This is a genomic window from Brevibacillus borstelensis (assembly GCF_036700025.1).
Lineage (GTDB): Bacteria > Bacillota > Bacilli > Brevibacillales > Brevibacillaceae > Brevibacillus > Brevibacillus borstelensis.
On sequence record NZ_CP144922.1, the window covers coordinates 74,247 to 131,917 of the forward strand.

The 57,671-nt window shown below is 52.2% G+C and carries 54 protein-coding genes (2 of these 54 cut by a window edge); 3 read left to right on the top strand and 51 right to left on the bottom strand.

The window, feature by feature from the left end; translation table 11 throughout:
* Positions 1-503, bottom strand: the 5' portion of a protein-coding gene (locus V5G20_RS00390; protein WP_024984729.1) for an acyltransferase family protein. 1,684 nt of this gene lie to the left of the window's left edge; the window shows 503 of its 2,187 coding nt (coding positions 1-503); it begins with the start codon at positions 501-503; its stop codon lies beyond the left edge, outside the window.
* An 893-nt stretch (positions 504-1,396) separates the two neighbouring features.
* On the opposite strand from V5G20_RS00390, the gene V5G20_RS00395 reads away from it, so the two are divergent.
* Positions 1,397-1,732, top strand: coding sequence for a PadR family transcriptional regulator (locus V5G20_RS00395; RefSeq protein WP_003390271.1), 336 nt, complete (start codon positions 1,397-1,399; stop codon positions 1,730-1,732).
* Complete coding sequence (locus tag V5G20_RS00400) at positions 1,729-3,027, top strand: FtsW/RodA/SpoVE family cell cycle protein (protein WP_122958264.1); 1,299 nt, start codon at positions 1,729-1,731, stop codon at positions 3,025-3,027. Before V5G20_RS00395 ends, V5G20_RS00400 begins: the two co-directional genes overlap by 4 nt.
* A gap of 161 nt (positions 3,028-3,188) precedes the next feature.
* On the opposite strand, the gene ltrA (V5G20_RS00405) is transcribed toward V5G20_RS00400, so the two are convergent.
* From ltrA (V5G20_RS00405) to glmU, 40 genes are all read right to left on the bottom strand, one after another.
* Positions 3,189-4,487 carry a group II intron reverse transcriptase/maturase gene (gene ltrA, locus V5G20_RS00405; protein WP_024985477.1) on the bottom strand — a complete coding sequence of 433 codons (1,299 nt, stop codon included), beginning with the start codon at positions 4,485-4,487 and terminating at the stop codon, positions 3,189-3,191.
* A 634-nt stretch (positions 4,488-5,121) separates the two neighbouring features.
* On the bottom strand, positions 5,122-6,066 hold the full coding sequence (nadA, locus tag V5G20_RS00410; protein WP_003390269.1) for a quinolinate synthase NadA: 945 nt from the start codon (positions 6,064-6,066) through the stop codon (positions 5,122-5,124).
* A 96-nt stretch (positions 6,067-6,162) separates the two neighbouring features.
* The gene (locus V5G20_RS00415) at positions 6,163-6,993 is read right to left on the bottom strand and encodes an HAD family hydrolase (RefSeq protein WP_122958778.1); all 831 of its coding nucleotides are present in this window, start codon (positions 6,991-6,993) and stop codon (positions 6,163-6,165) included.
* A gap of 187 nt (positions 6,994-7,180) precedes the next feature.
* Positions 7,181-8,146 (bottom strand): ABC transporter ATP-binding protein, encoded by a 966-nt coding sequence (locus tag V5G20_RS00420; RefSeq protein WP_122958771.1) that lies wholly within the window; start codon positions 8,144-8,146, stop codon positions 7,181-7,183.
* Positions 8,139-9,125, bottom strand: coding sequence for an ABC transporter ATP-binding protein (locus tag V5G20_RS00425; protein ID WP_003390263.1), 987 nt, complete (start codon positions 9,123-9,125; stop codon positions 8,139-8,141). Before V5G20_RS00425 ends, V5G20_RS00420 begins: the two co-directional genes overlap by 8 nt.
* An 11-nt stretch (positions 9,126-9,136) precedes the next feature.
* Positions 9,137-10,063 (bottom strand): oligopeptide ABC transporter permease, encoded by a 927-nt coding sequence (gene opp4C / locus V5G20_RS00430; RefSeq protein ID WP_024983357.1) that lies wholly within the window; start codon positions 10,061-10,063, stop codon positions 9,137-9,139.
* A gap of 12 nt (positions 10,064-10,075) precedes the next feature.
* Positions 10,076-11,032: an ABC transporter permease gene (locus tag V5G20_RS00435; protein ID WP_003390261.1), complete on the bottom strand. Its 957-nt coding sequence runs from the start codon at positions 11,030-11,032 to the stop codon at positions 10,076-10,078.
* Positions 11,033-11,086: 54 nt separating this feature from the next.
* Positions 11,087-12,820, bottom strand: coding sequence for an ABC transporter substrate-binding protein (locus V5G20_RS00440; RefSeq protein WP_039070460.1), 1,734 nt, complete (start codon positions 12,818-12,820; stop codon positions 11,087-11,089).
* A 211-nt stretch (positions 12,821-13,031) separates the two neighbouring features.
* The gene (locus tag V5G20_RS00445; protein WP_024983360.1) at positions 13,032-13,361 is read right to left on the bottom strand and encodes a hypothetical protein; all 330 of its coding nucleotides are present in this window, start codon (positions 13,359-13,361) and stop codon (positions 13,032-13,034) included.
* A gap of 81 nt (positions 13,362-13,442) precedes the next feature.
* A complete protein-coding gene (locus tag V5G20_RS00450) occupies positions 13,443-14,207 on the bottom strand; it encodes a hypothetical protein (RefSeq protein WP_227278056.1) in 765 nt (254 codons plus the stop codon).
* Between the two features lie 213 nt (positions 14,208-14,420).
* The gene (ftsH, locus tag V5G20_RS00455; RefSeq protein WP_122958773.1) at positions 14,421-16,457 is read right to left on the bottom strand and encodes an ATP-dependent zinc metalloprotease FtsH; all 2,037 of its coding nucleotides are present in this window, start codon (positions 16,455-16,457) and stop codon (positions 14,421-14,423) included.
* Positions 16,458-16,526: 69 nt separating this feature from the next.
* On the bottom strand, positions 16,527-17,066 hold the full coding sequence (gene hpt / locus V5G20_RS00460) for a hypoxanthine phosphoribosyltransferase (RefSeq protein WP_003390258.1): 540 nt from the start codon (positions 17,064-17,066) through the stop codon (positions 16,527-16,529).
* On the bottom strand, positions 17,063-18,490 hold the full coding sequence (gene tilS, locus V5G20_RS00465; protein ID WP_024983363.1) for a tRNA lysidine(34) synthetase TilS: 1,428 nt from the start codon (positions 18,488-18,490) through the stop codon (positions 17,063-17,065). Before tilS ends, hpt begins: the two co-directional genes overlap by 4 nt.
* The gene (locus tag V5G20_RS00470; protein WP_122958774.1) at positions 18,468-18,917 is read right to left on the bottom strand and encodes a threonine/serine exporter family protein; all 450 of its coding nucleotides are present in this window, start codon (positions 18,915-18,917) and stop codon (positions 18,468-18,470) included. Before V5G20_RS00470 ends, tilS begins: the two co-directional genes overlap by 23 nt.
* Before the next feature lie 7 nt (positions 18,918-18,924).
* The gene (locus V5G20_RS00475; RefSeq protein WP_003390255.1) at positions 18,925-19,674 is read right to left on the bottom strand and encodes a threonine/serine exporter family protein; all 750 of its coding nucleotides are present in this window, start codon (positions 19,672-19,674) and stop codon (positions 18,925-18,927) included.
* A 15-nt stretch (positions 19,675-19,689) separates the two neighbouring features.
* Entirely contained in the window at positions 19,690-20,622 is a 933-nt protein-coding gene (locus V5G20_RS00480; protein WP_051925626.1) for a serine/threonine protein kinase, read from the bottom strand.
* Positions 20,612-21,373: a VWA domain-containing protein gene (locus V5G20_RS00485; protein WP_003390253.1), complete on the bottom strand. Its 762-nt coding sequence runs from the start codon at positions 21,371-21,373 to the stop codon at positions 20,612-20,614. Before V5G20_RS00485 ends, V5G20_RS00480 begins: the two co-directional genes overlap by 11 nt.
* 149 nt (positions 21,374-21,522) lie before the next feature.
* Positions 21,523-23,247 carry a phosphoenolpyruvate--protein phosphotransferase gene (gene ptsP / locus V5G20_RS00490; RefSeq protein WP_024983365.1) on the bottom strand — a complete coding sequence of 575 codons (1,725 nt, stop codon included), beginning with the start codon at positions 23,245-23,247 and terminating at the stop codon, positions 21,523-21,525.
* Between the two features lie 15 nt (positions 23,248-23,262).
* Positions 23,263-23,523, bottom strand: coding sequence for an HPr family phosphocarrier protein (locus V5G20_RS00495; protein WP_003390251.1), 261 nt, complete (start codon positions 23,521-23,523; stop codon positions 23,263-23,265).
* A gap of 21 nt (positions 23,524-23,544) precedes the next feature.
* Positions 23,545-25,563 (bottom strand): PTS fructose transporter subunit IIABC, encoded by a 2,019-nt coding sequence (locus V5G20_RS00500; RefSeq protein WP_024983366.1) that lies wholly within the window; start codon positions 25,561-25,563, stop codon positions 23,545-23,547.
* Between the two features lie 15 nt (positions 25,564-25,578).
* Complete coding sequence (gene pfkB, locus V5G20_RS00505; protein WP_003390248.1) at positions 25,579-26,493, bottom strand: 1-phosphofructokinase; 915 nt, start codon at positions 26,491-26,493, stop codon at positions 25,579-25,581.
* Positions 26,490-27,245, bottom strand: a complete 756-nt coding sequence (locus V5G20_RS00510; RefSeq protein WP_024983368.1) for a DeoR/GlpR family DNA-binding transcription regulator — start codon at positions 27,243-27,245, stop codon at positions 26,490-26,492. Before V5G20_RS00510 ends, pfkB begins: the two co-directional genes overlap by 4 nt.
* Before the next feature lie 205 nt (positions 27,246-27,450).
* On the bottom strand, positions 27,451-29,928 hold the full coding sequence (gene spoIIE, locus V5G20_RS00515; RefSeq protein ID WP_003390246.1) for a stage II sporulation protein E: 2,478 nt from the start codon (positions 29,926-29,928) through the stop codon (positions 27,451-27,453).
* A 360-nt stretch (positions 29,929-30,288) separates the two neighbouring features.
* A complete protein-coding gene (locus V5G20_RS00520) occupies positions 30,289-30,654 on the bottom strand; it encodes a S1 RNA-binding domain-containing protein (RefSeq protein WP_003390245.1) in 366 nt (121 codons plus the stop codon).
* Positions 30,655-30,696: 42 nt separating this feature from the next.
* Entirely contained in the window at positions 30,697-31,008 is a 312-nt protein-coding gene (locus tag V5G20_RS00525) for an FtsB family cell division protein (protein ID WP_024983369.1), read from the bottom strand.
* Positions 31,009-31,028: 20 nt separating this feature from the next.
* Positions 31,029-31,598: a spore cortex biosynthesis protein YabQ gene (gene yabQ, locus V5G20_RS00530; protein ID WP_338462957.1), complete on the bottom strand. Its 570-nt coding sequence runs from the start codon at positions 31,596-31,598 to the stop codon at positions 31,029-31,031.
* Complete coding sequence (gene yabP / locus V5G20_RS00535) at positions 31,595-31,879, bottom strand: sporulation protein YabP (protein WP_003390242.1); 285 nt, start codon at positions 31,877-31,879, stop codon at positions 31,595-31,597. The genes yabQ and yabP overlap by 4 nt, the downstream gene beginning before the upstream one ends.
* Positions 31,880-32,101: 222 nt before the next feature.
* Positions 32,102-34,165: a copper amine oxidase N-terminal domain-containing protein gene (locus tag V5G20_RS00540; protein WP_024983370.1), complete on the bottom strand. Its 2,064-nt coding sequence runs from the start codon at positions 34,163-34,165 to the stop codon at positions 32,102-32,104.
* 264 nt (positions 34,166-34,429) lie between these two features.
* Positions 34,430-35,104, bottom strand: coding sequence for a tetratricopeptide repeat protein (locus V5G20_RS00545; protein ID WP_003390240.1), 675 nt, complete (start codon positions 35,102-35,104; stop codon positions 34,430-34,432).
* Positions 35,105-35,251: 147 nt separating this feature from the next.
* A complete protein-coding gene (locus V5G20_RS00550) occupies positions 35,252-35,545 on the bottom strand; it encodes an RNA-binding S4 domain-containing protein (protein WP_003390239.1) in 294 nt (97 codons plus the stop codon).
* A gap of 2 nt (positions 35,546-35,547) precedes the next feature.
* Positions 35,548-37,029, bottom strand: coding sequence for a nucleoside triphosphate pyrophosphohydrolase (gene mazG, locus V5G20_RS00555; RefSeq protein ID WP_338463447.1), 1,482 nt, complete (start codon positions 37,027-37,029; stop codon positions 35,548-35,550).
* 31 nt (positions 37,030-37,060) lie between these two features.
* Complete coding sequence (locus V5G20_RS00560; RefSeq protein ID WP_003390236.1) at positions 37,061-38,695, bottom strand: putative polysaccharide biosynthesis protein; 1,635 nt, start codon at positions 38,693-38,695, stop codon at positions 37,061-37,063.
* A 188-nt stretch (positions 38,696-38,883) separates the two neighbouring features.
* Positions 38,884-39,426, bottom strand: a complete 543-nt coding sequence (gene spoVT / locus V5G20_RS00565; protein ID WP_003390235.1) for a stage V sporulation protein T — start codon at positions 39,424-39,426, stop codon at positions 38,884-38,886.
* Positions 39,427-39,654: 228 nt separating this feature from the next.
* Entirely contained in the window at positions 39,655-40,728 is a 1,074-nt protein-coding gene (locus V5G20_RS00570) for a peptidylprolyl isomerase (RefSeq protein ID WP_338462963.1), read from the bottom strand.
* Between the two features lie 34 nt (positions 40,729-40,762).
* The gene (gene mfd, locus V5G20_RS00575; protein WP_039070468.1) at positions 40,763-44,311 is read right to left on the bottom strand and encodes a transcription-repair coupling factor; all 3,549 of its coding nucleotides are present in this window, start codon (positions 44,309-44,311) and stop codon (positions 40,763-40,765) included.
* Between the two features lie 200 nt (positions 44,312-44,511).
* Positions 44,512-44,742: an anti-sigma-F factor Fin gene (locus V5G20_RS00580; RefSeq protein WP_003390232.1), complete on the bottom strand. Its 231-nt coding sequence runs from the start codon at positions 44,740-44,742 to the stop codon at positions 44,512-44,514.
* 101 nt (positions 44,743-44,843) lie between these two features.
* On the bottom strand, positions 44,844-45,419 hold the full coding sequence (gene pth, locus V5G20_RS00585; RefSeq protein WP_003390231.1) for an aminoacyl-tRNA hydrolase: 576 nt from the start codon (positions 45,417-45,419) through the stop codon (positions 44,844-44,846).
* 471 nt (positions 45,420-45,890) lie between these two features.
* A complete protein-coding gene (locus tag V5G20_RS00590; protein WP_024983377.1) occupies positions 45,891-46,517 on the bottom strand; it encodes a 50S ribosomal protein L25 in 627 nt (208 codons plus the stop codon).
* A 109-nt stretch (positions 46,518-46,626) separates the two neighbouring features.
* The gene (locus V5G20_RS00595; protein ID WP_003390228.1) at positions 46,627-47,577 is read right to left on the bottom strand and encodes a ribose-phosphate diphosphokinase; all 951 of its coding nucleotides are present in this window, start codon (positions 47,575-47,577) and stop codon (positions 46,627-46,629) included.
* 23 nt (positions 47,578-47,600) lie between these two features.
* Positions 47,601-48,983 carry a bifunctional UDP-N-acetylglucosamine diphosphorylase/glucosamine-1-phosphate N-acetyltransferase GlmU gene (gene glmU / locus V5G20_RS00600; RefSeq protein WP_024983378.1) on the bottom strand — a complete coding sequence of 461 codons (1,383 nt, stop codon included), beginning with the start codon at positions 48,981-48,983 and terminating at the stop codon, positions 47,601-47,603.
* Positions 48,984-49,180: 197 nt separating this feature from the next.
* Here glmU and V5G20_RS00605 point away from each other — a divergent pair, with 197 nt between their 5' ends.
* Positions 49,181-50,203, top strand: a complete 1,023-nt coding sequence (locus tag V5G20_RS00605; protein WP_338462969.1) for a GTP-binding protein — start codon at positions 49,181-49,183, stop codon at positions 50,201-50,203.
* A 44-nt stretch (positions 50,204-50,247) separates the two neighbouring features.
* On the opposite strand, the gene spoVG is transcribed toward V5G20_RS00605, so the two are convergent.
* The 10 genes from spoVG to ltrA (V5G20_RS00655) all read right to left on the bottom strand — a co-directional run.
* On the bottom strand, positions 50,248-50,535 hold the full coding sequence (spoVG, locus tag V5G20_RS00610; protein WP_003390224.1) for a septation regulator SpoVG: 288 nt from the start codon (positions 50,533-50,535) through the stop codon (positions 50,248-50,250).
* 194 nt (positions 50,536-50,729) lie between these two features.
* Positions 50,730-51,113, bottom strand: coding sequence for a RidA family protein (locus tag V5G20_RS00615; RefSeq protein WP_003390223.1), 384 nt, complete (start codon positions 51,111-51,113; stop codon positions 50,730-50,732).
* Positions 51,114-51,129: 16 nt separating this feature from the next.
* Entirely contained in the window at positions 51,130-51,951 is an 822-nt protein-coding gene (purR, locus tag V5G20_RS00620) for a pur operon repressor (protein ID WP_003390221.1), read from the bottom strand.
* A 25-nt stretch (positions 51,952-51,976) separates the two neighbouring features.
* The gene (ispE, locus tag V5G20_RS00625; protein WP_024983380.1) at positions 51,977-52,888 is read right to left on the bottom strand and encodes a 4-(cytidine 5'-diphospho)-2-C-methyl-D-erythritol kinase; all 912 of its coding nucleotides are present in this window, start codon (positions 52,886-52,888) and stop codon (positions 51,977-51,979) included.
* Positions 52,889-53,072: 184 nt separating this feature from the next.
* Positions 53,073-53,264, bottom strand: coding sequence for a small, acid-soluble spore protein, alpha/beta type (locus V5G20_RS00630; protein ID WP_003390219.1), 192 nt, complete (start codon positions 53,262-53,264; stop codon positions 53,073-53,075).
* A gap of 76 nt (positions 53,265-53,340) precedes the next feature.
* Entirely contained in the window at positions 53,341-53,613 is a 273-nt protein-coding gene (gene veg / locus V5G20_RS00635) for a biofilm formation stimulator Veg (RefSeq protein ID WP_003390218.1), read from the bottom strand.
* A 213-nt stretch (positions 53,614-53,826) separates the two neighbouring features.
* A complete protein-coding gene (gene rsmA, locus V5G20_RS00640) occupies positions 53,827-54,720 on the bottom strand; it encodes a 16S rRNA (adenine(1518)-N(6)/adenine(1519)-N(6))-dimethyltransferase RsmA (RefSeq protein WP_003390217.1) in 894 nt (297 codons plus the stop codon).
* Positions 54,720-55,274, bottom strand: coding sequence for a ribonuclease M5 (gene rnmV, locus V5G20_RS00645; RefSeq protein WP_003390216.1), 555 nt, complete (start codon positions 55,272-55,274; stop codon positions 54,720-54,722). The genes rsmA and rnmV overlap by 1 nt, the downstream gene beginning before the upstream one ends.
* A 260-nt stretch (positions 55,275-55,534) precedes the next feature.
* Positions 55,535-56,626 (bottom strand): 3D domain-containing protein, encoded by a 1,092-nt coding sequence (locus V5G20_RS00650; RefSeq protein WP_003390215.1) that lies wholly within the window; start codon positions 56,624-56,626, stop codon positions 55,535-55,537.
* A gap of 529 nt (positions 56,627-57,155) precedes the next feature.
* On the bottom strand, positions 57,156-57,671 hold the 3' portion of the coding sequence (ltrA, locus tag V5G20_RS00655; protein WP_024985477.1) for a group II intron reverse transcriptase/maturase. 783 nt of this gene lie beyond the right edge of the window; the window shows 516 of its 1,299 coding nt (coding positions 784-1,299); the start codon falls outside the window, past its right edge; it ends in the stop codon at positions 57,156-57,158.

The window sequence follows — 57,671 nt, forward strand, 5'->3', positions numbered from 1 at the left end:
CTCAGGAGGCTAAGCCCAAGTACGAGCACCAGCGGCCAGATGAGGTAAAACTGTTCCTCTACAGCCAATGACCAAAAATGGCCCAGCGGAGAAGGCGGACCGAAGCTCTCGAAGTACGAAACCTCATGAAAGATCAGCCACCAGTTGCTGACATAGAGCAGCGCCGATCCGATTTCTTCTTTCATCGCCAAAAGTCGGGAGGGATCCTTAATGGCAAGCCATCCAACTACCGCTGCCATCATGACAAGCATCGCCGGCAGGAGCCTGCGCGCCCTCCTCAGCAAGAAATCGCCCAAATGGAGCCTGCCGCTTCGTTTCCACTCGGCGATGAGAATGTCCGTAATCAAATATCCGGACAAAACGAAAAATACACCGACCCCCAGCAGTCCTCCGGGTGTCCAATCCAGATGAAGGTGGTAAGCGATAACGGCCAGCACTGCCAAAGCTCTAAGCCCATCCAAGCCAGCCATGTAGCGGCCGTTTGCCTTGATCGGCTTAGGCATCTCGTCCACCCCCTCTGCGTGTTGCTGCTCTTGCTGTAATTGACTCTTGCTGCCCTCTTGTCATGATCAGTCTGCCTTCCCCTCTAGTGTACTTGTATATATGAAAGGAAAATCCTCGATTGAGGCGATTTCACCAAAAAACGACATTGTTTTCACACGAAGACAAACGCTCCTTCCGTCCCTCATATGAAGAGCTTTCCTATGTACGTTCCCATTATAAGAAGTACAATCGCAAATGTATTTACAAATCGTTAAAAAGAAAAAAGTTATTTTTTTCCGCAAGATAAAAAGAATCGACAAAAATGTTAAACCCCACGTAAAAGCTCGAAAACATACTTCGACAGCTATACGGTATGTTGATTGCAAAGCGTTTGATAAAATGGAAGTAACTCTCTGTCCACTGGAGATAAAAAGGGGATATTGCCCATGACGGATCAGCAATCACGTTGCTCCTCATTGAATTGCAGGTTGGACCACTTTGGGGAACTTACAAGACCGAAGAAACCTTTGCGGTGATTCAAACCTTGATCGAAAAAGCACAAGAAGCGCACATTCCGATTTTTTACATCCAATACGAAGGAATACCCGGAGATATGATGGCAAACGGATCGATGTTCTGACAGTTTGTCCAGGGGATTTCGCCTTGCGACTCCCGACAGGGGAATGACCGTCATCCCGGCAGAGCAGGTGCGATTTCAGACAGCGGCCATCTGGGGCTGCTGTTTTTTGTTCAGGCGACTGAATGGAGACTATCCAACATAAAGTTTGACGAAAAGGAACCAAAAACGTTTCGACCGATTCTTGCCATTCCCCCTTTACGAATGCGGCTGGCTTCTTGTATGATTATACATAGATATTCGATGTATCGAATTCCAATGCAAAAGGAGGCTATCATGAAAATCAACAAGGAGCTGATGAAGGGCAGCACGGTCATCCTCATTCTGACCCTTCTCGAACGAAAAGCGATGTACGGCTACGAGATGAGCAAAGAAATGGAAAAGAGCTCAAACGGCATCCTTTCCTTGAAGGAAGGAACCCTGTACCCTATCCTCCACACGCTGGAATCGGAGGGACTTGTCGAATCGTACTGGAGCGATGGCGAAGGCGAGCGGAAGCGGAAATACTATCGGATCACCAGAGAAGGAAAAGCACGGCTGCAGGAAAAGAAACAGGAGTGGGTCGCGTTCCGCACCGCTGTTGATCAGGTACTTGGGGAGGGACGGGCATGACGCCAAACGACAAGATTCAGGCATACATACGGCAGGTCTGCTCTCAGATTCGCTGCAAGGACGTGCATCCAGCCGTAACGCTGGAGCTGGAGAGCCACATCGCCGATAAGGTGGAGGATTTGATGGAGTCCGGCAGCACGGAAGCCGAGGCTGTCGAACGAGCCCTGGCGGAAATGGGAGATCCGTTCGCGGTGGGAAAACATCTGCATGAAGCACACAAGCCCCGGATGGAATGGAGTGTCGTCGGGATGGTGGCGGCATTGATTGGGATCGGACTCCTCGTTCTGCTCTCACTTATTGCGGGCAATCCCGAAGATATCAAGTTCCTGAAGAGACAGCTCGTCTTTATCTGCTTTGGAATTGCTGCGTTTGTCGCCCTGCTTTACGCCAATTACAGCAAAATGAAAGCTTACGGCCTGCTCATGTATATGGGTACTCTCCTCGCAGTTTTTTTTGCGTTTACACAAGGAAAGACCATGTCAGGAAAACCGTACTTGGATATCGGCATACCCATCGATATTGTCAGACTGAGTCCGTTTTTGCTGATCATCTCGCTCGCGGGAATATTTTCAGACTGGAACTGGCAAAGGAAGCTCTCTCTGTGGCTGGTATTGGGGCTGTATTTTGTTCCTTTGCTGTTTTATGTCAAGGCACCTGACTTGTTTGCCGGGATCCTTTTTTCCGTCGGTTTTTTCGTTCTGCTTTTCCGCTCGCCGGCGAGTAGGCGTCAAGCTTGCATCAGCCTAGGCACACTCTTGATTGGAGCCGTGGCATTACTCCTTCTGACGATGGAACGCTATCAGCTAGACCGCTTGTTGTACTGGGTCAACCCGTATGAAGAACCTATGGGGAGAGGATATATGCTGATTCGGTCCCTGGAGGCAATCAGATCCGCAGGCTTGTGGGGACATGGTTTCGGTACCAAGCTGGAGGGGTTGGGTTATACCGCAGCACTGGGGTCCGATTTCATTTTTGTTTATCTGGTGTACGCGTTCGGGCTGGCTGCAGGGGTCGGCGTCCTCTTGATCGGCATGCTCTTGCTGATGCGACTGTTTCGAGCCGCCAAGCAAACGAACGACCGTTACGGAGCACTGCTTATGTGTGGACTTGCGGCCATGTTTTTTACCGAGTATTTTTGGGGGATTTTGATGGCAATCGGGTGGGTCCCATTTTTTTCCGCACCCATACCGCTCATCAGCTACGGCGGTCTTACCTTCATCAGTCACATGGCAATACTGGGTCTGGTCCTTGGAATTTACCGCCAAAAGGACGTGAGACAGCCGCTCTCCTCTTAAAGCTTTTACAGTGAATACTTTGGCTGTAGAGTAGAGAACTGAAACTTTCGGGCGACCGTATGGTCGCCTTGCTCATTTCAGCTCCCCCTCATCAAACCGTACGTGAGGTTTTCCCTCATACGGCTTTCCGATGTTCTTCTTTCTTTGGCATTCGGCTTACTTTATCCGGCTAATTTCAATAAACTACCCTGCGTGTTTTGTATGACCTTCAGCTTTCCGGCATGTTTATTCCGCTTGCTTCTTTTCTTGTTGCAGAAGATTGTAAGGCGTTCAATCACATACCAGTCTATCCGTCTTGCCCATCGTTTGGCGATGGGCGAGATGAAGTAGTAGTTCTTGAACCCCCTTAGCTTGCGATTTAGCCCTTTCACTAGCTCTTCTAGAGACAGAAACAGTTTGTTCCTTGGTGCAGTGTATTCCTTAATTTTACGTCTCATTTCCTTCATTGCTTTCTTAGCTGGTACATGAGACATAGCAAATACCTTGCTCCCCCCTTTGTTGAACACGGGGAATTTGCGATGGTGCAGCCCAAGAAAGTCAAACCCAGTGGAATTGTCCCAAATATTAACGAGTCTAGATTTCTCTTTACTGAGACTAAGCTCCAGCTTGTTTAGAATAGCCATCAGCACTTGAATGCTTTCCAATGCTTCTTGTTTGGTTCTGCACATGATAACGAAGTCATCCGCATAGCGGATAAGTGTGCCAAGATGGGAGAATTGATTTTCCCAAATGGTGTCCATGTAGTTTAGATAGATGTTTGAAAGAAGAGGCGAGATTACCCCTCCTTGCGGAGTTCCCAGTTCTGTTTCATGGAATTGATCATTTTCCATGACCCCAGCCTGCAGCCATTGTCGGATAAGTTTCAGAACACGTCTGTCGCTGATTCTCATTTCGACCAGTTTCATCAACTTCTCATGGTTGATGTTGTCGAAATACCCTTTAATGTCAACATCTACGACCCAATAACACCTCTTGCTTGCTTTGCGTATCTGTGCAATTGCCTGGTGAGCATTTCTTCCTGGCCGAAAGCCATAAGAACAGTCCCGAAAATCAGCTTCAAAGATCGGTTCAATGACTAGCTTAGTAGCCATTTGGACCACCCGATCCTTGATCGTCGGGATGCCGAGTGGACGTTTCTTGCCATCCGGTTTAGGGATGTAAGTTCGACGAACCGGATGTGGACGATACCGCTTTTCTTTTAAATCTAGATAGATCTCGTTAAGAAAACGGCTCTCCCCATACTCCTCCACAATCTGTGCGATGGATTGTCCGTCGATTCCTCCGCTCCCTTTATTTGCTTTTACTCTCCTCCAAGCTGTCGCTAGAATATCCGGGCGGTAGATTTTGTCATACAAGGCATGAAATCGCCGTTTTGAGTTTGCCTTGGCACAAAGATATAGGGTTGTCCAAAGTTGTCGAGCTTTTACATCGGTGTAGTTAGCAAGTTTACTTGCATTCACTCACTCTTACCTCCTTCGACCCGTGAACAAAGCAGGGCTCCTTCCCTCCATAAGGTTGTGTTGTCCTTATGTTCATCGGTACTATGAACCCCTCCGACTCCCTCTCTGCCATCCACCACTTCCCTTACGGTTATAGGTTTCCGTTTTACGCTCCTGACGGGGCGTGCAGAGTAGGGTCTCCCCAGTTCCGTTAACTACTTTCTCAACATACCGCTCCCCATACCCCGAGGGATTCATAGGTGCTGTATTCCAAGTTCTCCACACCGTCCTTGGCCTTCGCCCATATGAAACAAGCTCGGCTTCCCTTTGTCCACCTCTCGGTGGTCTTTCTTAACGAGGCTGCAGGATTCACTTTATGTTACGGCCTGCTGATTTGCTCGCACTCTTTCGAGTTACTTTGTCACAGGGCTTCAACCTTAGGATTTCTCCACCAGTTGCCTGTCAGCTACGAGGTGACTTGGCTCCTGCCTCGGTTGGACTTTCACCAACTAGCAATTAACGGCTTGCTGGGCACGCTTCACAATAAAAACCTGCCCCTTTTTGACAAAAGAGGTGCAGGTTTTTGCTTGTATCTCGGGTTTTTACTTGTTTCTCACGTTCTCACCAGATTCCTGAAAAACAGGCCGCTCCAGCATTACGCTGGCGCCACGGCCAGCATGCGCTCCAGGGAAGCACGTGCTTTGTCCGCGATATCCTCCGGCACGTAAATCTCCGGCTTCATGTTCTCCAGCGCTTCCACGCATTTTTTCAGGTTGTTGACCTTCATGTTCGGGCAGACCAGATACTTGGAAGCAAAGATAAACGTCTTGTCCGGGCTGTCCTTCTCCAGCATGTAGCGGGTGCCGTCTTCCGTACCGATGATGAACTCTTTATGGGAGGATTCACGGCAGTATTTGAGAATGCCTGTCGTAGAACCGACGTAATCGGCCAGCGCCACTACTTCCGGACGGCACTCGGGGTGGACGACGACGAGCGCATTTGGATGCTGCGCTTTCAGCGACATGATGTCCTGGACGGAAAGCTGGTCATGCGTATTGCAGTACCCTTCCCAGATGATCATCTTCTTGTCGGTAAACTGGGAAACGTAGTGACCCAGGTTTTTATCCGGGACCCAGATGATCTCGTCGGAATCGATCGACTCGATGACCCGTTTCGCGTTGGAGGACGTACAGCAAATGTATGTTTCCGCTTTCACATCGGCGGACGTGTTGATGTACGCAACCACCTTTGCATTCGGATGCTGCGCCTTCAGCTTGCGCAAGCCTTCCACGTTGACCATGTCGGCCATCGGACAGCCGGCGCGTTCATCCGGGATGATGACGGTCTTTTGGGGATTGAGAATTTTTGCACTTTCCCCCATAAAGTGTACGCCGCAAAACAGGATGACGTCCGCGTCGGTTTCCTTGGCTTTTTGCGCCAAACCGAACGAATCTCCAATATAGTCAGCCACTTCCTGAATCTCCGGCCGCTGATAAAAATGGGCCAGAATGATGGCATTGCGTTCTTTTTTCAATTGCATCAGCCGTTCGCGCAACTCAGCGTTTCGCTGGGCCTTTTTTTCTAACGCCAAGGCTTCCATGAATATTATCCCCCTACGTAGGTGTCATAATTTAGGGCCATTGTAATCCCAACCCACTTGCTTGTCAATGCATATCCGCTGGGGAGACTGCTGTATTTACCCATCCGCCAGCACGCGCTCGCGAATAAAGCGCGCCACTCCGTCCTCGTCGTGATGCGGAGCGATAAAACGGGCCAGCTCTTTTATCGCCGGACTGGCGTTTTCCATGACGACAGGAAACCCTACGTTGGACAATGCTTCCCGGTCATTTTCCGCATCGCCAAACGCCATGACTTGTTCGGGCGCAATTCCCCATTTCCGACAAAAATAAGTGAGCCCCTCCCATTTGGAGACGCCTTTCGGGATCACCTCCACATTGTGCTTCCCTGAAGATGTGATGTCAGCCTGATCACTCCAACGCTCAAGCTGTTCCCGGACAGGCACGAGCGCTTCCGGGACGGGGTGCCAGACGAACAGCTTGACGATCTTCGACTCGCCGGTGGCGATCCGCTGCATCATTTCTGCCAAGGGAACGACCCGTGACCACTCGTAAAAGGAAAAGCGGCGCAGCGACACTCCTTCGACCGAAGCATCTTCTTCAATCAATGTTTCTATCCGTTCCCTGTCTTCCTGAACCATCCAGCGATTGCTTTCGGTGTCGTGCAGCTCATAGTAGATTGGTTCCTGCCTTAGTGTATGCACAGCCTGTTGGATCATTTCCAGCGGCAAAGCAGCATGCTGAACCAATGTTCCGTCCGCCTCCAGAACTGTCGCGCCGTTGCTGCATACATATCCGTCAAACGCGAATCCGCCGATCGGCAGCTGCGCGGATGCATAGGTGCGGCCGGTCGACAACACCAGCTTGCAGCCGCTGGCTTGCAGCAGCCTACAGGCTTCCTTCGTTGCCTCTGTCATCTGTGACTGTTCATTCAGCAGGGTCCCATCCATATCAAAAGCTGCCAGACGGAGCCTAGAAAACAAGGCGATCTCCTCCTTTGATGAAAAGAAAAGCGCAGGCGCCACATCCTGCACTTTATTTCCAAATCACTATGAATTCTTCCACCTTCAATGTACCCTATTCGCCCAGGTTATTCAATACGGGGCCAGACATTCCGCCTGCATAATCGAAAGTCCGCTATACGAGATGGCAAGCTACCTGATGATCGCTGTCCGCCAATCGTAAAACGGGTACTTCCTCCTTGCATCGGTCAGTCGCGAGCGGGCATCTCGTATGGAATTTGCAGCCCTTCGGCGGATTCGCCGGACTCGGAATGTCTCCGCGCAGAACGATCCTCTCCCGCTTGAGCCGCGGATCGGGGATAGGCACCGCCGACAACAGCGCCCGCGTATACGGGTGCAAGGGACGGGCAAACAGTTCATCCCGCGGCGCAATTTCCACCAGAGAGCCCAAATACATCACGCCGATGCGGGTGCAGAGGTGCTCCACCACACTCAAATCATGCGAGATGAACAGGTACGTAAGCTCTTTTTTCTCCTGCAGGTCGCTAAACAAATTGATGATTTGCGCCTGTATGGAGACATCCAGCGCAGAAACAGGCTCATCGGCCACAATAAACTCCGGCTGCAGGATAATCGAGCGGGCAATACCGATCCGCTGCCGCTGACCGCCGGAGAATTCATGCGGAAACCGGTCGATGTGATACGGAGCCAACCCGCAGAGAGAGAGCACCTCCTGCACCCTTTCCCGTATCTCCGACTTGTCGGCCAGCCCGTGGTCCATGAGGGCTTCTCCGATCGCATCCCCTACCCGAAGCCGGGGATTGAGCGAGCTGTACGGGTCTTGAAAAATGAACTGCATGCTGGGCCGAAGCCGACGAAGCTCTTGCTTGCTTACTGCATGCAAATCCACTCCCTTGTACTTGACCTCGCCCGCCGTTTTATCGGTAAGGCGCAAAATCGTGCGTCCCGTCGTGCTTTTGCCGCTCCCGGACTCGCCGACCAGACCGAAGGCTTCTCCCTTCCGGATGGCAAAGCTGACGTCATCGACTGCCTTGACGTGACCAATGGTCCTGCCAAAAATGCCCCCGGTAATCGGGTAGTACTTTTTCAACTGCTTGACTTCCACCAATGCCTCACGCAAGCCCGCTCTCCTCCTCGTATAACCAGCACGCCACCCTGTGCCCGTCGTCGATTTGCTTCAATTCCGGCTGCTTCAGTCGGCAAACCGACATGCAGCTCTCGCAGCGGTCATGGAAGTAGCAGGAATCAGCCAGACCAATCAGATTCGGTACTTGGCCCGGGATGGAGTTCAGCCGTTTTTTCCGCTGGCCGATCACCGGCTTTGCTTGCAAAAGCCCGCGGGTATACGGGTGCCGGGGATTGCTGAAAAGCTCCAGGACAGGCCCTTCTTCAATCACCTTGCCCGCGTACATGACGACCACATAGTCGGCCATTTCGGCAACGACGCCCAGATCATGGGTGATGAGCAATATCGCCGTGTTGTACGTTTCCTTGATCTCGCGCAAAAGATCGAGAATTTGCGCCTGAATCGTCACATCCAGAGCTGTCGTCGGTTCATCGGCGATCAGCAGTCTCGGATTGCAGCTGATCGCGATGGCGATCATGATCCGCTGCAGCATGCCTCCGCTTAGCTGATGCGGGTACGCGTTCATGATCTCCTCGGGACGGGGGATGCCTACCAGCGAAATCAGTTCAATCGCTTTCGCCCTGGCTTCCTTTTTGGAGAGAAGAAGATGCTCCCACAGAGGCTCCATGATCTGTTCGCCTATGGTCAAGACCGGATTGAGCGAAGACATCGGCTCCTGGAAAATCATCGCGATGTCATTGCCGCGCAGCTGCTGCTTCTCCAGTGGGCTGAGCTGCAGCAGGTCTACGCCATCGAACCGGATGTCTCCCCCAACCACTTTTCCTTGCGGCTCCGCTACAAGCCCCAGCACGGACATGGCCGTTACGCTTTTACCGCAGCCCGATTCCCCGACGATGCAGACCGTCTCGCCCTCCCGTACGCGAAGACTGATGTCGTTTACCGCTTTGACGACTCCCGACGGGGTGAAAAAATGGGTCTGCAGATGATCGATTGTAAGCAAAGCGTTTGTCATAACCGTCTCTCCTACCTCTTCATTTTCGGATCAAGCGCATCACGGAGGCCGTCACCGAGCAGATTGATCGAAATTACGGTGGCAAATATGGCAAAGCCGGGTGGAATCCAGAGCCACGGCCGTTTCTGAAAATCGATCAGCGTATTCGCGGCATCGATCATATTGCCCCACGTCGGCGTCGGGGGAACGACCCCCAGGCCCAGGTAGCTGAGTACAGACTCGCTCAGAATCGCTCCCCCGACCCGCAGCGTAGCTACCACGATCAGGATCGGGATTGTATTGGGCAACAGGTGAAAAAACAGCTTGCGGTGATCGCGCAGCCCCAGAGACTCGGTGGCCTGCATGAACTCCCGCTCGCGCAGACTCAAAATCTGGCTTCGCACCAGTCTCGCCAGCTCCGGCCAGCCGATCAGGCTGAGCATCAGCATGACGATGTAGATCCGGTAATCTGTGGGCACCTTCCACTCGGACAGGATCGCCCCGATAATAAACAGCAGCGGAAGTCCCGGAATCGTCATCAGAATGTCTGCAAAGCGCATCACGATTTGATCGACAACCCCTCTGTAATAGCCAGCTACTACTCCCAGAACCGAGCCGATAAAGACAGACAGCAGCATGGCGGCCAGTCCCACCGTCAGCGAGATGCGGCCGGCCTGCATCAGCCGGGTCAATATGTCCCGCCCCAGGTTGTCCGTACCCAGCCAATGAGCCATGCTGGGGGGCTTGTTGATCATCACCGTATTGACCTTTCCGGATGCGTAGGGCGAAAAAAACGGCCCGATGAAGCAGAACAAAAACATAATGACCAGAAACACCAGTCCGCACATGGCGACCTTGTTCTTTTTCAGCTTGGCAAACGTATCTCTCCAGAGCGAAGACCGCCGGGCACCGGTCCGCGTGCCTGCCAGTCCCGCTGTCTCCGTGACGATGGATGACAATGTCGACTCCTCCTATTTCAATCTCACTCGCGGATCAGCCACGCCGTACAAAAGGTCGGCAAGCAGATTGCTGACGACGGTCAAAATGGCCAAAAACATCGTAAATCCCATCAACAGCGGGTAGTCGCGCAGGCTGAACGCCTGCATATACAGCTGCCCAACCCCTGGCCAGTTGAAAATCTTCTCCGTGATGATCGCGCCTCCAAACAAGGCCGGAAGCTCAAAGCCAAGCAGGGTGATCGCGGGAAGCAAAGCGTTTCGCAGGGCGTGCTTGTAGACGACTGTTTTTTCCTTCAAGCCTTTGGCCCTTGCTGTGCGAATGAAATCCTGCCGGATGATTTCCAGCATGTTTGTACGAAAATAGCGGGTCAGGGAGCCGACCCCGAGCATTGTGAGCACAAGCACCGGCAAAAACATATGGTCGATAACCTCCCACACGTATGCAAGTCCGGTCGCATTGCTGCCGGTCGTGATCATCCCCCCGGGCGGGAACCAGCCAAGGTCCACCGCAAAAAACTTGATGATCAACAGCCCGGCGAAGAACGAGGGAAACGACATCGCGGCAAATGCCCCGATCGTCACTGCTGAGTCAAAGAATGAGTACTGTCTGGTCGCCGAGATGACCCCGATCACAATCGCGATCAGCCAAGTAAACAAGGTAGAGGCGGACGCAATCAAAAAGGAATTCCAGATGTACTGACTGAGCAGCGAGGTGACCGGCTGCTGATACTGAAGGGAATATCCAAAATCGCCCCGGACGGCATTGCCGAGCCAGACGAAATAGCGCTCCACGACCGGTTTATCCAGACCGTACATCTGTTTTAGCTCCGCTTTTCGCTCGTCAGTCAGCTTCGGATTGTTATCGACAAAATCACCCGGTGTCAGGGCGTACAGGCCAAAAATCAAAACGGATGCCCCAAACAGAGTCAGGACCATGTACAGCAGTCTGCGGATGATATAGGCTTTCATCTTGTGCCTCCCAAGGAATATGCCCAGCCCGGAGGCTGAGCATCTTCGTTCGATCTATTGAATCGGTTCAATCTTCAGATCGGGCAAATTGCCGGAAATGCCGGTATATCCGTTCGGATCAAATCCGGACACTCTCGCGTTGTGGGCGGTCAGCAGCTTCCGATAGGTGAGGAAAATGTACGGCGGATCGTCGCTCAGCTCGTTGTACAGCTCTTTGTAAATTTCTTTCCGCTTTTCAATATCGAGCGTGCTGATCCCCTTTTCCAGCAATTCGTCTACCTTTGGATTGGAGTATCCGTTCGTGCCGGTAAAGCTGCTTGAACGGTTCGACCCAAATTGAATCACGCCGTCGGACGGATCGGTCAGCATCGTCGTGGAGAAGGAGGCGAGGTCATGGTCCCCTTTTGCTGTGCGGGCCAGCAATGCATTGTAGTCCATCAGCTCCGCTTCCAGTTGTACGCCCAGTTCCTTGTAGTTTTCTTTTGCGATCGGGATGAGCACATCGCTCAGCGGTCCTTTGGTCGTCAAGTAGTACAGCTTCAGCTTTTGGCCGTCCTTCTCGCGGATGCCGTCCGCCCCGACCTTCCAGCCTGCTTCATCCAGCAGCGCTTTCGCTTTTTCCAGATCGTAGTGATACGAATTGACCTCCTCTGTATAGGCCCAGGAGACAGGCGAGACCGGGACATTGGCTACTTGGCCGTAGCCTTGGTAAGCCGTGTCGACAATTTTTTGCCGATCCAGACCGTATATCAGCGCTTGTCTCACCCGCTTGTCCTTGAAGTACGGCTTGCTGTGGTTGAATTTGATGTAGCTGTAAGCTGTCGACGTGTACACGTTGATGTTTGCGTAGCCCAAGCTCTTCAGCAGCTCCAGATTGTCCTCGTTGGCTGTAAAGGAGTTGTAATCAGTCTCCCCTGTCTGGAAAAACTGCAGGGCATCTCCTTCTGTCGTCTTGTAGATGAAGTGCTCAACCGCCGGCTTGCCAGCGTAGTAGTGTTCGTTGGCCAGATAGCGGACCTCTTGGCCGGTGATGTATTTCTCCAGCTTATACGGGCCTGCTCCAAGCGGCTTTCCGTGCAGCGTCCGCAGATACTCCAGGTTGCCCGGTTTATAGCCTTTGCCATAGTAAGCTTTGGATAGCACCGGTCCGCCGAGGATGAGAAGCGAACGGGCATTCACTTTCTCCGTCGTGATTTGGATCGTTTGCGGGTCGATGACTTTGATCCCCTCGACGGTATCTGCCTTGCCCTCTTTGTAAGCCTGACCGCCTTTGATCTGCGTTTCAAAGATGTCTTCGTCTCCGTCGTACGCCTTGTCGTGGAGAATCGTCAGGGTAAAGGCGACGTCTTCCGCTGTCAGTGGCGAGCCGTCGCTGAATTTGAGGTTTGGCCGCAGGTGGAAGGTGTAGGTTAGCTGATCGTCCGAGATGTCCCAATTTTCCGCCAGGCGGGGAATGGGTTTGCCGTTTTTGTCGACGCTCACCAGCGGCGCAAAAATGGCCGCGCTCACGTTTCCGTCGTAGCCGTTTTTGTAAAAGTACGGGTTAAATACTCCGCCCGGCTCCGTAAGCGTAGCCACAACCGTATCCGTCCGCTTTTTTGCCGCTTCCGGCGATTTAGATTTATCCGTCGCAGGAAAGAACGAATCCGGAATGCTCTGGACCGTTCTCGTCTCTTGCGGTGCAGCAGGCGTCTGATTGTCGCTTGCGCTTTCCTGGGTGGAGCAGCCGGAGACGGATACAGCTCCGACCAGGATCAGCAGCAACGCGCTAATCAATCCTTTTTTCATTCGTACATCCTCCTCAAAACGTCATGTTAAAAAAGCAACATCTGGAAATGATTATATACATATAATTCCGATGTGTAAAGTAGGTTTTATGAGGATTAAAAAAGCCGTTTTCATTCCAGGCACAAATAGAAAACGGCTCTTTGGTAAAAACAGTATCATCTTCTTTACACTACACGTATAGACAGCCGGGAAATAGGGACTGGAAGAAGAATCACCTCCCATAATAAAGAATGATCCACGTCACGAATGACGGAAGCCCTGCCAATAAAACATAGAGTGCCCATCGTTGCTCCAGTTTTCTTTCTTTTCTCATTGCCTCGTTGTTATCATCCACTACAAAATCCCTTTTCACATCTGGTGTCGCCAAATTAATCCTGTCTACTCCTAATGTTGATCCCAGCATAAGAAGTGCAAGTACGATCAATCCAAAGCCAGCATAACCTGATAACCTTATCCATACACCAATCAGATCTCCCTGATAAAGAGCGTACCCGAAAAATAACAAGACAAGAACAATCCCGATTGATAAAGATTTAATCAAGTAAGCCCCCCCTTAATAACCCAATTAGAAAACGAACACCAATTTTATGACAATATTGGTGTTCGCTTTACTTTTTCAGAGCTAATTGGTCTTATAATTATCCAGTTTTAACGTCCAAGTTTCAGTTCCCAATTTTAGCGTTGCCTTTGTGTTGACGCCAATTGTACTAGCCCAATCAGAAACTGGCTTCCAGTTTTTGGGGGCATCGTATGAGAAAGAATTTGATGATGGGTATAAAGGTCCACTATCTTGGATCACAGACCCTCCGTGTGTTCCATCATCACGCAAAGCTCCTCCTGAAGCGCCGTATCTCACTTCTCTGCTTGTTATCGACACTTTATTATCACTAATCGTCCAGCCACCAGTTACTTTGGTCAATTTCTTAAATCCATCGCCGTTAGTAGATTTGTACTTATCCCAGTAGTATGTAGAATATGCTTTGACCGAATAACTTGAATCCCAATCTTCATCAGAAGTTGACCCTAAAATGGATATTGATTTATTATCCAGTACTTCTTTAGGAATACCATAGAAGTAATAAGTTACGTAGCTCTCTTTCTGTTCACTTGTAGCAATATTTCTTTCGGTTTTTAAACGTTGTGTCGTATGATAAACTTTCAAATTTTTCTCAACACCCCCATCAGTTTGCAACTTAGCCTCAGCACTTGGAGTACTTTTATAATCTGTGATATTATTTTTCGCCCTTATAAACAATGTACTCAAATCATTAATTTCTTCCGCTTGAAAAGTCACTTCATATGAAGTTTTTGATTCTTTCGCTACAACTCCACTGACCAGAGATGTTAAGAGGATCGCTGAGATAACACTGCTAATAATCTTTCTCACCCTAATACCTCCTATAAATTGTATTTATATACAATAATAAAATATTGAGATTTATTTGTCAAACTATACTAACTATTCGTTATTTTTACTGGTATTAATTTTGACTGCCTCACTTTTATACGCTAATTCCAAATAAAATACGGTGATCTCTCCTTGGTAGCACCCAGAAGCGATCACCGTATTCAAACTCGACTTGATCAACCTATAATCATTTTATTGTTTCTTCTCGTCCTGTTCGGACCCACTGTTCGGCGTCTCCGCAGTGTTTTCCGCTTTGTTGTCAGTGTTGCCTTCCGTCGTGCTTTCCGCGTTTTCAACGGTTTCCTTTTTGGCTTCCGTCGCTTCGCTGATGGTCGGCTCGTCTTTCTTTGGCTGGATATTCACAACCACGTCTTTGTTTTCGAGTGGATGCGGATCCAGCTTTCCGTGCTCGATCAACTGCTTGATTTGATCAGCGTCAAGCGTCTCGACTTCTAGCAGTGTGGTAGCTACAAGCTCCAGCTGATCACGGTGCTTCGTGAGCAGCTCTTTACACTTGTCGTAGCACTCATTGATAATGCTTTGCATCTCCTGGTCGATTTCGTAAGCGATCTGTTCGGAGTAGTTTCGCTCGTGGCCAATATCGCGGCCCAGGAATACTTGACCCTGATTGCGGCCAAATTGCATTGGCCCCAGTCGGCTCATCCCGTATTCCGTAATCATGCTGCGCGCAATCGCCGTTGCACGCTGGAAGTCGTTGTGAGCGCCGGTACTGATATCGCCCAGCACCAGCTCTTCTGCAACGCGTCCACCCAAGAGACCGGTAATCTTGTCGAGCAAGTCGGTCTTCGTTGCAAAGAAACGGTCTTCTTTCGGCAGCATCACTGTGTATCCACCAGCTTGGCCGCGCGGAATGATGGTTACCTTATGTACCATTTCTGCATTTCTGAGGTAGTATCCGATAATCGTATGGCCCGCTTCGTGGTAAGCCACGAGACGTCTTTCGTCTTCGCTCACTACGCGGGATTTTTTCGCCGGACCGGCGATGACGCGGTCGATGGCTTCATCGACTTCAGCCATGTTGATTTGCTTCTTGTTTTTCCGTGCTGTCAGAAGAGCTGCCTCATTCAGCAGGTTCTCCAGATCGGCACCGGTGAAGCCCGACGTGCCGCGTGCGATGACATCCAGCTTCACGTCTTCGCCAAGCGGTTTGTTGCGGGCATGGACCTTCAGTACAGCTTCGCGGCCCTTGATGTCCGGGCGGTCTACCGTAATTTGACGGTCAAAACGTCCTGGACGCAGCAGCGCAGGGTCCAGAATGTCCGGGCGGTTCGTCGCAGCGACGATGATAATGCCTTCGTTGCCGCCGAAGCCGTCCATTTCAACAAGCAATTGGTTCAGCGTTTGCTCGCGCTCGTCATGGCCGCCGCCAAGACCTGCTCCACGCTGACGACCGACTGCGTCAATCTCGTCGATAAAGATAATGCAAGGCGCGTTTTTCTTTGCGTTTTCAAACAAATCACGCACGCGGGACGCACCCACCCCGACGAACATCTCTACAAAGTCAGAACCGGAGATGCTGAAGAACGGCACACCCGCTTCACCGGCAACAGCACGGGCAAGCAAGGTTTTACCGGTACCAGGAGGACCCACGAGCAGCACGCCTTTTGGAATGCGCGCGCCAACTGCGTCAAACTTGCGCGGGTCTTTGAGGAACTCGACCACTTCCTCCAGCTCCGCCTTTTCTTCGTCTGCTCCTGCAACATCGTTGAATGTAACGCGCTTTTTCTCTTCGTTGTATAGCTTCGCACGGCTCTTCCCGAAGTTCATCACTCGGCTGCCGCCGCCCTGAGCCTGGTTTAACAGGAAGAAGAACAGGATAAAGATGATGATGAAAGGAATGATCGATGTCAGGAACGTCAGCCAGATGCTGTTGCCTTCCTGCGGAGCGACCTCAACCCTTTTCACTTTTTGCTCATCGATCTTCGCGTTAACCAGCTTGATGATATCCGAATCGTAAAGCGGTACATTTGTTACAAACTTGGTTTCCTGTCCCGGATTCGCTGCTTTCAGGATACCGTCTACCCGATACGTTCCTCCCTCAGGACGAAGCGTAAGCTCGGAGACGTTATCGGTTAACAGCTGTACCCGGAATTCCTGATATGTAAGTTTCCCAACCTTATCAGAACCGGAGAGGATAAAATTCACGATCCCGACCGTGACAAGAAAGATTAGTAGGTAGAACCCGGTATTACGAAAAAAGCGATTCATTCCTTACCTCCTCTCACGAACAGACACTTTTCACATTTTACCATATGGAGTCAGTTCTTCACAACAAAGCTAGTTCGTGTAAACTTCCGGTTTTAGTACGCCAATAAATGGCAGGTTTCGATATTTCTCGGCAAAATCCAGACCGTAGCCGACTACGAATTCGTCTGGAATCGTAAATCCGCTGTAATCTGGCGAGATGTCTACTTTGCGGCGATCCGGCTTGTTGAGAAGCGTCACGACCTTTACGGAAGCCGCCTGGCGGTGGCGCAGAAGCTCCATCAGCCTGCTCAGCGTCAAACCGCTGTCCATGATGTCCTCGACAACGAGGACGTGACGGCCTTCGGCGGAAGTGTCGAGGTCCTTCAGGATTTTCACCATCCCGGAAGACTCGGTTCCGCTTCCATAGCTGGATACGGCCATAAAGTCCATTTCGCAGGGAATGTCCATATGGCGAAGCAAATCGGCCATAAATACGACAGCGCCCTTCAAAACGCAGATGACCAACGGGTTTTTGTCCCGGTATTCTTCGCTCAAGATAGAGCCCAGCTCTTTAACCTTGCTGGCAATTTGTTCTTCGGTGAGCAAAATCTCCTTGATGTCTTGGTTCACGTTAATACCTCCCGCCACTCTTCTCCAAACTCCACTTCCACATACAATACCCGCTTGGTCCGTTCACTTACAGGCGCAATGGCGGATCGGCGGATGCCCGGAACCCAGATCACCTGGTCGCCCGCAGTCAGGATCGGCAGTCTGTCCCGCCACTTCTGCGGCACCTTGGCGTCGATCAGCAGTTCCTTCAGCTTTTTGCTCCCCGCTGTTCCCCATAGAGGCATGCGGTCACCTTGCTTTCGATTGCGAACGCATAAAGGCCCAGGAAGGCGATCGGCATCAAAAGCCGCCGCGTGATCGGGAACTCGTGCCCAATCGATGGGGCCATCACGATAAAACGTATGTACCGCTGCTCCACTTTCCGTAATCAGTGTTGTTCCCGGAACAGCAAGCTGGTAGCAGAAAATCTGACGATATAATTTCTGGCCATTCGTCTGAAAGCGAACCTGCCGATATGCCCTGGCCACTGTCACGGCACCGGGCAAATCCAGTTCAGCAGACGGACGATTTCCCTCTATCATGCGCAAAACGGCCTCCACATGTTGCGAAGACCATTCGATTTGGCTTGAGAGATAACTTAATATTAGAGTAATCATTCTCCTTTGTAAAGCAACGTCACAACTTTGAAACTTGTCGGCGTCGATCGTCACGTCGCCTTTTTTCTGCTTGATCACAACCGCTTTTAACTGATCGCGACTCTGCTTTTGCAGGTAAGCTTCATCCTCCTGAACGGCCTTTGACAGGGAAAGGATGTGCTCGCGGTAGCGCTCGTTTACCTGCTCCAACAGCGGCATTACTTCCAGCCGGATCAGGTTGCGGGCGTACTTGCGCGAGCGGTTGCTGCTGTCCTCTCGCGGGAATAGCGCGTTTTCCTCACAGTAGCGCTCCAGCTCCGCTCTGCTCACATGCAGAAGCGGCCGGATCAGCTCGACCTGGCCCTCCACCAGCCAGCGCCTGGCTGGCATCCCGGTCAGACCGGAGAGGCGCGTTCCCCTCAACAGCCGAAACAAGACCGTCTCCACCTGGTCGTCGGCATGATGCGCCACGGCTACTTTGGCAGCGCCTGTACGAAGCGCGACCTGCTTGTAGAGATCATAGCGCACAGCGCGGCTCGCTTCCTGAGCCCCCATGCCGGTCTCCTTCATGACATCTGGAATGCTCCGTTCAAACAAGTGAAAAGAAACCCCGAGGGATTGGCACAGCTCTCCGGCATAGTCCGCGTCCCTGCCCGCTTCCTCCCCGCGGAAACCGTGATTCAGGTGTACAGCGTGCAATTTCCAGCCGTACTGATAGTGTGAATTGAGAGCCCACAAGATATGCAAAAGGGCAGTCGAGTCATTTCCGCCAGAGATGCCGACCACGACTGTCTCGCCCGGCTCCAGGAGCCTGCTGCGCTCGATGTTATTGCGCACGCTTTCTAGCATGGCGCGCTCCCCTCCAGATGGCAAATAAAGAAATTCCCAGGATCAGACCGGACGCGATCGCTCCTGCCACCATCGCAGTCTGCATGGCCAGCATGATTCCTTCCATATATTGTCCATTTACGAAGGCAAGCATCGCTTTGTAAGCAAGAGATCCCGGCACCAGAGGGATGATGCCGGCAACACTGAAGTTGGTGGAGGGGACCCTCAGCCAGACGGACAAAACTTGACTTAATATGGAAACGGTTGTCGCTGCCGCAAACGTGCATAAAATAACCTCAGCCCCAAAATATGGGAGAATGGAGAAAACAAGCCATCCGGTCAAACCGGCGAAGCCGCATGCCAGCAAGGTGCGCACCGGAACATTAAACAGCAATCCCCACGCCATCGAAGACAACAGACTGAGGCCCAATCCTTTCAACAATACCATTCGTCTCTCACCTCACGAACCACAGGGTAATAGCCGTCGCTACCGCAACGGAAAGTGCTGTCAAAAGCGCTTCTGCCCCGCGTGAGACTCCCGCGACGAGATCTCCGGCCATCAGATCCCTGAGCGAGTTGGTGATGGCGATCCCCGGGAAGAGAGGAAGCATGGCACCGATGATCAGGATGCTGAGGTGCAGCTCCGTAAAAAAGGTAGCGCACAGGAGCGCAAACAATCCGCCCAGCAAAGCTGATACAAATTCAGTAAAAAATTTGATCCGTAGAAACTTTTCAAAAAATTGCAGACTGAGGTTGACCGTCAGTCCCGCCAATGCGGAGGGCAGCAGATCATACCAAGTACCGCCCGCAAGCATGGCAAAAGAGCCGCTGGCAACGCCAGCCGCCGTATGCAGCATCCATTTGGGGTAAACCGGTTTTCCCTGATCGATTTGCTGAAACAGGTTGTAGGCTTCATAGATGGTAATATCTCCCGAAACAAACCGGCGCGAGACGTCGTTGGCCAAGGTGACCTTGCTCAAATTGATCGTCCGGCTGGGTGTGCGGATCATGCGTGTATGATCTTGTCCATTCGCACGAAATGACAAGATGATGCTGGTCGGGGTCGCGGAGCTGTTAACCGAATCCATGCCGGCCGCCTTGGCAATCCACGACATCGTCTCTTCCGTACGATACGTTTCCCCGCCGTTCTTCAACATAATTTCGCCTGCCAACAAGCAGGTATCCATAACAAGATCTGGGGACACCTATTGTCACACCCCTTACATCATCCATGCATAATACAATGTTCCGGCCAATAGCAGCATGGATGCGACAAACAACCCGCCTATCCAGATGCCTGATGAACCGGACCCTGACGCCTTTTTTTGCTGAACTGCAGTCGTACGGCCTTGCACGATCGCCAGCATATCGCTTTTCATTTCTTCCGCTCCCGCGTACTGTCCGTGGAAAGCCTTGATGAGCGGAACCCGAAATGGGTAAAGGCTGTCGTTGTTCCGTATTATATCACAGAGCAGACTGGTTTGACGCGGCTCTGTTCGAGAACTCTTCCAAACTTCCGGGCTGCTTGCCAGACGGACGGTCATCACGGCCAGCGAGAAGAGATCATAGTCCGGCTCTGCGCGTCTGTCACCCGCGTGCCAGGCAGCCCGGTCATACTCCTCCGTAAATTGCCTGACCGCACAGCCATGTTTCGTAACCCCTCCAAAATCGATCAGCCTCACTTGACTGTCTGCACGGGTTACAATCACGTTTTCCGGCTTCAAGTCGCCGAAAACCCATCCTCTTTGATGGAGGACGGCCAGTCTGGCCAAAAGCTGGATGATCAAAACCGGCACCCAATCCGTTCCCGTGCGCTGGACGAACTGATCCAACTGCTCGCCATCGAGGTATTCCATCGCGTAAAAGGTGCATGACCGCCCGTCAATATAGAGGTCATCCACGTCGCAGAGGAGCGGAGCGACGGTTACCCGTGCATCCCGCCCCTGCTGAACGCTTTTTAGCGCATGAACTTCCATCAGAATATCCATGCCTTCCGCTCCGATTTTCACGGCTCGCCGAACCCCGTCCTGGGACACCAGATAGACCGCCCCGTTGGCACCACGCCCCAGCTCCCGCAGGACATGGTACGTTTTCTGATTCCATTTGCCGCGAAATTGGGGAGGCAGCTTGGGAATGGCGCGATTAAAAGACATGGTCTCTCAAACTGCCTTGGTCACCGTCTTCGAGCTCATTATGCCCGTAGCGATCGCGCAAGCCGGTTGGGAGCTTGACATGCTCAAACAGTGCAATCGCTTCGATAATCGCCGGTCCAGTCGGTGTAATCCCGCTCATCGTCAGTCCGGAAGTCAACTGATGAGCCTGATCCACCTCCTCAGTCCACGGGATGCGGACATCGAGGTGATTTTGTTTCCCAGGAAATGAACAAACAGCCATCCGGCTTTGTCCGCTTCTCGAACGAAGGCTGATGCTGAAGTCGTGGATGGCTTGCTGGACAGCAGCCAGCTTCGGCTTCATGCTTCCGGAGGAATCGACCAGCATCACTACATCGAGACGACTGCGTTCGCCCAGCTCGTCCACCATCCCGGCGACCTGGACTCTTTTCTCGGGAACCAATCCCTCCATGGCGGAATCGCCCAAAATCTCTTTCAATTCCTTGCTTACTACCTGGTGGATCGTCCGCGTCATAGCCTTGCGTGTCAACATCTGTACGGTTTGGGCCAACTGCTGGGGGTACACGATGTCAAACAGACCGCCGCCCGCTTCTGCTATTTCGCGAATTTCCTTCTCTCCCTGCTCGCCCATATCGCCTTTTTCAATCACGCCGATGACGTTTACCGTGATCCCCTGCTCCCTCGCCAGGGTCGCAGCCGCAACCGGACTAATGCCGGAGTTGGAGCAGCCGTCCGTCACCACCAAAATTTGTCGTAAGGTTGCTTCTTTCACTAGTCATCTCCCCATTCTGTCTTGCCTGTATTGGTAACCAGTATCGACAGTGCAAAGGGGAAACATACCAGAAGGATTGCCGCAGGCTTGTCAGAAGCCCGCTACAACCCTTCTTTTATCCATCATTTTATCTATCGTTCACTTCATCGTCACAGCTTGCTGATCACATGCTCCTGGATATACGCCCGGATATCCTCTCCGCTCTCCAGTGCCAGCGCTTGCTCGGCGACGGCTACCATCTCAGATGCGTCCAATTGCTTCAGAAGATGGCGGGTGCGCAGAATGGAGGTCGCGCTCATGCTGAACTCGTCCAGACCCAGGCCCAGCAGGATCGGTACCGCAAGCTCTTCTCCGGCCATTTCACCGCACATGCCTACCCATTTCCCTTCTTGATGAGCCGCTTTGATCACCTGGCGGATCAGTCTCAGGACAGCGGGATGAAAAGGATCGTACAAGTAGGAGACCTGCTCGTTCATCCGGTCGGCGGCCATCGTATACTGGATCAGATCGTTCGTGCCGATACTGAAGAAGTCGACCTCCTTGGCCAACTGGTCGGCGATCATGGCAGCCGCCGGAACCTCAATCATGATTCCCACTTCGAGATTCTCGTTAAACGGAATGTGGTTATTGCGCAAATCCGTTTTCACTTCGTCCAGCAACTGGTTTGCCCTGCGCAGTTCTCGCAGCGTCGCGATCATGGGGTACATGATTTTAATGCCCCCGTACGCACTCGCTCTGAGCAAGGCACGCAGCTGTGTCTTGAACAGCTCGGGACGGTCCAGACAAAGGCGGATGGCCCGATAGCCGAGAAACGGATTCAGCTCCTTTGGCATCTCCAAATAGGAAAGCTCCTTGTCCCCGCCAATATCCAGCGTCCTGATCACCACAGGCTTTTCGCCCATCGCCTGCGCAGCAGCTTTGTAAGCCTCAAACTGCTCCTCTTCTGTCGGAAACTGTGCTTTTCCCATGTACAAAAACTCGGTGCGGAACAACCCGATCGCCTCGGCTCCGTTTTGAAGCGCTTGCACGGCGTCCTGCGGATTGCCGATATTGGCAGCCAGTTCTACCCGCTTGCCGTCTTTCGTTATCGTCGCTTCCTTGACCAGACGGGCCCACATCTCTTTTTGCTCAGCGTAGGCCTTTTGCTTTTCCTCATACGTACGGATGACTGTCTCATCCGGCTGGATAAACACTTTTCCCTCCAGCCCGTCGACGATCACCGTATCCCCGGTCTGAACCTGCTCCGTGATCGCAGACAGCCCGACTACGGCCGGGATTTCCATCGTGCGAGCCATAATTGCCGAGTGAGACGTACGGCCTCCGATATTGGTCAAAAAGCCTTTCACCTTGTCGCGGTCAAGCTGTGCCGTATCGGATGGGGTCAGATCATGCACGACGAGAACGATCGGGCCGTCCAGGCTTGTATCCAACTGTTCAGAGATGCCTAGCAGCTTTCTCAGTACACGCTGGCTTACATCGCGAAGATCGGCTGCCCGCTCCCGCATGTACTCGTTATCCATGCTTTCGAATAACACGACAAAGCTGTCGCGAACGTCTTCCACAGCGGCTTCCGCATTCAGCCCCTCGCTCGCAATTTTCGCCTCAATTGCACTGATGAAGTCGGGGTCCTGCAAAAACATCTGGTGGGCTTCAAAAATGGCCGCTTCTTTCTCCCCGATGTCCTTGCGCGTCTTTTCCTTGATCAGCTCTAATTCTTGATGAGCCTCCTGTATGCTCCGTTGAAACCGTTCCACTTCTGCAGCTCTCTGTTCTTCACCGATGGTCCGGCGTTCATAGCGGATTTCTTCGCTGCCTTTGACCACCGCACGTCCGATGACGATTCCCGGAGCTGCCGCAATGCCCTGGATAACCATGTGATCGCCCCTTACTTATTCATGGACCGCTTCGAGCAGGCCTCCCAATTCCTCCATGGCTTGCTGCTCCCCTTCGCCATTGATTTCGAGCGTAATCTCGTCGCCTTTTGCCGCACCAAGCGTCATCAGACCCATAATGCTTTTTCCGTTTACCTTTTTCGTCCCTTTGATCACATTGATCTCGCAGGCGTAGGCTGTCGCCTTTTGGACGAACAGGGACGCAGGACGGGCATGCAGCCCGGTCGGATTTTTAATAGTAAAAGTTTGAGTCAACATCGTGATTCACTCCTTGTCCAGTTATTTGACTGCTTCTTTTTTCAAAAGATTGATCATCAGTGCCGTTACAATCGTACCGACCACAATCGACACTACGTACATTCCGGCATTGCCGATAACGGGGAGAACGAATATGCCCCCATGCGGTGCCGGCAGCGTGCACCCGAAGAACATCGACAGACCGCCAGCCACAGCCGAACCGGCCATCGTCGACGGAATGACGCGCGTCGGATCAGCCGCGGCAAACGGGATCGCTCCTTCGGTAATGAAGGATGCCCCCAAAACGTATGCGGTTTTCCCTGCTTGTCGTTCTTCGGCAGTAAATTTCTTCTTAAACAGCGTGGTTGCCAACGCCAATCCAAGTGGCGGTGTCATCCCTGCTGCCATGATCGCCGCATGCGGACCGAAGTTTCCTTCGGCAATCATGGCGATCCCGAACGTAAACGCCGCTTTGTTAAACGGCCCGCCCATATCGAAGGCCATCATCGCTCCGAGGATAACCCCGAGGATAACCGCATTTCCCTGGTTCATGTTCTTCAGCCAGTCGCTAAGACCCGTATTGATTGCCGCCAAAGGCTCGGAGATGACGTAGACCATGACCAGACCCGTCAGCAGTATCCCGAGCAGCGGATAAATCAGCATCGGCTTTAGCCCTTCCAAGGACTGAGGAAGTCCTGCAAACAGCTTTTTCAATCCGAGCACGATATACCCGGCAAGAAAACCGGCGATCAGTCCGCCCAAAAATCCGGCGCCGCTGGCAGCCGCCAGCATCCCGCCTACCATACCCGGCGCAAAGCCCGGACGGTCGGCGATGCTCTTGGCGATAAATCCGGCCAGGACGGGAATCATCAGTGCAAACGCCGTCCCGCTGCCGATGTCCATCAAAGCCTTGGCGAATGGATGGAAGGTAGGATCGTTCGGGTCAGACGCCTTGATTCCAAACATGAAGCTCAGCGCGATAATGATCCCGCCACCCACGACAAATGGCAGCATGTTGGACACGCCATTCATCAGGTGCTTGTAAAATGCGAATTGCTTTGCTCCCTTTTCTTCAGTGGATTCGGCGGATTCGCCATTCTGACCGCTGTTGCCCTCGAAGGTCCTTCCTTCTTGTTTGACTGCCCGATTCAACAGGGCTTCCGGTTGCCGGATCCCTTCGGCTACCGGCACTTCAATCACCACTTTGCCTTTGAACCGTTCCATCTCGACTTGCTTGTCGGCCGCGACGATAACGGCAGCGGCGTCCCGAATATCCTCCGGTGTGAGCTTGTTTTTAACTCCACCCGAGCCATTCGTCTCGACTTTGATGGGTATCCCCAATTCTCCGGCCTTTTTCTTCAGGGCATCGGCAGCCATATACGTATGCGCGATTCCGGTCGGACACGCTGTCACTGCGACCACCTTTGGCCGTGCCGGGAGCGAATCCCCGGTTTCGCCAGCGGGGATAGCATCTGGCGAAGCCCCCGCTTCGGCGCTGTGCACCGCAGCGTTTTCTGCTCCGGCTTGCCCTGTTGTCTGGCTGCCCGTTGATTCGTCCGCTGTTGTTCCGTCTGACCCCTGCGCGCTGTTGATCTCCCGCTCCTTGACGGCGATGATCTCCAGCACCTCTTCCTTTGAACCGGCCGCCATCAGCCGCTTGCGGAGGTCTTCATCCATCAGCATCTGGGAGAGCAGAGCCAGCGTTTCCAGGTGGGCCTGGTTGGCATTCTCCGTTGCCGCAATCATGAAAAACAGATGGGCTTTGGTTCCATCAAATGACTGAAAGTCGATTCCCTGTTTGGAAAAGCCAAACGCGATGCTGGGCGTCTTCACAGCCGCTGTCTTTGCATGCGGTATGGCAATGCCTTCGCCGATACCTGTCGAGCTGAGCGCTTCTCGGGCGAGAATAGCTTCTTTCATCCCGTCCCTGCTGTTCAATCGCCCCGCCTCATCCAGCTTGGCGATCAGCTCGTCCAGGACTTCTTCTTTTGTTGAAGCCGCAAGCGATAGGATAATGGTATCTTCTTTGAGCAAATCCCCAATGCGAATCTGATCAGACATATGTGACCCCCCTTATCATTCCACTCTGCTGATGGTTATCTTCGGAGAAAACGCTTTGATTTTCTCGTGTGTGCAAAATCCTTCCGACAAGGCTGTGGCGCTCCCCGCCGCCACGGCGAAGCGGAATGCGTCTTCCAGCTCCATGCCCTTTTCGTATGCGTACAAAAAGCCGGCTACCACAGAATCTCCGGCACCGATGGAATTAACCGGGTCCTGCTTCGGGATACGGGCCGCAAAAGCCGCCTTGCTGTTGACAAAGACAGCGCCCTGTTCCGCCATCGAGACGATGACGTTCCGGGCTCCCGCCTCAAGCGCCTTTTTTCCGTAAAAAATGGCGTCAGCCGGCGACAAAATGTTCACCCCGAACAATTCGCCCAGCTCGTGATGATTTGGCTTGATCAAAAATGGCCGCTCCGCCAAGCCGTCTGCCAGCGCTTTTCCGCTCGCGTCCAGAAAAATGCGGACACCCTTTGGTACCAGACGCTTCATGATGGCTTGATAGATGTCATTCGGAACCCCGCGTGGCACGCTGCCGGCCAGAACCAGGCAGTCTTCATCCGTCAGTTGGTCAAGCCGGCCGTGCAGCTTGGCCAGCGCTTCTGCAGGAATTTCCGGCGGAACTCCGCTAATATCGGTCTCGACATGGGCCTTGATTTTGATGTTTAGCCGAGATTCCTGTTCGATTTTGATCAACTCGTGCCGGATACCGTCCCGCTCCAGTTGATCAGCGATAAACGCTCCTGCGAAGCCTCCTACAAACCCCAGGGCCGTACTGTCCATTTCCAGATTGCGAAGCACCTTGGACACGTTGATGCCCTTGCCTCCCGCAACCTTCCTGTCCTTTTGTGCCTTGTGAATCTGTCCCTCTTCCCAAGAGTCAATCCAGACGTGATAGTCGATCGAAGGATTCAAGGTCACTGTATAAATCATGCTTTCACCACTTTTAGTTGTGTCAGTTTTGCGTATTCCCGCTGTTCCTCATCGGGCAAACCGTCATCAGTAATGACGGTGACGCGATCCATGTCCCCGACTTTGGCAAAAGTCACGCGGGAAAACTTGTTTGAATCGCACAGAACAAAGCACTCGTCCGCGTAGTGAAGCGCCAACTGCTTGACATACGCTTCATCCGGGTCGGGAGTGGTCAGTCCGTGCTTTTTATCGATCCCGTTCATGCCTAGAAAGCATTTGTCGAAACGGTATTGGCTGATCGTATTGACGGCATCTCGGCCCACCAGCGACAATGTAGCCGCTTTCATTTCACCGCCGAGCAAAATGGTCTTGATCTTCCGCTGGCTCAGTTGCAGCGCGATGTCGATTCCGTTTGTCACCACGATAATATTTTCATGAGGAATAAAAGCGAGCATCTGGTAAGTCGTTGTTCCCGCATCAATAAAAATAGAATCGCCTTCCTCGATCAGGCTTGCGGCATATTTGGCGATGGCCACCTTTTCTTTCTCGTGCTTTACCGCTTTTTCTTGAATGGAGGGTTCTTCGATCTTGCTTTGCAGCAAAGCCGCGCCTCCATGGACGCGCTTCAACAGGCGCTGTTCCTCCAGGTCGCTGAGATCCCGCCTCACCGTAGACTCCGATGCGCCGGTCATCTCCACCAGCTCAAGAATGCGGACAACACCCTTTTCCTTGAGTGCCTTCAAAATCATTTCATGACGTTCCGGGGTTAGCATGACAACCTCCTTTCCTCCGTAGCAGAAAAGAAAAAGCATGATGCTGTTACATCTCGATTATAATCCAAAAAACGATCATAAACAATCACAATTAATCATTACCAATCAGAAAACACAACGAAATCTGTCATGTTCTTTCAAAACAAACCACAAAAAAGGCAGCTTGCTCGAATCAGCAGCTACCTTATCTATTCCCTAGAACTCCTTAACTCACAATTCTCGGCCGCTCCAGCTTGGGCATCCCGTGTACCTGGATCGACGACCATTGCGGGACAAATCTGTCAATTCTCGCCACCAGCACAGTCATATCGTCGACGATCTGGCCGGAGTGCTGCCGGATCACGCGCTCCAGCAGCAGATCGGCTACTTCCTGGGGATCATTCGTCTGAAATTCGGAAAGGATCCGCTTCATCCAGGCCTGGCGATTTTCGATATGCCGTGGTGCCTCATAGATTCCGTCTGACATCATGATCAAAAGGTCGCCCGGCTTCAAGGTGCGGGAGACGACATCGACCTCGATATCCTCCAGAATGCCGACCGGCAGGTTGTTGGCCGTTATCGTGATGACATCTGATCCGCGCTTGACGAAGCTCGGTGTCGATCCAATCTTTATGAATCGGGTATGAGCCGTTTGCAGGTCAATCAAAGCCAGGTCTACCGTTGCAAACATTTCATCCGTGGAGCGAAGCGCCAAAACGGAGTTGACAGTCTTGATCGACAGCTTTTCATCGATGCCCGAACGAAGCAGTTGTTGCAGCATGTCCAGAGCGGACTGACTCTCCAGAAACGCCCGCTCGCCATTGCCCATTCCGTCGCTGATCGCAAGCGCCATCTTGCCATTCCCCAAGTCCATCGTCCGAAAGCTGTCTCCGGATAGAAGCTTCCCGTCTTTTGCGGCTCCCGCGATGCCGATGTCGACCTCGAACGTTTTTGCCGAAGCGAGGCACATCGTGCAGCTACCGTCCTTCTGCGCCTCACAGTGCCGCTCTTTCACCACGATGTTCTCGCCTAAAATTTCCGTCAGCATCGGCGCGACGATCTTGGCGCACTCGTCCCTTCCATAGCAGGTAGGCTGGCTGATCTCAATGTCAACCTTCCCTTCCTCCAAATTGTGGATCTCCACCCGCCGCACAGACAATCCCAATCCCTCCAGCGCCTGGGACACCTGTTTTTCCTGCAGGCTCAGCTCCATCCCTTCGCGCTGAATCTCACGGGCAAAATCGCTCATGACCCGCGATACTCCGGACAGTTGATCCGCCACCAGCTTGCGGCTTTCCTTCACTTGCTTTTTCAAAAGCTCAAACGCCAGCTGACGATCGTACTCCTGCTCCATGACGGTCATCACTTTTTCCGTTTTGACGCACTTTCTCTCCCAATCGCGCGGAGGGGTGACATGGGCGAGCGAGCCGGTCTCCTGCAGCTTGTCGATCATCCAGCGCATGCCTTGATAGATCGCCTCCGGATCCTTTTCCCAGCACTGCTCGCGCTTCCAGCATTTTTGGCAAGTAAACTCGGTCACCCGGCTCAAAAATGCATCGGCTTCTTCATCGCGTTCTTCCGTATCGGCGGCCGTCTGGGCAAAGCTGCGGGACAACTGGGTAAACAGCTCGGAGAACTGCTGGATCTTGCCAGCCGTCACATCGCGGACACGCCGCATGTACTCTTGATGGGATTGCAGATTTTCTGTTGTCCCCGGAATAAAGCGCGAGACGTTTTTCCATACGCTGGCCGGAGTCAGCAAGAACAAGATGATCGCAAGGCCGGTCTCAACCAGTGACAAATAGAGGGTTTCTTCCGCTCCGCCGTAAATGGCCAGGATGGCTGTACCGATCAATAATCCCGCAGATACGCCAACCTTGCCGCCTTCTTTCAACAGGCCCGCGAGCAGACCGGAAAAGGCGAGCAGATTGATTTGCATTAACGCGCCTACATTTGCCAGGCTGAGGATCAGGCCTGTTACCACCCCGACCGCGGCCCCGATCGTTCCTCCCCCGGCAAAAGCAAACAAGAGAAGCAAATACCGCGACAGGACGTGCTCCATGGAGAGGCCTTCAACTGTCCAGTTTACCGTGCCCGTCATCAATGAGGCGAGCAGGATCACCAGTGAGACGACCTCTTCGCTTTTCAGGGGCTCATACGGTTTTGCCAAATGGATGATGGACAAGGATTGGATAAAAATCAAGGTGAGGACAAAGCTCAGCACCGACTCTACCGCCACCATAACCAGCTTGTAGGTCGTTACCTGGTTGGTGATGGCGTCAAACAACAGGTGGCTGGCAAAAACCGTGATCAGGACAAACAGAGGAGTCCTGGAGAAGTCTTTGCGCCGCAGCCGCTCGCTCCATTTGCAAACAGCCAGTGCCAGCGCCACGCTCATGACGGCCTGCAAGCCCATCGGAACGGTATGGGTAAAGGCCCCGAAAACGAGAGCAACCCCACATGCGAGGATGCTATCCTTGCGTAGGTAGTACATGACCATAAAATACGGAACGATAAAGGGAGTCAATTCCTCCAGGATCAAAGCTCGTCCCAGTAAAAAACCCATCAGGAAGGGCAGCAGCTTCCATTTCTCGGCTGTTTCTGCAATGCGTTCTCCCCATGTTCCCGTTGCGGCATTCCATTGCTCCGAAACCCGCCTCGACCACATGTTGCCTGTACTGGTTACGTTTTTATTTATCATCATCTTGCTACACCACCCCGTTAACGTATTCAATGGTTCCCATTATACGGAGGCAGTGCTGTAAAATTTGTCAAAAAACCAAGGCGTATTCCTAAAATCGTGCGACAAAATCATTGACGCAATTGGCCCCATTAAACTTGGCTTCGACAAGCTTTTTGCCGAAGCCATGGGATGAATTGCTTTGGATAAAAAAAAGAACCGACGTTTTGGCGGTCTACGTCGGCTGACAGGTGATTCGCGCTTAGCGAAACGGGCTTGTCATTATAGATTCGTCATCGTTTTGAAATGCCCTTCCTCATTCTCTCGTCATTTTGCGCATTTTTGTAAATAAGAAAACTCGCAATACTCAGACATTATTGCAGGTCAACGGCCCCGCCCTCTCTTGTCCCTTTTCTTCCTGAGAGCTGTCTGACGGTCTTCACTTTCCTTGATAAACCTGTTGAGCTTGTCTTCAAATCCTTCTGCCCGATCACGCATATGTCGGGGAGACCTTTCTTTATCCTGCGCTTTTTTTATCGAAAGACCGATTTTTCCGTCACGGATATTCAGCACCTTGACGGTGACCTTGTCTCCAAGCTTGAGATGATCGTTAATGTCTTTTACGTAAGTGGACGCGATTTCACTGATGTGAACAAGCCCCGTTTCTCCACCGGGCAATTCTACGAAAGCACCGAATTTTGTGATGCCTGTCACTTTCCCTTCCAGTTTGCTCCCTACTTCGACTCCCATGGACGTGAAAGGCCTCCCTTTGGTGAAGATATCCCTGAACGTCTACTCCGGAATCACGTATATACTTTCGCCCGGCTTTGTATAAAAGAATTGCTTTCGTGCCAGCTCTGCGATGTAGTCCTGGTCGTATAGGCGGCTTGCCTTGTACGTCAGTTCCGCTTGCTCAGCCTGAACGGCGTTCATTTCCTGCTTGAGAGCTTCGAGTTCAGCTTTCTTTCCGGCCAGATCCTCGCTTTGCACATAAAGCGTATAGCCGGCCCAAACAAACAGGCAGAGGACGAAGAAGAGAACAAGGCGGATTCTCCGCTTTTGTCCCTTTCGATTATTCACTTGAGGGGGGGATACGGTTCGCATGTTTGCCACCTCGATTGCTGTTACTTCTGCTTCTTCCCGAATAACCATTTCTTCCAATGACTCCGAAACCCTGCCCATTTCCCGAGCATATTTTTCCCCAATTGCTGACCCCATCTGGCAAAAGGAGACGTAAGCGTGCGAATGATCTTCCATCCATAGCCGAAAATGGTCGTCACAATTGTCAGCAGAAAAGTGACCAGCATGAAAACCAATTTATACAAAAGCAATACAGGGCGGACGATTAACGTATTGATTATTGCTACTATGGTTCGATATAACCACCGTATGAATTTTATCACGGCGTGAAGAAATTGCACATACTTCTTACTGCCTATGACAAAATACACCCATGCTCCGAGAAGCATGCCGATGAAGATGGGCAATCTGACAATCCCGTCATTTACCCGGACGAGGACCCAAAAGACGACACCCATGCTGCCTACCCAGAACAAAATGTCGAGAAAGAAGGTCACCCAAGCCGGAAGCCTGCCCTTTCCTGTGAATACGTGATACGTATCATACCCCATCCCCATTAAAGCCCCACAAACCGACATGGCCAGAACCGTTTGCAACTGAACCGCGATACTCACTTGAATAACTTCCCGAAGAATCCTCTCGACCGGTCTGTAGCCTGCCCTTGCTCCAGATAAGCCATTTCGTGTACCAAGCCCTCAATCGCCACTTCACCGGTCTCCAGGCTCAGGTTCTTCATATGCAGGTTCTGTCCACGTATGGTTAAAAAGCCGCCTTCCGTTTCCAAAAGAAACTCTTCACTATCAAAGCTCTCGACGTTCTTCACACCGGAAATCGCCAAACTTCGGCGATTGATCATTACGACTTCGTGACGTGGCCGCTTCACGTGGTCGTTCATCGTTTTCGCCCTCCTCACGGTACCTCGTTCTTGTACCATAAATATGGAGGGGGATGTCCTTTTAGAACAACAAGCCTTCACGATTGTCGAGCTTCTTTCCCGGGACAAGAAAAAAAGAGGGGTATCCTCCGGGCCTCTGCCGAAGGATACTCCCCTTCCAGATGATTGTATTGCTGCATGAAGAGCCGGTTGCATCGATGCGGCCCTGTCATGTTGGAGGTTTTATTTAAATACTGCGTAGCTGCCGTTGTTGTAGGAAATCTTGTACTGCAACTGATCCAGCACAAAACGGAGCGGAACGACTGGCACGTTGTTTCTCGCTTGCACCGCTACCGGCAAGGTAACGGCTTTTCCATTGACCGTCGCAACGTTGGAGCCTACCTTGAATTGAATCGTTTTGCCATTGCCCACGATCTTGGCGGTGGCATTGGTATACGTGGTCGAGACACCCAGACCGTCACGGAAGAACGGCGCCGGCATCAAGGTGTGGCCATTTACTGCAAATGGCGCTGCCGGCAGGGCAATTTTCTTGCCGTTTTTCATGAATGAACCGACGCTCGCCTGGAAGGTCACGGAATTCGGCGGTACGACATTTACCGGGCGGGCAAACAGCAGACCCGGCTCTTCGGAAGAATACACGCCAATGCTGTAGACTCCTCCTGCAGCCGGCGTGGCTATTCCGGCCGTCTCCAGCAGATTGATGTTCACGCCAGATCTCGCAGGGATGTCCTGCGACGGAACGATGATCAGGTTTTGCCCGCGAACGCCGACAAACGCTGCCGCTACGCCGTTAACCGTTACCGTCTGTGGAGCGATGTACGCCGGCACACGGAAACCGACCGGCAAGACGATCTCGACAAAATCCCTGTTCCTGACCAGCGGAACGCCGAGCGATCGGATCGCCACCTGCATGCCAGTGACCGCTTGCGGAGTCGTTTTGCTCAAGGTCAGCGTAGCTGTGCTGTTGTCGACTGGCACCGGCGTTACCGGATTCGTCGGATTTGTAGGATTTGTCGGATTGGTGATCGGAGCCCCGGAGATTTCAAAGCTTTCCGAGTAGTATTTTCTTCCGTCAACAGTCACGACAATCTCATAAGAGCCCGGCGTATTCGGGTTGCGCAGGAAAGCATCGTAGCCAAACTCGATATTCAGCTTGCTGCTGCTGCCAAAACCGCTTGGCGTACGGAACGATACCCGGCTGCCGTTGACGCCGAGCGACATGACCTCTGAGCCGTTTACTTTCACGTTCAGGTTGGACAAGACCGGCGGGACCATCTCTGCTCGAGGGAAGTCGACCGTAACGAGCGTATTGGCATACACCTTTTCGTTCAGGCTGACGTCAAAGCTGTAGCCGGTGCGCGCTCCTACTCCCTTGTCCGAAAGCTTAACATCAAACGCTTTCTTCTTGCCGCCCTTTACTTCAAAGGTTTTGGACTCATAATCCCTGTCGTTGTAAGAAACCTTGTACGTGTACTTGCTGCCTGCGGAGGACGGGTTTCTGATTTCAGCCGAAGAGGAAAACTCCAGCTTGATATAGTCGTCACCGTCTGCCCCTTTCGGAATCTCGATTCTGATCGAGTCGCTGTCAGTAATCCGTACGTCATCCGCCTTCGATCCGTTTACCTTCACATCGGAGTTGTCGATCTTTTTGGGCAGCATGTCCTTGTCGGGAAAATCGACGTAGATGTATTTGCCCTTTTTCAATTTGTCCGACTTGGACAGGCTGAATTTACCCAGCGTGATCGAAGTGGTTGCGCCTTCCTCGTAGTTGCCCTGGCTTACGTCAAAATCCTTGGAGCTGCCCTTGGAGGAAGAGCTTTTGCCGATCGTGATGTCTTCGTCGTCGTAGCTTTCCCGGTTTGTTTTGACCTTGATCGCATAATCGCCTTTTTTCGACGGGTTGACGACCCTGTCGATGTAGAGAATAAGCCCGGTGTCCGCTTTTATTTTTTCATCGACCGTTATTTTTATTTCTCTGGAACCTACGTCGACCTTATCGATGTCGACCTTGCTCTTGTCGTCATCCTTTAGGGTGACGTCGGATTCCCTCACTTTTTTCAGCGAGTACCCCGAAGGAAATGAAACGGTAATCGTGTCTCCTCTTTTCAAATCCTTCTCGATTTCAAATTCAATTGTATATTCGGTTTCTTCATCCGTATCTGTATTGTCGGCGGATACATCGTCCACGGACAGTGCATAAGCCGCCATCGGGCTCATGGCTAACGGTGCTGTCAATACCGTGGCTGCCATCAGCGCAGCCAGACCTTTTTTTGCGCTTTTGTGCATCACAAACGCCTCCTTTTCCATGCAACTCTCTCCATCATAGGAAAAGGCTAGGGAAAAATCGTTACAAACAGGTAACGATTTGTTAACCGGCGTCTCCTGTTCGCTTCCCGCAAGGTGCGGCATGGTTCGGTAAAAAAGCAGTATGCCCGATATGCCCATTGCCAGGCAGCGACATGGCCTCAGCACCAAAGTAAAGAAAAAAGACTGCACACTTTCGCAGTCTTTTCGTGATCCTGGCATTTGTGGGATCAGCTCTCGTTTCTGCTAGCCCATGCCCTTTAACCATGAGAGCAATGCCCAGCGCCTTTCTGTCCGTCTCTTGTACTTGGGCAACCCCCGGTATACGTCTACGGCTTCCCTGTATGCCTGCTTTGCCTTTTCCTTTTGCTTCAGGTCTTCGTAGAGCTTGCCGAGCTTGTAATACACCTCAGCCGATGACTTGTGCATGCCAGCCAGCTCTTCCAGATAGGAGAGCGCTTTTTCCGGCCGGTTCTCCTTGGCAAAAGCCTCCCCCAAACGCAAATACGGCTCGCCGTATTTTACCCGCGGATTCAGCTTTAGAGCTTGCAGCAGAGTCTCTTCCCCTTCCGCGATCCGTCCTGTTTTCAACAAGCACGCACCCCGCTCGCTGATGTACTCCGCCGACTCCTGCATCACTTGTGATATTTGATCCAGATAGTCCAGCGCCTCTTTGTACTCCCCTTTTTCCATCAAAAGGCGAGCTGCCTCCATCTTGGCAGATGAGTCATGCGGGTTCAGCTGGAGCGTCCGCTTGAGAGCTGCCAGGCGCCGATTCCGCCGAAACGGCTTGGTGACATCCGGAAAAAGCCGGACAAAGCGCATATCCAGTACATAGAGAACGATCAGGATGATCAGAATTGCCACGAACGGGTTTCCCGTTATCCACCACAGCAAAGAAAACAGCATCACTTTTCCCACGGTCTCATTCCTTTGCGTCTCAGATACTCTTTCTATCTACTAAACTATACGAAGTTTGCAAATAGGTTGTCAAATCATGGCAAAAAAGAGGACGACCTTCAGCCAGGTGTCCTCTTTTCCGATTCAAGAGAGCCGGGCTTTGGCCCGCTATCCCTTCAAATATTCGTTTTCTTCTTTTTCGTCACGCGGCACCGGTACTTCGCCGATTACGGAGTAGAGCGTAGCCGCCTCTTCCTTCCGCGGATTTTCCTTGATGTCTTCCACCTTTACCACCACGATCTTCTGTCCGAAGCGGATAGCCAGCTTGTCGCCGATTTTTACCGAGCTGGATGCCTTGGCCGGGCGGTCATTGATCTCCACACGCCCCTGGTCGCACACGTCTTTAGCCAGTGTCCGCCGTTTGATCAATCTCGATACCTTGAGGTATTTGTCCAGTCTCATTTCTATTTCTCCCCTCGTCCCATGCGTTTTGCTTCCTCCCACCACTTATCCATCTCTTCGAGGCTGGTGTCGTCGAAGCTGCGTCCCGCTTCTTGCAGCTTTTTCTCGATGTAGGCAAAACGGCTGGTAAATTTCCGGTTGGTCAGGGCCAGCGCTTCTTCCGGATCAAGCCCGAGGAAACGGGCCAGATTGACGACCGCAAACAACAGATCGCCCAGTTCACCGGCGCGCTCTTCTTCCGGCGCTGTCCGCAGCTCCTGATATTCCTCTTCGATCTTTTTGTACACATCGGCGACATCGTCCCAATCAAAGCCGACCTGAGCTGCTTTCTTCTGCAGCTTGTAGGCGTACATCAGAGCAGGCAAATCACGGGGGATGCCGGCCAGCTTGGACTGTCGGTCCGGATCGATCCCTTTTGCCGCTTTTTCCTGTGCCTTGATTTCCTGCCAGTTGGCCAACGCCTCTCCGGCATCATCGGCGCTCTTGTCGCCAAAGACGTGCGGATGGCGGCGAATCAGCTTCTGGTTTAGGCCGGCCACGACGTCATCTACCGTGAAATACCCCTCTTCGGCAGCCATCTGCGAATGGAGCATGATTTGCATCAAAAGGTCGCCCAGCTCCTCGCACATGGCGTCCGGGTCTTCATCGTCAATCGTTTCCAAGACCTCGTAAGTCTCCTCGATCAAATTCTTGCGGATACTTTGGTGGGTCTGCTCCCGATCCCAGGGGCAGCCCTCTGGACTGCGCAGCGTGGCGACAATGTCCTTGAGGAAAGAGAATTGCCGGTACAATACGGCTTCATCCTTGGCCTGCGGTACGTAGACCAGCGTCAAATTGCCGAAGTGATCGAGCCGGTCGAGCTCGTACAGCGGCACCGTATCGATCCGCTCCATGTCTTTGACGCCTACAGCCGTCGCTACCGTCACCGGATACTCGTCCGGCAGCACCTCCATCAGCGTAAGCTTGACCTCGGAGGCAACCAGCTTATCGTACACCTGTGCAATGATCGTATGTAGGCCGGGGTGCACCTGACCGACTTGCAGAGCCGTACCATCCAGCAGGGCGAATCCCTCGATCGGATCGATGCGCAGCCGGGCGAACAGCGGGTCCAGAAAGCTCTGTCCGCCCCCAACCTCGATTTGAACGCCGCGGCCAGGCCCCTCTTGCAGCAGCAGTTGAACCGTACGCTCCGCGACCAGCGGATGCCCGGGAACCGCATACACGACCTCTTTTTCCTCGACCGCTTTGGCCAGCAGTGTTTCGGCAATCTCTGCATATACCCGGTCAAAGCTGCCGTGCCGCTCGTATATATCGTCAAATGCGGTGTACGCAACCTCTCCCGCCAGCTCCGCTAAAACAGGGTGCTCACTGGTCCGTACATACAAGTGGCCGGCTTCTTTAAGCGTGCGATACAGGCCGTACGGCAGCTGGTCGAGATCGCCTGCGCCGAGGCCAACAACGGTAATCGTACCTTTTGGATTCATCAAGGCGCGTAGCCTCCTTCTTTCAAGTGAACTATTTGCGCAAAAGCTTGAGACGAACGAGCAAAGAGGCGATGCGCTCACCCTTTGGCAAGAAGCGGATGTCGGCCTGCGTCAGACCGCCTGTTTTGAGCAAAGCGACGAGATAGACTGCACCGCCCGCCGCTACGGCAACCAGGCCGACAATTGTATGGAGTATCCGATTGGATCCGACAACGCCCTCCAGCAGGAACAGCATTCCCCACTCCACGACTAGCACGACAACGGCCATCGCCAAGACCGATAAAAACGGTCTCCACGCGATCCGCTTAAGTCCGATCCGGGCTCCGGTATATTTCCGCACAGCCAGCACATTCAGTCCCATCGCAACGAAATACGCCAGCACGGTCGCGGCAGCGGCTCCGGAGATGCCCCAAAGCGGCACCAATGCCAGGTTGAGGACCAGCTTGACCATCACGCCGATAAACAGGTTGCGGGCCGGTCTCATGACTCGCCCGAGCCCTTGCAGGATGCCCGCGCTGGCAATGCTCAAGGTAGCAAACAGGATCGTAAAGGATTGAATCGCCAGGGCCTGGGTGCCTTTATCGTCACCGTACAGCATGACGTTGATCGGTTCGGCCAGCAGTGCCAGACCGAAGGACGCCGGCAGACCGAGCAAAAAAGTCAGGCGGATGGCGACTTCCGACCTTCCCGCAATGACCCGCTGCTGCCGCTGGGCGACAGCTTCACTGATCGCCGGGACAAGCGCGAGCGACAGCGAGGTGGCAAAAAACGTTCCGAATTGAATCAGCGGCTGGCTGCGGTCGAATGCCCCTTTTAAAAGCTTGGCCCCATCTTCATGCATGCCGCTCCACTGCAGCATATTGACGACGGTCAGCGAATCGACCAGGGGAACCAGCGGAAGCACCAATGCCCCCAGGCAAATCGGCAAAGCGTAATAGAGCAAGCTCCGAATCACCTGACGGTTGGACCAGCCTGATCGGCTGGACTGATCCTCACCGGCCACGGATAACGGTCCCGTCTGCTTGTCCTTTTTCCAGTACCACAGCAGAACGAGAACGGCTGTAACCGCTCCGGGAAACGCCGCAAATACAGCGCCTGTTCCGGCCAGATACGCGTCCTGGTATGCATTCATCGCCCAGAATGCCGCGATCAGGATAAAGATGACCCGGACCAGCTGCTCCATCACTTGGGACACGCCGGTTGGCATCATGTTTTGATGTCCTTGAAAATAACCGCGCAAAATAGCTACCATCGGTACGAGCGGAAGCGACCAGGCTACGGCCCGCAGCGGTTGTGTCAAATGCTCATCACCCATGAACCGCGCGATCAGACCCGCTCCCCCGTATAGCAACGCAAAGAAAAACAGACCGAGAATCACCAGTGTGATACTGGCTACGCGAAACGCCTTGCGCGCTCCCGCCGCATCACCGACAGCGATGCGCTCGGAGACTATTTTGGAAATGGCAATCGGAAAGCCCGCAGTAGCTAAAATCAACAAGGTCGTATATAACGGGTACACCTGCATATACACATACAAGCCGATGTCCCCGGCAATGTTTTGGTACGGAATCCGGTACACCGCACCCAGCAGCTTGGAGACGAGACCAGCCGCTCCCAAAATCGCGGCGCCTTTCACAAATTGTACGGATGCCTTTTCTTGAGCCATGTGTGTGAACGTTCCCCTCTCCAAACACAAACTGCGTACATTATACCACAACCATCTCTCCACAAAAAAATCGCCATGCACCCGGGCCCTTTGCGGGATCAGGCCTGTATGAACCCTCATTCTCGGTGCTGAAAACACCCGCACGCGCATAGAAAAAACAGCCCCGCATCGAGGCTGTTTGGGTCAGGCTATTGCTCCATTTGCTTGGCCAGGAAACCTGCTGCGGTTTCTGCCATTTTTGTTTCCAGATCGCCCATTTTCGTCGTCTCGCTTTTGGTGAGGAGAATGACCGACCCGATCGGGTCGCCGCCAGCTACGATCGGGGAAACCACGAAGGAACCGTAGTTCTCGCTGTAATCGCGACAGATTTCGTAAGTACCCGCGTTTTTCTCCAGGCGCGTTTTTCTTTCCTCCAGGCATTTCTCCACAATGCTGCCAATTGCTTTCTCCATGTACTCCTTCTTGGATGCACCCGATACAGCAATGACGCTGTCGCGATCGGAAATCAGCACGGTATGGTTCAAGCTCTCATACAGAGAGTCCGCATATTCCTTGGCGAAATCACCCAGCTCGCCGATCGGGGAGTACTTTTTCAGGATGACTTCCCCGTCGCGATCCACGAAAATCTCAAGCGGATCACCTTCACGAATGCGCAGTGTACGGCGAATTTCCTTTGGTATCACGACCCGACCGAGGTCGTCAATTCGACGAACAATACCAGTTGCTTTCATGTCATGTTGCCTCGCTTTCCTGAGAAGTGGGTTGTGACTAAGTTGGTGGTTAGCTGTATTTTTTCCTCAGATTCTCATTTTAACTACGGACCATCGGCTGCAACATTTTCCAGCTTGTTTCTGTACTCTCCCCCGGGCGGTAGCGAGTGACTATAGTATTCACCCGGACTTCAAATATATGCGAGAAAACGAAAAAACAGGGAACCCTGGGGTCCCCTGTTTTGCCGATTAAGACGCTGGTTTTGGCTGTGGAATATTGTACTTCGTAATCAGCTTGTCCAGCTCTTCTTTGTTAAATTTGTCGTACTCCTGCTCCAGCATTTTATTCTGCAGCTCAGGCTTCATTTCCTCGAATGTTCTTTCCTTGCGCCTTTCCACTTTCATGATGTGGTAGCCGTAAGAAGTCTTGACCGGGTCACTGATCTGGTTGAGCGGCAGCTTCAGTGCCGCTTCTTTGAACTCCGGCACCCACTGGCTTACATCGGCGTTTTCGTACAGACCGCCGGTTTCCTGGCTGCCTGGGTCGTCCGTGTTTTCCTTCGCCAGCTTCGCAAAGTCCTCACCCTTTTTCAGGCGGGCCAAGAGGTCGTTGGCCACTTTCAAGGCTTCCTCCTGGTTGTTGTTGTGCTTTTCAAAGGAAACCAGAATGTGACGGACGGAGGCAACGGTAATGGATTCTTTGTCCAAGCCTTCGTATTCCTTCTTCAGCTTGGCGTCATCAATGCCTTTTCTCAGCACGGCCATGGAATTGTTAATCAATGCCATTTGCTTGACGACTGTGTCCTTGTCGATTGCTTCTTTTTCCATCAGCTTGGCAAACTTGGACTCGTCTTTGCCGAGCAATCCCAAGTACTGTCCTTTGAGATTTTCAAAGGTCTTTTCCGCAAGCTCTTGAGACTCTTTTTCTATCGCCGCATCTGCCCGGGAAGCGAGAATCTTCGTAGCCGTATACTCACGGGCAAAGATTTTCAGCGACTCCTGATCGGCGCTTTCGATCATAGCCCCTTGCATCGGGTTCAAGAAATTGATCACACGCAGGAACGTCTCGAATTCTTGCGCAGTCAACTCTCCACCCTGATACTCCACAATAGCGGTTTTGGGATCAACCGAATATGGCAGCGTCAGTTTTTTAAACTGGTCGAGCACATCATCAGACTGGGATGCCTGTTCACCGTTGTTCGCAGGTTGCTGTGTTTGATCAGCCGGCTTCGCTGCGGAATCCTTTTCCGCTGCTGAGCCACACCCGGTCAACAGAGATACAGCCAGTACCGCTGATGACAATAAAGCAACAGATCGTTTCATTTTGGTTCTCCCTTCTCAAGGAAGCCCGTCACCATCAGGAAACGGGTCTTTCCGTATTGGTGTCTTTACGCACCAAATGAAATTGTCGGAGCAGCTTTTCGACGAGCTGTATGCCCTCGTCTTCTCGTAACCCCTTTACTTTAACAGTTATGGTGATCTGTTGTCCACCCGACAAGCCTACCCGTCTGCTCCAATTGCTGGCAAGAGCGAACAACGCACCGCCGTCGATGTTGTTGTTCTGGCTTGGGTGAAAGACCAGTTTGATCTCGTCCGGATTTTTCTGGCTGATCTCGGTAATCCGATGCTCCAGGGCATATACCCGCAGCCGGGAGATGGTGAGCAGGTTCTCAACCGGCTTGGTTAACGGTCCAAAACGGTCCAACAGTTCTTCCGCCAAATCATCCACATCCTCCAGTGACGATACGGCGACAAATTTTTTGTACATCTCGATTTTTTGCCGGCTGTCGGTAATGTACATGGACGGGAGATAGGCATCGATTTGCAGGTTGATCTCCACCGGAGAAGCCGCTTCCTGCTTCACTTCCCCTTTCAGCTCATCGATTGCGTCTTTCAGCATCTGACTGTACAGGTCAAACCCGACAGAGTTGATAAAGCCATGCTGCTCGGCCCCGAGCAGATTCCCCGCACCGCGAATGGACAGGTCGCGCATGGCAATTTTGAAACCGGAGCCCAATTCGGTAAATTCCTTGATGGCCTGCAGACGCTTTTCCGCCACCTCTGTCAGCACCTTATCCCGCTGGTAGGTGAAGTACGCGTAGGCGATCCGGTTGGAACGTCCGACACGTCCGCGAAGCTGGTACAACTGGGACAGACCCATCTTGTCCGCATTGTGAATAATCAGCGTGTTCACATTGGGGATGTCCACCCCTGTTTCAATAATCGTCGTACTTACCAGCACATCGTAGTTGCCTTCCAAAAAGTCGAGGATGACCGTTTCCAGCTCGCTTTCGTTCATCTGTCCGTGAGCTACCGCGATACGCGCATCGGGAACCAGCATGGAAATTTGCTCGGCCATCTGCTCGATCCCCTGGACCTGATTGTAGAGGAAAAATACTTGTCCGCCCCGGGCCATTTCCCGCTCGATCGCTTCCCGAACAAGCGCCGGGCTGTACTCCATGACATAGGTCTGTACCGGAAAGCGATTTTCCGGAGGTGTTTCGATGACAGACAAGTCGCGCACACCGAGCATCGACATGTGCAAAGTCCGCGGGATCGGTGTGGCCGTCAATGTCAGAACATCGACATTGGTCTTCATCTGCTTCAGCTTTTCTTTGTGGCTGACCCCAAAACGCTGTTCCTCGTCGACGATCAGCATGCCCAGCTCGCGGAACTGAATGTCCTTGGACAAGAGGCGATGCGTCCCGATGACGACATCGACCGTACCTTCCTTCAGCCCTTTCATCGTCGCGTTTTGTTCCTTGCGGGAACGGAACCGGCTCAATACCTCCACCCGTATCGGGTAGTCGGCAAAGCGTTCGCGGAAGGTTTCGTAATGCTGCTGAGCGAGGATCGTTGTAGGAACCAGCACGGCGACCTGCTTGCCGTCCATGACTGCCTTGAAGGCTGCACGAATGGCCACCTCTGTCTTTCCGTAGCCGACGTCTCCACAGACCAGACGATCCATCGGACGCCTTTTCTCCATGTCGGACTTGACCTCGGCAATGGCCCGAAGCTGGTCAGGCGTCTCCTGGTACGGAAACATTGCTTCAAACTCGCGCTGTTCCGCAGTATCGCGGGAAAAGGCATGGCCGACCGCTGCTTCGCGCGCGGCATACAACTTGATCAAATCCTCGGCGATGTCTTTTACGGATGACTGTACCTTTGTTTTGACGCGCTTCCATTCGCTGCCGCCCAGGCTGTAAATCTTCGGCTGGCTTTCCTCGCTGGCGACGTATTTTTGAACATGGTCAATCTGCTCGATCGGAACAAACAGACTGTCGCCGCCCGCGTATTGAATATGAAGGTAATCTTTATGAATTCCGAGTATTTCTTTCGTTTCTATCCCTAAATACTTTCCGATCCCGTGATTGACATGAACGACGTAGTCTCCCGGTTTCAGCTCCAGGTAGTTTTTGATCCGCTCCGCGTTGGTGATCGCCTTTTGCACCTTGCGCGCTTTCCGCTGCTTGGCAGTAAAGACCTCGCCCTCCGTGATGACGACCAGCTTGTTTAACGGAAGCTCAAAGCCCGTTTGCAGATTCCCCAAAATAATGGTCGGCCTGCCCGGCGGAACGGTTTCCACCTCATCCGTCAGCAGATCGGCTTCCATCTCGTAATCGTGCAGCACACGCTCCAGCCGCTTTGCCCGCTCCAGATCGGCAGCCACGAACACGATCTGGTCCTGCGACTTTTTCCAACGGGTCAGCTCTGTTTTCAGAACATTCATTTGCCCATGGAAATTTTGCATGGTGCGGCAGGTCAGGTTGACGATGTTTTGCGGCTGGGTCTTGGGGGACTGACGCAGAAACAGCGACAGATACACAATTTGGCGCTTCTTGGAGGCGACGGTCTCGTCATACGAACGGGACAAGGTCAAATTCGCCATGAACTCCCCTTCGGCAATTCGGCCAGTCAGCCACTCTCCTTCTTCCTTTTGCAGTTGTGCAGCTGTATCCAGCACACGCGACGGTTCGTCCACGATCAACAGCGTGTCGGACGGCATGTAGGAAAGCAGCGTATCGTTCGCCGGATAAATAACGGAGATGTACGAGTACAGATGGGCAAAGCGCTGTCCCTGCTTCAGGCGCTCAACGTCTCCGCCGATGTATTCCACCACTTTTTCTTTTGCAGCCCCATCCTTCAGCTTGGCGACAGTCTCTCCCAGCTTCTGCTCCAGGCGGACAGCCGATTCCTGCAGCAGTGCTGTGGAGGCGATCATTTCTTTCGCCGGGCCGATGGTATAGGATTGGATCGATTCCAGCGAGCGCTGTGTAGCCATATCAAAGGTACGGATCGAATCGATGTCCACATCAAACAGCTCGATTCTCACCGGCCATTCCGAATCGATCGGGTACAGGTCGATAATTCCGCCGCGCACGCTTAACTCGCCTTTTCTCTCCACCATGTCCACTCGCTCATATCCGAGCTCGATGCATCGGAGCAAAAAGGCGTCAATGTCCAATTCTTCTCCTACGTTCAGTTCGATTTGCGCTTCCTTCCAGACATGAGGCGGAACAGCAAGACGGCGCAAACCGGCAAACGGCGCAACCAAAAAACCCGTAAAGCCTTTGGCCAAACGGTTGCATACATGAATGCGCTGTGCCAGGATATCGGGACTCGCGATCGCCAGCTCCGATCCGATCAACTCGTTTCCAGGGTAGAGCAAGACGTCATCTGGAGGAACGAGCTCGATCAAATCCTCGTACACCTTTTGCGCCTGAAACATGTTATGGGTAATGACGCAGACGGGACGGTCGCTCATTTGCTTCAAGGCGACCATTAGCGCTTGTCGCGCAGAGCCAGCCAGTCCGGAAACGAGCTGCTCGTGCAGCCCTCTTTCCAGACCAGCGACGATTGTCCCGACATTGGCGTCCTGTTTCATCGGGTTAATGATGACTTGCATTCACTAGTCCCCTCTCAGGTTTTTCTGTGTCGAAAATCTGGTTTCGCCAAAATCGGCAGTGCATTGGATTTTCCTTTTGCGGGCGGTCGGCGAGGCAGATCAGATGCTGACCATGCCGCCACCAGTCGACCATGCGAAAAGAAGCCTTAGCTCATCAAGCCAAGGCCTTGTATTTGCAAGCCTTCGAAAGCGTTTCCCCTTTATTGAAGCGGGTTGCCAACAAGTGATAGCTCCGGGTTTAATTGCAGCGCGTCGCGGCAATACCCGCACGTGATGCTCACAACCGTGTCTCCCCCTAGTTCTTTGGATATTATAAGAGCACGCTCTTCTGCGGTCAAGGAGTTCAACCCCAGTTGTTCTTCCGTCACTCTGGTTTCGTCAAATTCCGCAATCCTCGCTCCACAGCAGCGGCACTCGTAACGAATGCTCATTCACGCATACCCCCCAGTCATTCCTAGGCTTAGTATGACCGGGGGAGTGGAGAAACATACTAACGTGTCAACTCTTGTAGAACAGGCGAGAAAAGCCTTGCCTACCCTTGTTTTTTGGAGACGTTGTACTGGTTCATCACTTTTACAAACGGTTCTTTTGTCCACATCGCCGCTGCCGCAGCAGCCAGATCTGCAGCTTCATCGATCAAGGGGCGCTCTGCCGTAGAAAACGGATGAAGGACATAATCGCTGACGCTCCGTCCCGGCTCCGGACGACCGATGCCGATTTTGATTCGTTTAAACTCTTGTGTACCCATATGCAAAATCAACGATTTGATTCCGTTGTGGCCGCCGGCGCTGCCTTTTTCCCGCAAGCGGAGTTGTCCGGGCGGCAGGTCCAGATCGTCGTAAATAACGACGACATCTTCCGGAGTGAGCTTGTAAAATTTCAAGATTTCCGCGATGGATTCGCCGGAGAGATTCATGTACGTCTGCGGCTTTACCAGGAGCACCTTTTCCCCTTCGATCCGTCCCTCGCCGATGAGTGCGCGGAACTTGTTTTGCACGACGGGAATGCCCCATTTGTCATTAATCTTATCTATGGCGATGAAACCGGCATTATGTCTTGTATCTTCATATTTTTTGCCGGGGTTGCCCAGTCCGACGATCACTTTCACGCTTGTTCCCTCCTCGTTCTTCTCTTCATTGTACTAAATCATAGGGCGGAACAAAAGGAACGGGGGTGCCTTTTCATTTGCGCTTTGGCCGGGACTTTGGGGGGAGGAGATGAAAAAGGGAGAAAAATGCTCGGGTTCGGTGGGACACGTGCATGGGGTCGGCCTGTCCGGCTTTCTTTCCCAAGCGGAACCGCGTCCAAAAGCAGCCTGTTCGGGGATGTTTCTCAGAGTTGGACGCGAAAAACGGTTCCGCTTGGAAAAGAAAGCCTGGGAGGTGTCCCAAAGACCCTCGCTTTTTTCTCCCTTTTTCATCTCTACGGCTATTCCTTTTACCGGAGCTTTATTAGCAAATTCAAAGGAGAAATAGAAGGATAGGAAAAGAAAACAAACCTTCAATCCCACTGCACAAGCGGGTCGAAGGCTTGTTTTCTTTGTTCATTGTTCACCGGTAATTTTTCATTATTCGTTGTTCTATACTTTCTTCGCTTCCTCGGTCTGGGCCTTGGCATCCTCAGAGACCGCTTCGGCAGCCTGCTCGGCGTCGATCGATTCATCTGATTTTGCTTTCACAGGCAGGACACTGATGACGACTTCCATCTCGTCCAATGCCAGATCGACTGTCGCAGGAATATCCAGGTCTTTTACGAGGACGACATCTCCGATCTGCAGTCCGTCGACATTGACTGTGAACGATTCGGGGATGTCGCCGGGGAGGCAGGATACCTCCACGCTGTGGCGCACCAGGGTAGCGACGCCCAGCTCGGGATCTCCCGTCATCAGAATCGGTACGCTCGTATGCACCTTTTCATTCATATTGATTTGCTTGAAGTCGGCGTGCAGGATGTTTCCCATCACAGGATGGCGCTGCAGCTCGTAAACCATCACGGTATGCTTGTTTCCGTTTATGACCAGTGTAAACGGTTTGTTTGTCGTCTGCTGGCGAAGGGCTTGGTCGAGGACACGTCCTTCTACCTGAATCGACAGGTTGGGGGTTTCCGAACCGTAGATCACCGCAGGAATCCATCCCTTTCGCCGCAATTCATTGTTCGTCTTCGCGGTCTCTCCCTTGCGACGGATCATCGCCTGAATTGCTTCCACAAAAAAACCTCCTCTGGCAGCTAGATTAGAAGTTTCTTCCTTCTAGCTTGTCCAGTGGAGGTCTTTTCCATCCCCATGCAGTGTTCAACGCCTAGATCACGTCAGGCTTCTAGTCAAACAGCTTGCTTACGGAAAGTTCTTCGTGAACGCGGATAATCGCTTCCCCAATGATAGGCGCAACCGACAGGACCTTGATTTTGTCAATCATTCGATCCTGGGTCAACGGAATCGAATTGGTTACGACCAGCTCGCTGATTTTGGAGTTGGCAATGCGTTCGATAGCCGGGCCGGACAAGACCGGATGCGTGCAGCATGCGTAAACATCTTTTGCACCCGCCTCGATCAAGGCACTTGCCGCCAGTGTAATCGTACCGGCCGTATCGATGATGTCATCGATGATGATCGCCGTTTTGCCTTCAATGTTACCGACAATGTTCATAACTTCCGCGACGTTTGGTTCCGGGCGGCGCTTGTCAATAATCGCGATCGGAGCCTCCAGACGCTCTGCGAGTCTGCGGGCGCGCGTGACACCGCCGTGGTCAGGGGAGACGACAACAATGTCCTTCAGCCCCTTCTCGGAAAAATACTTGCCCAAAATGGGTACACCCAGCAAATGATCAACCGGAATATCAAAGAATCCCTGGATCTGGGTCGCGTGCAAATCCATCGTGATGACGCGGTGAGCACCGGCTGTTTCGATCAGATTGGCTACCAGCTTGGCAGTAATCGGATCGCGGGCGCGCGCTTTGCGATCTTGGCGAGCGTAGCCGTAGTAAGGAATAACCACGTTGATGCTCTTTGCCGAAGCGCGTTTCAAGGCATCCACCATAACCAAAAGCTCCATCAGGTGCTCGTTTACAGGAGCAGATGTCGGCTGAATGACGAATACATCACAACCCCGAACACTTTCGTTCAATTTGATTTGACACTCGCCATCACTGAAGCGAATCGCCTCCGAATTGCCCAGAGGAACGCCAATATGCTCGGCAATCTCTCTTGCCAGCTCCCGATTTGCATTACACGTAAAGACCTTCAGTTTGGGGTCGCGGTAATTAGCCATTATCTTTCAAGAACCTCCCGTTGTTATTCCTTTTTGCTTTTTCGCGGCAGTTTGTTCGCGTATCCTGGTTTGTTCACCTGACGCTCGCGGGCAATCGCCAGGGCGTCGTCCGGCACATCCTGATTGATCGTCGAGCCCGCTGCCACGTATGCGTTTTTGCCCACGGTCACCGGCGCCACAAGATTGGTATTGCATCCGATAAAGGAACCGTCCTGCACGACAGTCTTGTGTTTGACAGCACCGTCATAGTTTACCGTGATCGTGCCGCAGCCAATGTTGACACCTTCGCCAATTTCCGCGTCGCCTACATAGCTGAGATGGGGGATTTTCGTTCCTTTGCCGATTTTTGCGTTTTTCAATTCGACAAAATCGCCGATTTTCGTCTGGGGACCAATTTCTGTTCCCGGCCGTACATAAGCAAACGGGCCGACTGTAGCCTGCTCATCCACTTTTGCGTCTACCAGCACCGAGTATGAAATGGTAACCCCGTCAGCCACTTTGGTATTGCTCAGGTCAGCTTGCGGGCCAATGACGCAATCGCTGCCGATGGTTGTCCCTCTGCGAAGATACGTACCAGGCTGGAGAATCGTATCGGAACCGATTGTCACATCCGCCTCGATGTACGTGGACAGAGGATCAATGATAGAAACGCCGTTTTTCATGTGCCGAACAGCGATTCGCTTGCGCATGTATGCTTCCGCTTCCGAAAGCTGTGCCCGGTCGTTGACGCCCATTGTCTCATCGGGGTCTGCGGCTTCGAAGGCAACAACCTTCTCGCCGGCTTGGCGCAGAATACCAATGCAATCTGTCACATAGTATTCTCCTTGCACGTTATCATTTTTCACCTGGGCCAGCGCATTCCATAATTTTTGGTTGTCAAAACAGTATATTCCCGTATTAATCTCTTTGATTGCCCGAACCTCGTCAGACGCATCCTTGTGTTCAACGATTTCCATCACTTCTCCGGAATCGTTGCGGACAATACGCCCGTAACCGGTTGGATCCGGAAGGACAGCGGTCAATACCGTTGCGGCTGCCTTCTGGTCTTCATGGAAATGCAAAAGAGCGGTCAACGTTTCCTCTGACAACAGAGGTACGTCTCCGTACAAAATAAACGTAGTTCCTTCTTTCGCCTGTAAAAACGACGCTGCTTGCTGCACAGCATGTGCCGTTCCCAACTGTTCTTTTTGCAATGCGTATGCGACACGCTCGCCTAAAGTGGCCTGAACGGTGTCGGCACCGTGACCAACGACGACAACGACATCCTCCACCCTCATGGAAGCCAGTGTATCCACTACATGCTGGACCATCGGCTTTCCGCAAACAGGGTGCAGAACCTTGTACAGCTTCGATTTCATCCGTGTTCCTTGGCCTGCCGCCAATACCACGGCATGGATCTTAGACATGTCAACCCTCCAGCGTAGAAGTTCCACAATGACTATATCTTAAATCATATAAGGATTTCAAGATAATAGGCGCAGTATTCTATTTTCGTAACAAATCAACGACTCGCTTTTGCCACGTTTGACGCCTGTTTGCACCTATCTTATGATGGAAAGGGAAAAGATGACAAATGAACGCAAGGCAAAGGAGGATGGATGCGATGAGTGCCGGCGTGTACATCTTGACGGGCTATCTTGGCAGCGGAAAAACGACGCTGCTGCAAAAGCTGCTAGCCTATCTGCGCAAGCAAGACGGACAGGTCGTCGTGCTGATGAACGAAATGGGCGAAGAAGATATCGACGGGGAACAACTGCAAGGCTACGGCTTTCCCGTAAAAAAGCTGCTGGACGGCTGCATCTGCTGCTCCATTCAAGGCGAGCTGACAGAAGGGCTGCAGGAAATTCTCTCCACGATCAACCCCGACCATATCCTGATCGAAACTACCGGGGTCGCTGATCCCGTAGATGTCGTCGATGCCCTGACGCACCCCGAGCTTTACGACAGGATGGAGCTGAAGGGCATTGTCAGCGTCGTGGACGCTTCCCGCTTCCGGGACCTGAACTCCCGCTTCCAATCGAAAAGCTCGCTCGTAAAAACAATCCGCAATCAGGTGAAATACGCCGACTTGCTTCTATTAAATAAAAGCGATCTGGTCGAACCGGACGCTCTGGAAAAGGTAAAAGCGAAGTTGGTCGAGCTAAACCCATACGCTCCCATTCACGTCACCATACAGGGCGATATGGACCTGGATCAATTGCTGCAGGTAAAGAGAATCGCCGAGAAGGTCGCTTCCGAACGGGCCGACGACCGGACGAGAGGTCCTTTTGTGCAAAAAAGCATAGGCAAAATGTCTGCAATTGAAAAGGTCAAGCAATCGCTAGGACTTTCTGCTTCCGAACCTTCTTTGTACAACAGCATCGAAACATTTTCCTACCATTTTACCTATCCTGTAGATCCAGAAAAATTTGAAGATTTTCTCTGGGACCTGCCGAAAAATGTGTACCGGGCAAAAGGCTACGTGCTGTTTAAAGGGCGGGCTGAGCTGATCTCGTTTCAGCATACCGATAATCAGGTCCATTTGTTCCCCTTTGAAAATTTTGGCCCCAAAATGGTAGCGGTCTTTATCGGCGAAGGATTGGACAAGGAAAAAATCATCCGGGATCTAGAAGCTTGTTATGAATAAAACAAGGCACCCTGTCATAGGACGGGGTGCCTGTTTTTCATTAGTTACGCGCCTGCTTCGATGGTGCTCTCTTCTTCCTGACCTACACGCTCGTACTCACTCAGTACAGCAGCTTGGATCTTTTCGCGTGTCGCCGAGGAAATCGGATGAGCGATATCGCGGAATTCCCCGTCTGGGGTACGCTTGCTCGGCATAGCTACGAACATGCCATTGTTTCCGTCAATTACACGGATATCATGAACCACGAATTCATGGTCGATGGTAATAGATGCAATGGCTTTCATGCGACCATCCGTATTCACGCGGCGAAGTCTGACGTCTGTTACTTCCATCAAGTTCACTCCCTTTATCTATAAAAAGCGTTTAGGAGTATTTCCACGCACTGGGTAAATATTCCTGCTACGTTTACCGAAATTTTGCAAAAAAAACTATAATTTTATCCAGCATACTCCAATTACTAGCAAAAAACAAGCCCGACACGCGAGTTGTGTCGGGCTGTCGTAGCTATTTTTGTCTTGTCTGTCCGTTATTCTCCCAGGTACGCAATCACTTCGATTTCCACCTGTACGTCGCGCGGGAGCCTTGCGACTTCTACTGTAGAGCGGGCTGGCTTGTGATCCCCAAAATATTCGCCATACACTTCATTCAGGCGTCCGAATTCGTTCATATCTTTGATGAACACCGTTGCCTTCACTACATCGGAAAGCGTCAATCCCGCCTCAGCCAAAACGCCTTTGATGTTGGCAAAAACCTGGTGAGTCTGCTCCACGATGTCGCCTTCCACCAAGGTACCGTCCGGACGAAGCGGAATCTGGCCGGAAGCAAACAGGAAGGAACCTGCCTTTACCGCCTGGCTGTACGGCCCGATCGCTGCCGGAGCCTGATTTGTCGAAACAAAAGAGATTGCCATGCCCTTCTACTCCTCTCTATTTTTGAAAATAACTGCCCAATTCCAGTTCGATCTGCTTGCCTTTGATGTCTACTTCCTGAAGCTTTGCCAGAGAGACGTATTCATCTACGAGTCTCTCGGATACGTCTGCCGTTTCCACAAGGACACCGCAGCCGACCACTGTAGCCCGGAACTCCTGCAAAAGATCGATCATGCCGCGAACCGTTCCTCCCGCCTTCATAAAGTCGTCCACGATCAAAACGCGGGACTGCTCAGGCAAGGCGCGGCGAGCCAGCGACATGGTTTGTATCCGCTTGCTGGAACCGGATACATAATTGATGCTCACAACCGAACCCTCGGTCACCTTGTTGTCTCTCCGGACGATGACAACCGGTACATTCAAATAGACGGCCGTCGCATACGCGAGTGGAATCCCCTTGGTCTCGACGGTCATGACCAGCTCGACGTTCTTGTCCGCAAAAGCGGAAGCGAACAGCTTGCCGATTTTCGACATGGTCGCGGGGTCGCCCAATATATCTGACATGTACAAGTATCCGCCGGGCAAGAGACGTTCCGGATTGCCCAAGTGGCCGATTAAATTGTTCATGAAGGCAAGCGCATCGTCCGTCTTGACCTTGGGAATGTACTTGACTCCGCCGGCCGCTCCCGCCACTGTTGTCAATACGCCTACACCCTGGCTTTCAAACGCTTCTTTAATGATCGACAGGTCCTCACTGATAGACGATTTCGCAGCCCCGTACTGCTCGGCGAACACGGTAAGCGGAATCAGCTTGTGGGGCTCGGCAAGCAAGTGCTGCGTCATATCGACAAGACGGGCACTTCTGCGCAATTTCTTCATGTTTCTTCCTCCAAAAAACCGAATATTATGGTGCTAATGTATCATTTCCATACGTGTTTGTGCAAGCATTTCCCCTTTCAGGGACACCTAACATACGGGCCACAAACACATCTTTTACAAATCCACGCAAGGCATTGTAGATGCGATGCACTTTTGCTTCCTTTTGGACAAGGGCGAAAACGGTAGGGCCGCTGCCCGACATCAAGACTCCGTCCGCTCCCGAAGCCTCCATCAGGTCCTTGATCTGCCGTACCTGCGGGTGCATATTCAACGTCACTTCTTCCAGCACATTGCCCAGGGTGCGGCACATCAGGGAGAAATTCTGCTCCTGTATCGCACGCAGCATGTTTTCCGTGGAGGGATGGCGCTCAATCCCCTTCACGCGCAAATTGCCGTACACATCTGCCGTGGAAACGCCGATCGGCGGCTTCGCCAGGATGACCCAGCACGGGGGAGGCGGCGCCAGATGGGTAATCTGCTCTCCGCGTCCACGGGCCACTGCCGTCCCGCCATAGACGCAAAACGGTACGTCTGAGCCGATCTCCGCTCCCACCTCTGCAAGCTCGTCCAGGCTAAGCCCCAAATTCCAAAGAAGGTTTAGCCCTCTGAGCGTTGCCGCAGCATCGCTGCTTCCTCCTGCCAGCCCGGCAGCGACGGGAATTTGTTTATCTATGTACAAATGCACCCCATAGGGCACCTGATAGCGTTCCTTCAGCAACAGCGCCGCCTTGTAAGCGTGGTTGCGAATGTCATCCGGTACAAAGCTTGCCGAACAATCAAGTGAAATGCGCCCGTCATCGCGCAAGGTCAGATCAACCCGGTCCGCCAAGTCTACTGTCGTCATCACCATTTCCACTTCGTGATAGCCGTCAGGGCGTTTGGCCAGTACATCAAGAGTAAGATTAATTTTGGCGGGCGCTTTGACCGAGATACGCACGTTGTTCACCTCTGCCTACGATCTGTTTTCCTAGTCTCTTATTGTAGCACAGGGGTATTCTGCCTTGCCAGTAGAGGGGAAAATAACCATACTATTCGCACCAAATACAGTCCGGCAGAAAATAGTCTTTATCGGGTCAAGAGTTTGGCACAAAAGAAAAGCCGGGTCTCCCCGGCCTTCCCTGTCAACGAGTGTCTGTGGTATTTTGCTTCGCTAGCGCTTCTTCGGCAATCTGAATGGCGCGTTTCACCAGATTTCCGGCGTCACGCGTAGTGATGCCGCCCCATCCCTCGGTTTTCACTGTATCGTAAAACCCCAGTTCCTTGGCCAGCTCCAGCTTGAACTCATCAGACATAATGCCTCGTCTGCGACCCATAACACCCTCCCTTTCTCGTTGACAGGCTTAGTATGTACGGCGGAGAACAAAAAAAACAATAGAGCCGAAAATGGCTCTATTGTTGAACAAAAGTAATGCGAATGTGCTCGTTCTCTCTGCAGACAGTCAACTCAACGGTTTCCGTCAAGATGTCAGCATAGCTGTATGAAACTCGTTCGAACAATTGGTCGTCATCGAGCTTTACTACGAATACTGATGGGTATGTTTCTTCGAGGATGCCCGTCCGCTCGACGGTCTTGCGTCGACCGCCATTGGCTTTTAGTAGGATGCGTTCGCCAATGTGCCCGTCTAAACTGCGCTTAATGTCAAGTAACGCGTTTCTTGCCATTGTTCCATCCACCTCGCTTGATCCCATTATAACAGCATACGCTTATTTTGTCAAAGAAATAAAAAATTATAGCAATCCGGCCGAGTTTTTGTCAACGGCCTTTTTTTCGATAAATGCGTTGATATTTGTCGATTTTTCCTACATTCCCAATATAACACCAAAAATCCCCTGCTTTTGCTGATTTGTCGCAAATAGCAGGGGATTTTTCGCTTGTTATTTACCCAGCAATTGACGTCGAATAATCTCGTTTGCCAGGCTTGCATATTCATCGATCGACAAAGTTTCGCCTCGGCGGCTCGGTTCGATCTCAAGGTCGCTTAGCATCTGTATCACTTCGTCTTTTCGCTGTTTATCAAACAGCCCGCTCATTAAATTGTTCAGCAGCGTTTTACGGCGCTGGGCAAAACATGCCCGAACGACCCGGAAGAAGAAATTCTCATCGTCTACCTCCACGGGAGGACGGTCCCGGATTTTCAGTTTGATCACTGCCGAATCAACATTGGGTCGAGGAATAAAAACGCTGGCCGGAACGATCATCGCCACTTCCGTCTCCGCGTAAAACTGAGCAGCTACGCTCAGCGAGCCGTAATCCTTGCTCCCCGGCTTTGCCGCTATCCGCTCAGCCACTTCCTTTTGAATCATGACAACGATGTTCTCCAGCGGCAATCGGCTCTCCAAAAGCTTCATCAATATCGCCGTGGTCACATAGTAGGGCAGATTGGCTACTACGCTCACCTTTTCATACCCGCTTAGCTTGTCCCGCACGAGAGCAGCAAGGTCCAGCTCCAGCACATCACCATGTACGACCTCTATGTTGTCATAGGGGGCCAGCGTATCCTCAAGGATCGGCAACAGCCGCTGGTCGATCTCGATGGCGAGGACATGCCCTGCGGCTCTCCCCAACTGCTCGGTCAGCGCACCGATACCGGGGCCGATTTCGATGGCAGCCTTCGAGCTGTCCAGATCGGCCGCTTCCACGATGTTATGGAGGATATTCGTGTCGATCAGAAAGTTTTGTCCCAAACTCTTTTTAAAAGAGAAGCCGTATTTCTCCAGAACCTCTTTCGTTCTGGTCGGTGTTGCGATATCTTTCCCTGAGGCGTGCATCACGACTTCCCCTCCTCCTGATCTAGTGCTTCTATCGCTTTGAGAAATTCCTCACGGCTTATCTGAAACGCATTGAGGCGGGAGAGCATCTGTTTGGCATTGGCGTAGCCGATACCGAGGCTTTCCCCCAGCTTGATACGCCGTTCCTTGGAGTCAGCCCCTGAGGTAAGTCTGTAGGCCAGCATGTCATCGGCAGTGATTTCTCCTGCACTTTCCGCCATCTCGGTCCGGACGTCGCTCAGCGCGCGGATAATCGTCTCTACCGACGCATTTTCCACGCCGATATCGTCTTTCTTTGTTCCGTCCGCTTGCGTGATAAAGGCATGCTTGCAGCCGGGTACTGCCTTGCTGATGATTTTGCGAATCCGCTCTCCCTGGTAATCAGGGTCGGTAAAGATAATAACGCCGCGCTTGGATTGAGCAAGGCGAATCTTTTCGATCGTTTTTTGATTGATGGCAGATCCGCCTGTTTCGATCGTATCTGCGTTGACTGCCCGCTTGATGGCAGCTGTATCGTCTCGTCCCTCTACGACGATGACTTCCTTGATCTTCATGTCGATGCTCCCGCTTTCATAAAATGTCGAAAACGACGGTTTTGAGGATAGTCAAAACAGTTATAGTTTGCGCCAAAAAAACAGGAATTCCTTCGTTTTTGGGTGAAACATTTTCGGCTCGCTTTCGTCTTACTTAATAACTCAGCTTAACACAACCCCGCCGGATTAGGAAACTCGGCTGCGAAAGCTTTCAACGAAGCTTTTTGCTATCTGCGATCAGGTCGATGATAAATAAAGAAGACAGGAGCATGGCTCCTGTCCTATGGCTTGTGCGGCCCGATGATATAGACAGTTCGGTTTCGCTTGCGTCCAAACTGAACCGCGTCCGCCTCGGTCCCGACGAAAACGTCGATTTTCGCGCCTTTGATCGCTCCACCTACGTCTTCTGCACGACGGTATCCGATGCCGTCAATAAACACCCACCACCCGAGCGGAATGACTTTCGGGTCAACCGCGATCGTGTGCCCTGCTTTTGCCTTTACGCCCGTAGCTGTACGCCCGTAGCCTGGCGAGCTTGGATGTTTGCCTCCACCTGCCGGTGAATAGGCGGTCAAAGTAACCCCGTTCAGGACCTGTTTTGGCCGGAACACTTTTCCGCCCCGGGAGACCATCCCCGCTGCGGACGCTACGACTCGATTCGATTTGTCATCGATTTGAACAGCAACGGCTGTTCCTACCGCTACAATTCGATCTTTCTTTGGTGTGATTACATCTCGCTTGATCAGCTCACGGGAAACTTCCTTTCCGTTTTCCGTGATGACTTTATAATGACCGATGGCTTTTCCCTCTTGGCCCTCTTGCATGACGCGCGTCGTCCCTTTTGACAATACGGAATCGTTTTTGCGCAGCTCCTGGAAGGCCAGGCGCTCCTCTTGCTGCACGACTTTCTCTTCGACTCGGGTAACGACGATTGTCGTCTGTTTGGAAAGTGAGTCTGTGAGAGCCGGTTTTACCCGGTCCTGCTTGCCTAATGCGATGCCAGCCTCCTGCAGAGCTCCAGCTACATCGCGCTTTAGCGTTTTTACTACTTTGGTCTGCCCGTCCACCTGGACCGGAATTGTCCAGCGTGTATGTAAGGTAATGGTTGTTCCGTCTTTTATTTTCGCGTGAATGTCTGGTTGTAGTAGATCATCTTCCGTTACCGTGATGTTTCGTTCTGCCAAAAACTGTTCAACGGTCGAGGCTTTGGTTCCCACTTTGCGGGTATCTCCGTCCATCGAAAACGTGATCTGTTTTGGCTGGGTTGCTTGGGCAGAGAAATAGCCAATCATGGGAACGAGCACCAGAGCCAGGCTGCCGAGAACGACAATCGCCCGGTTCTTTTGCCTTTCCCACACCGTGCGTAACTCCATTTCCCACACTCCTTTTTTGCTGAAAAGCGTAAAGCTTTTCGAGTCTAGCCAGGCAAGGGTTGATGAAATCGCACCAATATTTTGGAAATTGGCCAGTTCTGAACAAGGTCGGATTTGATTGTATTCTACTTTTTTCTCTTTGTCAAATTCCCCCTGCCGGACTGAGGATTTGATTGCTACCAGCCTAGCATTAACCGTTTGGCGAATGGAAGCGGGTTTCTGTCGAGGGTGCATGTCGATTCCGCAATAATCGTTCGACACATACTTTAATGCTATGCGGGATGTCCTTTGGAAGAACAGGTTTTTTGTTTCTGCTTCTAGCAAAAAGCGCACCTGGCTTTTGCAAAACCCGGTAGCAGCAAGCGTTTACGGCATCCGATTGCACGTGCCTTTGTAGAGTAGAGAACTGAAACTTTCGGGCGACCGTATGGTCGCCTTGCTCATTTCAGCTCCCCCTCATCAAACCGTACGTGAGGTTTTCCCTCATACGGCTTTCCGATGTTCTTCTTTCTTTGGCATTCGGCTTACTTTATCCGGCTAATTTCAATAAACTACCCTGCGTGTTTTGTATGACCTTCAGCTTTCCGGCATGTTTATTCCGCTTGCTTCTTTTCTTGTTGCAGAAGATTGTAAGGCGTTCAATCACATACCAGTCTATCCGTCTTGCCCATCGTTTGGCGATGGGCGAGATGAAGTAGTAGTTCTTGAACCCCCTTAGCTTGCGATTTAGCCCTTTCACTAGCTCTTCTAGAGACAGAAACAGTTTGTTCCTTGGTGCAGTGTATTCCTTAATTTTACGTCTCATTTCCTTCATTGCTTTCTTAGCTGGTACATGAGACATAGCAAATACCTTGCTCCCCCCTTTGTTGAACACGGGGAATTTGCGATGGTGCAGCCCAAGAAAGTCAAACCCAGTGGAATTGTCCCAAATATTAACGAGTCTAGATTTCTCTTTACTGAGACTAAGCTCCAGCTTGTTTAGAATAGCCATCAGCACTTGAATGCTTTCCAATGCTTCTTGTTTGGTTCTGCACATGATAACGAA

Coding starts and splice junctions, on each gene's coding strand:
- V5G20_RS00595 (WP_003390228.1), bottom strand. CDS start 47,577: ATGGCTAATTACCGCGACCCCAAACTGAAGGTCTTTACGTGTAATGCA.
- V5G20_RS00500 (WP_024983366.1), bottom strand. CDS start 25,563: ATGTCTGATCAGATTCGCATTGGGGATTTGCTCAAAGAAGATACCATT.
- V5G20_RS00570 (WP_338462963.1), bottom strand. CDS start 40,728: ATGAAACGATCTGTTGCTTTATTGTCATCAGCGGTACTGGCTGTATCT.
- yabP (WP_003390242.1), bottom strand. CDS start 31,879: ATGAACGACCACGTGAAGCGGCCACGTCACGAAGTCGTAATGATCAAT.
- V5G20_RS00630 (WP_003390219.1), bottom strand. CDS start 53,264: ATGGGTCGCAGACGAGGCATTATGTCTGATGAGTTCAAGCTGGAGCTG.
- V5G20_RS00525 (WP_024983369.1), bottom strand. CDS start 31,008: ATGCGAACCGTATCCCCCCCTCAAGTGAATAATCGAAAGGGACAAAAG.
- rsmA (WP_003390217.1), bottom strand. CDS start 54,720: ATGCACGCCTCAGGGAAAGATATCGCAACACCGACCAGAACGAAAGAG.
- spoVG (WP_003390224.1), bottom strand. CDS start 50,535: ATGGAAGTAACAGACGTCAGACTTCGCCGCGTGAATACGGATGGTCGC.
- mfd (WP_039070468.1), bottom strand. CDS start 44,311: ATGCAAGTCATCATTAACCCGATGAAACAGGACGCCAATGTCGGGACA.
- V5G20_RS00550 (WP_003390239.1), bottom strand. CDS start 35,545: ATGAGACTGGACAAATACCTCAAGGTATCGAGATTGATCAAACGGCGG.
- tilS (WP_024983363.1), bottom strand. CDS start 18,490: ATGCTAGAAAGCGTGCGCAATAACATCGAGCGCAGCAGGCTCCTGGAG.
- V5G20_RS00470 (WP_122958774.1), bottom strand. CDS start 18,917: ATGGTATTGTTGAAAGGATTGGGCCTCAGTCTGTTGTCTTCGATGGCG.
- V5G20_RS00435 (WP_003390261.1), bottom strand. CDS start 11,032: ATGAAAGCCTATATCATCCGCAGACTGCTGTACATGGTCCTGACTCTG.
- V5G20_RS00540 (WP_024983370.1), bottom strand. CDS start 34,165: ATGCACAAAAGCGCAAAAAAAGGTCTGGCTGCGCTGATGGCAGCCACG.
- V5G20_RS00440 (WP_039070460.1), bottom strand. CDS start 12,820: ATGAAAAAAGGATTGATTAGCGCGTTGCTGCTGATCCTGGTCGGAGCT.
- ftsH (WP_122958773.1), bottom strand. CDS start 16,457: ATGAATCGCTTTTTTCGTAATACCGGGTTCTACCTACTAATCTTTCTT.
- V5G20_RS00615 (WP_003390223.1), bottom strand. CDS start 51,113: ATGGCAATCTCTTTTGTTTCGACAAATCAGGCTCCGGCAGCGATCGGG.
- V5G20_RS00480 (WP_051925626.1), bottom strand. CDS start 20,622: ATGTCTTTTAATCGCGCCATTCCCAAGCTGCCTCCCCAATTTCGCGGC.
- V5G20_RS00415 (WP_122958778.1), bottom strand. CDS start 6,993: ATGGATGGGACCCTGCTGAATGAACAGTCACAGATGACAGAGGCAACG.
- ptsP (WP_024983365.1), bottom strand. CDS start 23,247: ATGGTTATCCAGGGCATTGCGGCAGCTCCGGGAATCGTCATCGGACGT.
- V5G20_RS00495 (WP_003390251.1), bottom strand. CDS start 23,523: ATGTTGACTCAAACTTTTACTATTAAAAATCCGACCGGGCTGCATGCC.
- V5G20_RS00605 (WP_338462969.1), top strand. CDS start 49,181: ATGAGTGCCGGCGTGTACATCTTGACGGGCTATCTTGGCAGCGGAAAA.
- V5G20_RS00520 (WP_003390245.1), bottom strand. CDS start 30,654: ATGGGAGTCGAAGTAGGGAGCAAACTGGAAGGGAAAGTGACAGGCATC.
- V5G20_RS00395 (WP_003390271.1), top strand. CDS start 1,397: ATGAAAATCAACAAGGAGCTGATGAAGGGCAGCACGGTCATCCTCATT.
- V5G20_RS00400 (WP_122958264.1), top strand. CDS start 1,729: ATGACGCCAAACGACAAGATTCAGGCATACATACGGCAGGTCTGCTCT.
- mazG (WP_338463447.1), bottom strand. CDS start 37,029: ATGAATCCAAAAGGTACGATTACCGTTGTTGGCCTCGGCGCAGGCGAT.
- spoIIE (WP_003390246.1), bottom strand. CDS start 29,928: ATGATGATAAATAAAAACGTAACCAGTACAGGCAACATGTGGTCGAGG.
- glmU (WP_024983378.1), bottom strand. CDS start 48,983: ATGTCTAAGATCCATGCCGTGGTATTGGCGGCAGGCCAAGGAACACGG.
- V5G20_RS00650 (WP_003390215.1), bottom strand. CDS start 56,626: ATGGAGTTACGCACGGTGTGGGAAAGGCAAAAGAACCGGGCGATTGTC.
- nadA (WP_003390269.1), bottom strand. CDS start 6,066: ATGGAAGCCTTGGCGTTAGAAAAAAAGGCCCAGCGAAACGCTGAGTTG.
- V5G20_RS00425 (WP_003390263.1), bottom strand. CDS start 9,125: ATGACAAACGCTTTGCTTACAATCGATCATCTGCAGACCCATTTTTTC.
- V5G20_RS00580 (WP_003390232.1), bottom strand. CDS start 44,742: ATGAGCATTCGTTACGAGTGCCGCTGCTGTGGAGCGAGGATTGCGGAA.
- rnmV (WP_003390216.1), bottom strand. CDS start 55,274: ATGAAGATCAAGGAAGTCATCGTCGTAGAGGGACGAGACGATACAGCT.
- V5G20_RS00560 (WP_003390236.1), bottom strand. CDS start 38,695: ATGGCTCAAGAAAAGGCATCCGTACAATTTGTGAAAGGCGCCGCGATT.
- spoVT (WP_003390235.1), bottom strand. CDS start 39,426: ATGAAAGCAACTGGTATTGTTCGTCGAATTGACGACCTCGGTCGGGTC.
- V5G20_RS00510 (WP_024983368.1), bottom strand. CDS start 27,245: ATGCTAACCCCGGAACGTCATGAAATGATTTTGAAGGCACTCAAGGAA.
- pfkB (WP_003390248.1), bottom strand. CDS start 26,493: ATGATTTATACAGTGACCTTGAATCCTTCGATCGACTATCACGTCTGG.
- veg (WP_003390218.1), bottom strand. CDS start 53,613: ATGGCAAGAAACGCGTTACTTGACATTAAGCGCAGTTTAGACGGGCAC.
- purR (WP_003390221.1), bottom strand. CDS start 51,951: ATGAAGAAATTGCGCAGAAGTGCCCGTCTTGTCGATATGACGCAGCAC.